Source organism: Bifidobacterium pseudolongum subsp. globosum (genome assembly GCF_004155535.1).
Classification (GTDB): domain Bacteria; phylum Actinomycetota; class Actinomycetes; order Actinomycetales; family Bifidobacteriaceae; genus Bifidobacterium; species Bifidobacterium pseudolongum_C.
The window spans coordinates 57,672-99,232 of sequence record NZ_RYUH01000006.1 but is presented as its reverse complement, the minus strand read 5'-3'; the positions used below and the strand labels follow the sequence as shown (position 1 = coordinate 99,232).

37 protein-coding genes and 4 tRNA genes (1 of these 41 only partly in view) are annotated in these 41,561 nt (G+C 64.7%); 6 read left to right on the top strand and 35 right to left on the bottom strand.

Going from position 1 to position 41,561, the window contains the following annotated elements:
* Positions 1-334: 334 nt before the first annotated feature.
* Positions 335-421, bottom strand: a tRNA-Ser gene (locus tag PG2093B_RS02025).
* A 248-nt stretch (positions 422-669) separates the two neighbouring features.
* Here PG2093B_RS02025 and dinB point away from each other — a divergent pair.
* On the top strand, positions 670-1,941 hold the full coding sequence (gene dinB / locus PG2093B_RS02020) for a DNA polymerase IV (protein WP_129896918.1): 1,272 nt from the start codon (positions 670-672) through the stop codon (positions 1,939-1,941).
* Here the strand turns inward: dinB and dapC are convergent.
* The 11 genes from dapC to PG2093B_RS01965 form a co-directional block, all read right to left on the bottom strand.
* Complete coding sequence (dapC, locus tag PG2093B_RS02015; protein WP_129896917.1) at positions 1,936-3,096, bottom strand: succinyldiaminopimelate transaminase; 1,161 nt, start codon at positions 3,094-3,096, stop codon at positions 1,936-1,938. The two genes, dinB and dapC, sit on opposite strands and share 6 nt — an antisense overlap.
* A gap of 22 nt (positions 3,097-3,118) precedes the next feature.
* A complete protein-coding gene (gene fdxA, locus PG2093B_RS02010; RefSeq protein ID WP_129896916.1) occupies positions 3,119-3,442 on the bottom strand; it encodes a ferredoxin in 324 nt (107 codons plus the stop codon).
* A gap of 68 nt (positions 3,443-3,510) precedes the next feature.
* Complete coding sequence (locus tag PG2093B_RS02005) at positions 3,511-5,064, bottom strand: amino acid permease (RefSeq protein WP_129896915.1); 1,554 nt, start codon at positions 5,062-5,064, stop codon at positions 3,511-3,513.
* A gap of 182 nt (positions 5,065-5,246) precedes the next feature.
* Positions 5,247-6,497 carry an FAD-binding protein gene (locus PG2093B_RS02000; protein WP_129896914.1) on the bottom strand — a complete coding sequence of 417 codons (1,251 nt, stop codon included), beginning with the start codon at positions 6,495-6,497 and terminating at the stop codon, positions 5,247-5,249.
* A 61-nt stretch (positions 6,498-6,558) separates the two neighbouring features.
* On the bottom strand, positions 6,559-6,729 hold the full coding sequence (gene rpmG / locus PG2093B_RS01995; RefSeq protein WP_022858912.1) for a 50S ribosomal protein L33: 171 nt from the start codon (positions 6,727-6,729) through the stop codon (positions 6,559-6,561).
* 47 nt (positions 6,730-6,776) lie between these two features.
* A tRNA-Met gene (locus PG2093B_RS01990) sits at positions 6,777-6,850 on the bottom strand.
* Positions 6,851-6,854: 4 nt separating this feature from the next.
* Positions 6,855-6,926, bottom strand: a tRNA-Thr gene (locus PG2093B_RS01985).
* A 1-nt stretch (position 6,927) separates the two neighbouring features.
* Positions 6,928-7,009, bottom strand: a tRNA-Tyr gene (locus PG2093B_RS01980).
* Between the two features lie 187 nt (positions 7,010-7,196).
* The gene (gene groES, locus PG2093B_RS01975) at positions 7,197-7,490 is read right to left on the bottom strand and encodes a co-chaperone GroES (protein ID WP_022858911.1); all 294 of its coding nucleotides are present in this window, start codon (positions 7,488-7,490) and stop codon (positions 7,197-7,199) included.
* Positions 7,491-7,711: 221 nt separating this feature from the next.
* Positions 7,712-8,716 carry a hypothetical protein gene (locus tag PG2093B_RS01970; RefSeq protein ID WP_431520206.1) on the bottom strand — a complete coding sequence of 335 codons (1,005 nt, stop codon included), beginning with the start codon at positions 8,714-8,716 and terminating at the stop codon, positions 7,712-7,714.
* 228 nt (positions 8,717-8,944) lie between these two features.
* Complete coding sequence (locus tag PG2093B_RS01965) at positions 8,945-9,628, bottom strand: GNAT family N-acetyltransferase (RefSeq protein ID WP_165369678.1); 684 nt, start codon at positions 9,626-9,628, stop codon at positions 8,945-8,947.
* 82 nt (positions 9,629-9,710) lie between these two features.
* Here PG2093B_RS01965 and PG2093B_RS01960 point away from each other — a divergent pair, with 82 nt between their 5' ends.
* The 3 genes from PG2093B_RS01960 (at position 9,711) to PG2093B_RS01950 (ending at position 11,529) form a co-directional block, all read left to right on the top strand.
* Positions 9,711-10,358, top strand: coding sequence for a 5-formyltetrahydrofolate cyclo-ligase (locus tag PG2093B_RS01960; protein WP_129896911.1), 648 nt, complete (start codon positions 9,711-9,713; stop codon positions 10,356-10,358).
* A 135-nt stretch (positions 10,359-10,493) separates the two neighbouring features.
* On the top strand, positions 10,494-10,682 hold the full coding sequence (locus tag PG2093B_RS01955) for an FmdB family zinc ribbon protein (RefSeq protein WP_026643522.1): 189 nt from the start codon (positions 10,494-10,496) through the stop codon (positions 10,680-10,682).
* A gap of 178 nt (positions 10,683-10,860) precedes the next feature.
* Entirely contained in the window at positions 10,861-11,529 is a 669-nt protein-coding gene (locus PG2093B_RS01950) for an SAF domain-containing protein (protein ID WP_165369677.1), read from the top strand.
* A gap of 57 nt (positions 11,530-11,586) precedes the next feature.
* Here the strand turns inward: PG2093B_RS01950 and PG2093B_RS01945 are convergent, their stop codons facing one another.
* From PG2093B_RS01945 to rplJ, 5 genes are all read right to left on the bottom strand, one after another.
* On the bottom strand, positions 11,587-11,817 hold the full coding sequence (locus PG2093B_RS01945; RefSeq protein ID WP_129896909.1) for a hypothetical protein: 231 nt from the start codon (positions 11,815-11,817) through the stop codon (positions 11,587-11,589).
* A complete protein-coding gene (locus PG2093B_RS01940) occupies positions 11,814-15,437 on the bottom strand; it encodes a helicase (protein WP_129896908.1) in 3,624 nt (1,207 codons plus the stop codon). The genes PG2093B_RS01945 and PG2093B_RS01940 overlap by 4 nt, the downstream gene beginning before the upstream one ends.
* A 9-nt stretch (positions 15,438-15,446) precedes the next feature.
* Positions 15,447-17,153 carry an FHA domain-containing protein gene (locus PG2093B_RS01935; protein WP_431520205.1) on the bottom strand — a complete coding sequence of 569 codons (1,707 nt, stop codon included), beginning with the start codon at positions 17,151-17,153 and terminating at the stop codon, positions 15,447-15,449.
* 240 nt (positions 17,154-17,393) lie between these two features.
* Positions 17,394-17,774: a 50S ribosomal protein L7/L12 gene (gene rplL / locus PG2093B_RS01930; protein ID WP_022858902.1), complete on the bottom strand. Its 381-nt coding sequence runs from the start codon at positions 17,772-17,774 to the stop codon at positions 17,394-17,396.
* A gap of 116 nt (positions 17,775-17,890) precedes the next feature.
* Positions 17,891-18,412, bottom strand: a complete 522-nt coding sequence (gene rplJ / locus PG2093B_RS01925; protein WP_022858901.1) for a 50S ribosomal protein L10 — start codon at positions 18,410-18,412, stop codon at positions 17,891-17,893.
* A gap of 489 nt (positions 18,413-18,901) precedes the next feature.
* On the opposite strand from rplJ, the gene PG2093B_RS01915 reads away from it, so the two are divergent.
* Entirely contained in the window at positions 18,902-19,819 is a 918-nt protein-coding gene (locus PG2093B_RS01915; protein ID WP_129896907.1) for a metal ABC transporter solute-binding protein, Zn/Mn family, read from the top strand.
* A gap of 443 nt (positions 19,820-20,262) precedes the next feature.
* Here the strand turns inward: PG2093B_RS01915 and PG2093B_RS01910 are convergent, their stop codons facing one another.
* The 18 genes from PG2093B_RS01910 to PG2093B_RS01825 all read right to left on the bottom strand — a co-directional run bounded on the left by PG2093B_RS01910 (position 20,263) and on the right by PG2093B_RS01825 (position 41,421).
* The gene (locus tag PG2093B_RS01910) at positions 20,263-21,660 is read right to left on the bottom strand and encodes an NCS2 family permease (protein WP_129896906.1); all 1,398 of its coding nucleotides are present in this window, start codon (positions 21,658-21,660) and stop codon (positions 20,263-20,265) included.
* 191 nt (positions 21,661-21,851) lie between these two features.
* Complete coding sequence (gene pstB, locus PG2093B_RS01905; RefSeq protein ID WP_129896905.1) at positions 21,852-22,631, bottom strand: phosphate ABC transporter ATP-binding protein PstB; 780 nt, start codon at positions 22,629-22,631, stop codon at positions 21,852-21,854.
* Positions 22,632-22,646: 15 nt separating this feature from the next.
* Positions 22,647-23,642: a phosphate ABC transporter permease PstA gene (gene pstA / locus PG2093B_RS01900; RefSeq protein ID WP_165369676.1), complete on the bottom strand. Its 996-nt coding sequence runs from the start codon at positions 23,640-23,642 to the stop codon at positions 22,647-22,649.
* Positions 23,639-24,610, bottom strand: a complete 972-nt coding sequence (pstC, locus tag PG2093B_RS01895) for a phosphate ABC transporter permease subunit PstC (protein WP_129896904.1) — start codon at positions 24,608-24,610, stop codon at positions 23,639-23,641. The genes pstA (PG2093B_RS01900) and pstC (PG2093B_RS01895) overlap by 4 nt, the downstream gene beginning before the upstream one ends.
* A gap of 6 nt (positions 24,611-24,616) precedes the next feature.
* Positions 24,617-25,741, bottom strand: a complete 1,125-nt coding sequence (gene pstS, locus PG2093B_RS01890) for a phosphate ABC transporter substrate-binding protein PstS (RefSeq protein ID WP_129896903.1) — start codon at positions 25,739-25,741, stop codon at positions 24,617-24,619.
* Positions 25,742-25,967: 226 nt separating this feature from the next.
* Entirely contained in the window at positions 25,968-26,747 is a 780-nt protein-coding gene (gene pstB / locus PG2093B_RS01885) for a phosphate ABC transporter ATP-binding protein PstB (protein WP_129896902.1), read from the bottom strand.
* Positions 26,748-26,791: 44 nt separating this feature from the next.
* Positions 26,792-27,796, bottom strand: coding sequence for a phosphate ABC transporter permease PstA (pstA, locus tag PG2093B_RS01880; RefSeq protein ID WP_129896901.1), 1,005 nt, complete (start codon positions 27,794-27,796; stop codon positions 26,792-26,794).
* Positions 27,796-28,773: a phosphate ABC transporter permease subunit PstC gene (pstC, locus tag PG2093B_RS01875; protein ID WP_129896900.1), complete on the bottom strand. Its 978-nt coding sequence runs from the start codon at positions 28,771-28,773 to the stop codon at positions 27,796-27,798. The genes pstA (PG2093B_RS01880) and pstC (PG2093B_RS01875) overlap by 1 nt, the downstream gene beginning before the upstream one ends.
* Before the next feature lie 5 nt (positions 28,774-28,778).
* Entirely contained in the window at positions 28,779-29,894 is a 1,116-nt protein-coding gene (locus PG2093B_RS01870) for a phosphate ABC transporter substrate-binding protein PstS (protein ID WP_129896899.1), read from the bottom strand.
* Positions 29,895-29,980: 86 nt separating this feature from the next.
* A complete protein-coding gene (locus PG2093B_RS01865; protein ID WP_129896898.1) occupies positions 29,981-30,685 on the bottom strand; it encodes a response regulator transcription factor in 705 nt (234 codons plus the stop codon).
* Entirely contained in the window at positions 30,682-31,857 is a 1,176-nt protein-coding gene (locus PG2093B_RS01860; RefSeq protein ID WP_129896897.1) for a sensor histidine kinase, read from the bottom strand. Before PG2093B_RS01860 ends, PG2093B_RS01865 begins: the two co-directional genes overlap by 4 nt.
* 42 nt (positions 31,858-31,899) lie before the next feature.
* Positions 31,900-32,595 carry a 5'-methylthioadenosine/S-adenosylhomocysteine nucleosidase gene (mtnN, locus tag PG2093B_RS01855; protein WP_129896896.1) on the bottom strand — a complete coding sequence of 232 codons (696 nt, stop codon included), beginning with the start codon at positions 32,593-32,595 and terminating at the stop codon, positions 31,900-31,902.
* A 26-nt stretch (positions 32,596-32,621) separates the two neighbouring features.
* A complete protein-coding gene (locus PG2093B_RS01850) occupies positions 32,622-33,866 on the bottom strand; it encodes a 3-deoxy-7-phosphoheptulonate synthase (RefSeq protein ID WP_129896895.1) in 1,245 nt (414 codons plus the stop codon).
* A 57-nt stretch (positions 33,867-33,923) separates the two neighbouring features.
* Positions 33,924-35,990 carry an acyltransferase family protein gene (locus PG2093B_RS01845; protein ID WP_129896894.1) on the bottom strand — a complete coding sequence of 689 codons (2,067 nt, stop codon included), beginning with the start codon at positions 35,988-35,990 and terminating at the stop codon, positions 33,924-33,926.
* 39 nt (positions 35,991-36,029) lie between these two features.
* Positions 36,030-37,163, bottom strand: a complete 1,134-nt coding sequence (locus PG2093B_RS01840) for a 3-deoxy-7-phosphoheptulonate synthase (RefSeq protein ID WP_129896893.1) — start codon at positions 37,161-37,163, stop codon at positions 36,030-36,032.
* Positions 37,164-37,330: 167 nt separating this feature from the next.
* Positions 37,331-38,668, bottom strand: a complete 1,338-nt coding sequence (locus tag PG2093B_RS01835) for a C1 family peptidase (protein ID WP_431520204.1) — start codon at positions 38,666-38,668, stop codon at positions 37,331-37,333.
* Between the two features lie 338 nt (positions 38,669-39,006).
* The gene (locus tag PG2093B_RS01830; RefSeq protein WP_242502778.1) at positions 39,007-40,602 is read right to left on the bottom strand and encodes a cell division protein; all 1,596 of its coding nucleotides are present in this window, start codon (positions 40,600-40,602) and stop codon (positions 39,007-39,009) included.
* Between the two features lie 135 nt (positions 40,603-40,737).
* Positions 40,738-41,421: a pyroglutamyl-peptidase I gene (locus tag PG2093B_RS01825; protein ID WP_129896891.1), complete on the bottom strand. Its 684-nt coding sequence runs from the start codon at positions 41,419-41,421 to the stop codon at positions 40,738-40,740.
* Between the two features lie 79 nt (positions 41,422-41,500).
* Between PG2093B_RS01825 and PG2093B_RS01820 the strand changes: the two genes are divergently transcribed.
* Positions 41,501-41,561: the 5' portion of a restriction endonuclease gene (locus tag PG2093B_RS01820; protein WP_165369675.1), read on the top strand. It continues 821 nt past the right edge of the window; only the first 61 of its 882 coding nucleotides appear in the window; it begins with the start codon at positions 41,501-41,503; its stop codon lies beyond the right edge, outside the window.

The following is a 41,561-nucleotide window of genomic DNA, read 5'->3' as shown; positions in this document are numbered from 1 at the left end:
CCATGCACGACCAGACCGGCATGCCGCAGCGATACGGCACCGGCATCGAATGGAACGACTTCCACAGGAGCACGCCATGGCAAGACAGCAACTAGTCAAAAGGACACACATTTTGGCGTATAACCCCGAAATCACGGCGCGGCAACAATTTTTCGGACAAATAGGACCGGTAGACCCTGCTGAAAGGCGCGCACTCATCTCACCTCTATGAAGGGTGCATATGGGCAGCGGGCACTTATTTGTGGAAATCAGCCACACTGCTCGATTGGCCTTGCGGCAGTAAGCGTCTCGGCATGAAAAAAGGGTTTTGCGAACACGCGCAAAACCCTAGTCGCGGAGTCAGAGGGATTCGAACCCTCGAGCCGCTAACGCGACTAACACCTTAGCAGGGTGCCCCTTTCGGCCGCTCAGGCATGACTCCACGCTGCTCAAAGAGCAACAGCAATTGAGTATAGCAGCCTTCACCGACCAATACAACACGCGTGTCACACATCCATATAGCAGTACGCACCACGTGCCACATACCACTCCACCTATCACGCCTCGCACTACCCACCACACCACCACGTCACTACCTCACCGCCCCGCTACCACCTGCCTTGCCGCCACCTCCACACACCGCCACACCCCAACTTCCATTCGAACAAATGTTCAGGTACCATGGCACCTATGAGCAACGCACCACGGAACGCTGCCGCGAATCGTGACTGGGGGCACGATGAGCGCGGCTGCACGATGCTGCACATCGACATGGACGCGTTCTTCGCCTCGCTCGAAATCGCCCGTCACCCCGAGATCGCCGGCAAACCGGTCATCATCGGCACCGGCCCGCGCGCGGTCGTCTCCGCCGCGAACTACGAGGCACGTAAATACGGGATCAATTCGGCCATGGCAGCCGCCCGCGCGCATCAGCTGTGCCCAGACGGCGTGTTCCTGCCAGTGGACGGCCACTACTACCGTCAGGTCTCACGCCAGATCTTCACCGACATTTTCAGCCAGGTCACCGACGCGATCGAACAGGTCTCGGTGGACGAATGCTACATGGACGTCTCGGGCGCACTGCTGCGCTGGGACTCCCCCACGCGCATCGGCGCATGGCTGCGGGAACAAGTGTCCGCGCGATTCCACATCACCTGCTCAGTGGGCGTGGCATGCAACAAACTCGTGGCGAAAATGGCCTCCACGAACGCCAAACCGAACGGCATGCTGCTCATCCCCGCAAGCCAACACGCAGCCTTTGTGCAGATGATGCCACTGCGCGCCATCCCGGGCATCGGGCCCGCGCTCGAACGCCGCCTGCACACGTGGGGCGTCGAATCCGTGCGGCAGCTCGCCGCGCTCACGCCCGCCGACCTCGAGCGCATCACCGGCTCGCGCGCCCAGGCCGTGCATCTGTACAACACGGCGCGCGGCGTGGACGAGCGACCGGTCGTGCCGGTCACACCGGAAAAATCCATCGGGTCGGAACACACCTTTGTGCACGACGTGACGAGCGCGCGCGAAACACTCAGCCTGCTGCACCACTGCTGCGACACCGTGGCGAGCAGTCTGCGCAAACGCGGACTGATGGCGCGCACCGTGACGGTGAAACTGCGCTTCCCCGACCTGCGGTACATGACGCGCTCGCTGACGGTCGAACAGCCCACCGACGCGGCGAGCGCCCTCTACCCCGTGTGTGAGCAGCTGTTGCGCGGCATGATGGGCGTGGCTCCCGGCGCCGCGTTCACGCGCCTGACGACGCCGATCCGCTTGGCGGGCATGTCAGCGAGCCGGCTGAGCGAGCGCGAGCGCACGGTGATCCAGCCGACGCTTGACGATCTGCTCGAAGAGGAGGCATCGCCCGAGCGCACCACCGCCGCGCAGCGCATGCGTGGCGCCGAGCAGGCGCTCGACGCCGTGCGCGGCAAGTTCGGCAAGAACAGCGCGCGGCTGGGTCTATAGCGCCGCGCGCAGGCGTTCGGCCGCTTCGGTGATCTGCGCGTCGCTCGCGGTGGCGGAGAAGCGCAGGTATTGGGGCGCGCCGTAGAATTCGCCCGGACTGGGCACAATGCCCAGATCGGCGAGGCGGCCCATGTCTTGCCAGCAGTCGTCGCCGAGCGCGCGCACCCAGATATAGAGTGCGCCTTGGGGCATGCGCGCGCCGTATCCGTAGGCGCGCAATGCCTCGACGAGCGTGCTGAGGCGGCTGTAGTAGCGGTTGTGCTGTTCGCGTGCGGCTGCCATGTCGCGCAGGCCGGCCGCCATCGCCGCCTGCACGGGGCCGGGCACGATCAGGCCGATCTGTTTGCGCAGTTCGGTCATGGCGCGCACCAGGGTGTGGTCGCCGGCGATGCACGCGGTGCGGTAGCCGGCCATGTTCGACTGTTTGCTCAGCGAATACAACACGAGCACGCCGTAGGCGTCGCCGCCGCAGACATCCGCGCGCAGGGCGCACGGTGACGATTCGATTGAGGCTTCGCGGTTTTCGGGCGCGTCGTTGGTGTCGTTCCACGCCATGAGCGCGTAGCATTCGTCGGAGAGCACGACAGCGCCGATCTTGCGCGCGGCGTCGACGATGCGGTGCATGCCGGCGGCGTCGATGACCTGTCCGGTGGGGTTGCATGGGGAATTGACCCAGACTGCCTTCACGCCGTCGAGGTGCGCCCACGAATCGACGTCGGCCACGTCGTCCACTTTCTGTATGCGGGCGCCGGCGATCTGCGTGCCGATCTCGTAGGTGGGGTACGACGCCGCGGGCTGCACCACCACGTCGCCTTCGCCCACATGCAGCAACGACGCCATGAGGGCCACAGCTTCCTTGGAGCCGACGGTCGGCACCACGTCGGCGCCGATGGCCTCGAGCTCCACATCGCGGCACGTACGGAACCACTCGTGCAGGGCGGCGCGCAGGTCGGGGGTGCCGGCGGTGGCCGGATACCCGTAGGCGTTGGCGCTGTTGGCTGCATCGGTGAGCGCACTGCGCACGGATTGCGGCACGGGGTCGGCCGGAGACCCGATCGACAGGTCGACCATGCCGCCTGCGTGGGCCCGCGCCGTGTTCTTGTATTGCGCCACGCGCGACCAGTCATACGGCGAGGAGTAGCTGTGGAATCCCATTCACGCTCCTTTGTTCAAAGGCTCACGCGACGTTCTGCGGGGGCAGTTCGGCCACGCGTTCGGGGTCCTTGCCGATTGGGCCGGCCGCTTGGGCGCCGCCCAGATCACCGACTTCGGCGAAGAAGCTCACGGCGGCGTCTTTGTACCATTCCCACTCCGGGGGCAGATCGTCCTCGTAGAAGATCGCCTCGGTGGGGCAGACCGGCTCGCATGCGCCGCAGTCCACGCACTCGTTGGGGTTGATGTAGAGCGAACGGAGCCCTTCGTAGATGCAGTCGACGGGGCATTCGTCTACGCACGCCTTGTCTTTGACGTCCACGCAGGGTTGCGCAATCACATAGGCCATGGTGTCCTCCTTGCAAAATCGTCTACCAGACTACCGCCGATTGGCGTTCGGCGCCAGTGCGCCGCGGCTCAGTCGTGGCGCGTCTTCGTTTCACCCAGCTGCCTGAGGCGCTCCTCTTTGTCGAACCGTTCGAGTTCGGCGTCGAGTTCGCCGGTGCCGAGGCGTGCATGGTTGTAGCTGTATGCGAAGTACACGATGAATCCCAGCACGAGCCACACGAGGAACCGAATCCACGTGAGCACGGTCAGGTTGAGCATGAGCCACAGGTTCGCCGCGGCCACGATGAGCGGCACCCACGGGTTGCCGGGGATCTTGAACGTGCGCGGCAGATCGGGGCGCTTCTTGCGCATGATCGGGATCGCGAGCGCCACAAGCGTGAACGCCGAAAGCGTGCCGATGTTGACCATGTCGGAGAGCACGCTGATGTCGAAGCATGCGGCCACAAGCGCAACGATCACACCCACCACGATCTGCAGTTTGGCAGGCGTGCCGTGTGCGCCGGTCTTCGACATGGCGCGCGGCAGCAGGCCGTCACGGCTCATGGCGAACACGACGCGCGTGAGGCCGAGCAGCAGCACCATGACCACGGTGGCCAGGCCGAGCACGATCGCGAAGCTGATGATCTTGGCGGCCCAGTCGGCGCCCACGAGTTCGAACGCGGTGGCGAGCGAGGGGCTATCCACACTCGCGAGCTGCTTGTAGGAGACCATGCCGGTGGTCACGACGGCCACGAGCACGTACATGACGATCACGAGGAGCATGCCCACGCCAATGCCGAGCGGCACGTTGCGCTTGGGGTTCTTGGTCTCTTCCGAAGCGGTGGCCACCACGTCGAATCCGATGAACGCGAAGAAGACGAGCGCCGCGCCAGAGATGACGCCGCTCCACCCGTAGATGGTGGGCTTCATGTGCGTCATCCACTGCCACAACGGCTGCGCCATGCTGCCGCCGAGCTCACCGTGCTGCACGTGGTTCGCCGGCTCGCTCGGCGGCACGAACGGCGTGTAGTTCGCAGACTTGACGTAGAAGAACCCGACGACCACGACAAAGAGCACGATGCCGATCTTGAGGATTGTCATGGCGCCGTCCACGCGCGCGCCGACCTTGGTGCCGAACACGAGCAGCGCGGTGAAGAAACCGACGATGATGATCGGCGCGATGTCGATGTGGAAGGCACCGAAACTGAGGTTCGTGTTCCAGTTGAGGCCCATGAGCCGCATGAAGTCGTTGAGGTACACGCCCCAGTATTTCGAGATGACCGAACCGGCCATGAGCATTTCGAGGATGAGGTCCCATCCGATGATCCACGCCATGATCTCGCCGATGGCGGCATAGGTGAAGGTGTAAGCGGATCCGGCGACCGGCATGATCGACGCGAATTCCGCGTAGCACATGACGGCCGCGCCGCACACCACGCCGGCGATGATGAAGCTGACGATGACGGCCGGTCCCGCGTGGAAGGCGGCCGCTTCGGCGCCAACCGAGAAGATGCCGGCGCCCACCGCCACGGCCACGCCCATGACGGCCAGATCCCACCAGCCTAGATTGCGTTTGAGTGCATGACCCGTCTCATTGGTTTCCGCGATGGTCTGTTCGACGGACTTTGTTCTGAATATCTGCACGTTCGTGCCTTTTCCCTGCTTGACAATGCATGTTCGCTATCTTCTCCCGGCGTTGTTCAAGCTTTTGGCATACCTAGAAAAAGGCGGCGCCGGATATGTTGCATATCATACGGCGCCGCCGGATTCCTGTTCACTTTCAGCTGGAAACCACCCAGCTGCATGTGTGTGCTAGTAGAGGCAGGTCAGTCAATCACCGCGCCCACCAGCACGGGTTCGGGGATGAGCGTCACATCGTACTGTTTCTGCACACCTTCGCGAATGGCGTCGGCGAGCTTGACGATGTCGGCGCACGTGGCTCCCCCACGGTTCGTAATGCTGAGCGTGTGCAGGTCGGACAGCGCGGCCGGGGCGCCGTCGCTGACACGGTAGCCCTTGTGGAAGCCGGCGTGGTCGATGAGCCATGCGGCGGAGAGCTTGACGCCGGTGGAGCCGTCGGGCAGTGTGGCCGGGTATTTCGGCGCGTCGTCCGGCAGACGGTCGGCGATCGACTGGCTGACGATCGGGTTCATGAAGAAGCTGCCGCAGCTGTGGCGGTTCACGTCTTCGTTCTGGCCGGTCACCGCCATCATCTGCTCGTCCACCACATCCGCCGGCGCGTCATGCGTGTTGACGAACCGCTGTTGCGCCTCGATCGCCCGCTCGATCTGGTCTTCGCGCTTGCACGCCTGCATGACGGGCAGTCGGTAGCGCGTGGCGTCCTCGAGCATGCCCTTGCCGGCGCGCACGCCGAGCACGGCGCTGCGAATCTTGCCGATCGGCATGCGGTCGCCGAGATTCACCTGAAGCGCGGACGCGAGCTGCGCGTAGTTGACGGTGCCTTCCTCGGTGTGGGTGAGCGCGAACGTGACCGAGAGCACGATATAGCGCGGCGACGGGTAGAATTCGTCGTTCGGCACGCCGGGCGCCTTGTACATGCTGGTCTTGAGCAGGCTCGAGCGGTAGCCGAACTGCATCTCCACGTTGGTCAGCGTCTTCGTCTTCTTGTCTTCGCGGTCCCACACCTCCACGGATTCCACCGAAGAGGCGACCTCCTGGCCGTACGCGCCGATGTTCTGCACAACGCTCGCACCCACGGTGCCCGGAATGCCGGAAAGCCCTTCGATGCCTTCGAGCCCGCGGTCGACGCAGAAGTCCACCAGATCGTCCCAGTTGCAGCCCGCTTCGGCGGTCACGTGCACGGTGCGGTCATCGCTTTCCACCGGCGCCGCCTCATCGGGCACGGTGATCAGGCGGCGCGCGTCACGCAGCACGAGGCCGTGGAAATCGGCGTCGGAGGCGAGCAGATTGGACCCGCCGCCGATCACGCACACGGGAATGCCGTGGGAGTCGGCGTGTTCCACCTCTTCGATGATGCTGACGCGGGTTGTGGGTTCTACGAAATGATCAATATTGCCACCAACTGCAATAGTGGTGAGTTCAGCGAATGTTGTCATACTGCCCACAGTAACAAAAAACCCGACCGTGTGGTCGGGTTTTGAAATAAGCTTAGTGAGCTCAGCGGGTCTCGCGATGGAGGGTCTGCTTGCCGCAGCGCGGGCAGAACTTCTTCAGCTCAAGACGGTCCGGAGTGTTACGACGGTTCTTGGTCGTAATGTAATTACGCTCTTTGCACTCGGTGCATGCCAGCGTGATGCCCGGACGAATGTCGGCGCTCTTGCTTGCCATTGGATTCACCTCTTGTGTTAGTTCGTTGGCCGGTCCCCCGACCTTAGTAGCGAGAAAGAGACTCGAACTCTTGACCTTACGATTATGAGTCGTACGCTCTAGCCAGCTGAGCTATCCCGCCAGAGAGCCTCGAGTGAGAATCGGACTCACGACCTCTTCCTTACCAAGGAAGTGCTCTACCACTGAGCTATCGAGGCGTGGCGGATAGTGGATTCGAACCACTGAAGCACGAAGCGACTGATTTACAGTCAGTTCCCTTTGACCGCTTGGGAAATCCGCCATCGTTTTCGGTTGAGGCCTCAACCGGCAACTTGGCTAGTATGCCACGAACCGCTAACTTTTGGCAAGTGTCGGCGTGTCGCACCATGACAAGCACCTTGAAACCCAGTCATTGCAACGAAAAAGCGGGGCACACCGGGTCTCCCCGGCGCACCCCGCCTGACACACCATGTCGGTATGCGGCCCGATCAGGCAAGCACCGCCAGCACGTCGCGCGCAGCGACGATTAGGTAGTCCTCACCCTGGTAGTGCACCTCGGTGCCGCCGTACTTGGAGTACAGGATCTTGTCGCCGACCTGCACGTCCATCGGGATGCGCTCACCCTTCTCGTCGCGGCGACCCGGGCCGACAGCCAGGACTTCGCCCTGCTGCGGCTTCTCCTTGGCGTTGTCCGGGATATACAGACCGGATGCGGTCTGGGTCTCGGCCTCCGCCTGCTTGACGATGATCTTGTCTTCCAGTGGCTTCAGTGGGAACGACACAGCGAACCTCTTTCCATTCGGTAATCGAATCATGCCCGCTCGGGAACGGTGCTGCAGGCGGCTGACGAAACACTTGCCTCGCTGTTCCTTTGCGCTAGTTGCCTATCCTAGCGCGGTTTTTAGCACTCTGCCAACTTGAGTGCTAACGCTTTGAGAGAAAACCCAGCAACGGCAACAAAAAAACCAGCCGTTTCCAGCTGGTTTCGACGTGTTGCGGCAGGTCACCCGTTGCGGCGCGCCAAGATCGTCTCCAAACTCGACCCGAGCGAGTCGGACGTCTCGTCCGGCGCCTCCACCGTGGCCGAGGCCTCGGTCTCGTGGAACGCGACCGAATCGTTCACGGCGGCGCGGTTCGGCTGAACGGCCTTGGCGTCCGTCTGCCCGCTCTCCTCGGCCGGCTCCGCCGCATCACCCGCAGCGGGCGCGGGCTCGGCATTGGGTTCAACGGTGCGCGGCGTGGCCTTCGCCACCTGCCGTGTGGACTTGATCTCGAGGCTCAGTGCCTCGTCCTGCTCGATTTCCACACCGTTGCGCGGCGAACCGAGCGAGAACGAGATGAGGTCCTGGTTGACGGCCATGTCGAACGCGTCGACGGCGGAGGCCGGCGAGACGCGCGACAGTTCGTTCGTTTCGTCAAGCGGATACGCCGTGTCATGGTCGCGCACCACGAGCTGCGCGTGCATCCGGTGATCCTCAGACACCACCGCGGGCTGTTCAGCGGACTTCGCGGCAGCCGGCTGCGCGGACTGCGCCGCCGCCTGCTCGGCCTGCCGGCGGGCAAGCGCCTCCTGCTGCTCGATGCGGCCCTGATGCAGCGCGCGGCGAATCTCGCGCTGTTCCAGCACGTCGGTGCGCGCGTCTTCCTCGCGCGGCGCGGCGGCGGCCTGAGCCGCGGCCTGCTGCGCGCGCTGCTTGGCGGCGCGCTTGGCCGCGGCTGCGGTCTTGCGTTTGCGTTCGCGCTCCTTGGCCGCCATCTTGGCTTCCCACGCGCGCGCCTGCTTCGACGCGCGCACGCCGAGCGCGCACACCACGGCGCACAATGCGGCCGGAATCAGCGCATAGAACGGACTGAAGTGCAGTGCAATCGCCAGCACGAGCACCACGACCGCAGCGGCGAGCAGTCCCCCGGCGAGCCAGCGGCGGCGGCGCGCGGCGGCACGACGAAGCCCGCGCACCTGCGCAATATAGGCACGGTTCTTCTCGTGATCCGTTTGTGTCGCTGGCATTATCGCCCCTTTCGCCTGCGGTGTACGCACATCGGAGAATCGGGTGCCGCTCTCCTCACTCACCAAGTGCAGCGAAGAAGAATACCGGTCCGACCGATGTTTGACCACCTGTTTCATGCCGTTGACAGTCCGTTTGGGCAACCACACCGCCATGATGATGCCGATAATCACCAAAACAACTATTGTGCTCAGTGATTCGTACTCCATAATCTTCAAGAATAAATGAATTTAGGACAACTCGTGCGGCTTTTCGCTGGGCGTGTCGAACAGCAGACGGCGCACGAACCCTTGCGGTGCGTCTTCTGCGAGCAGACTGTATGATTCATGGTCGCGCCAGATGCCATTGATATACATGTACCGTTTCTTCACACCTTCGTACCGCGCGCCCACTTTGCGCACCACTGCGCGCGAGCGTTCGTTCTCGGGGACCAGGTCGATTTCCATGCGGTGCAGGCGCGGGCCGGTGGGCATCTGCAGCGCCCAATCGCACACCATGGCCACGGCGAGCGGCGTCAGGCCGCGCCCGGCATAGCGTTCGTCGATCCAGTAGCCGATGATGCCGGTGCGCATCGCGCCACGGAATATGGCGCCGAGCGAAATCTGCCCGATGATCGCACCGTCGAGCACCATGACGAACACGATCGCGTCGCCGTTGTGTTCGTCGCGCCGCTGCATGGCGATCCACTGCGGGAAGGTGACGAGCCGGTGGCGCATCGGATCATTCGACTCCCACGGTTCGAGCCAGTCGGTGTTGCGCATGCGCACGTCGTCCCACTCCTGCTCGTCGCGCACGGTCATCGTGCGCAACACGAGCGGGGTCGCCCCGGCCGGCGCATGCAGTTCGAGCGGGGTCCTCAGGCTGTTTTCGGTGGGGCGGCGCAGTGCCGCACGCAGTGATTCCAATACAGACACGGTTCCCATTCTCGCACGGAGCACCCGTACGCGCGCAGCGGCGCCCCGGATTTGCGCGCAAGGCATGTGGTAGAACGGCAGCATGGCACAGGACGGGCAGACGCGCGGCGAACCGGACGACGAAGTGGCGCGCGCGATCATGGAACACAAGCAGGCGGAACGTAAACGGGCCTATGCGCGGCGGCGCGCGCATGCGCGGTCCCGCACGCAGGCCGGCGAGCGATGCGCGGCGCTGCTCGACGGGTCGGCGCTGCTGGGCGGCGTGCGCACCGCCGCCTGCTATGTTTCGATGGGCACCGAGATCAGCACGATGCCGCTGCTCGCGCTGTTCGCGCAGCGCGGCGTGCGCACGCTCGTGCCACGGCTCGGCAGTGGCGCGCAAATCGGATGGACCGCAGTTGACGCGAGCGATCTGCGCACACTGCGGCATGCGGAGAAGCCAGCGCACGGCACGCTGCGGCCCGACGAGCCGAGCGGGCCGGCGCTCGAGGCCAGCGCGCTCGGCGCATGCGATTTGATTGTGCTGCCCGCGCTGCGCGTCGACCGGCACGGCGCACGGCTCGGCCGCGGCGGCGGGTGGTACGACCGCGCGCTCGCATGGCGGCGGCTTGGCGCGCCGCTCGTGGCCGTGTGCTGGCCATGGGAATTCGTGGATGAGCCGGTGCCAGCGCTCGCGCACGATGTGCCGGTGAACGCGGTGCTGACGCCGGAGCGGCTCGAGGTGCTGTAGTGGGCGGTGCGGTTGGTCAAGGTGTGCGGCTGCGCGCGGGGCGGAATACTGGCTAGGGCAGGCCGGTATTAGGATATGACCAGTTGCATTGCTCAACGCGAACAGCGAAACGCATAGGAAAGCAGAGGAAGCAGCATGCCTGTCTACCATTACCGTTGCAAAGAGTGCGGATATGACTTCACCGAGCACCAGTCGTTTGACGATGCCCCGATCACCACATGCCCCAAGTGCGGGCATGAGACGGTGCACAAGGTGTATTCGGCCGTGCCGATCACGTTCAAGGGCAGCGGGTTCTACCGCACCGACAAGGGGTCGTCGAAGTAAGGCTGCGGCGGCCCGTTCGTGAGGCCCCGTCCACAGACGTGTGGATACCCGCGTCCGCATCCACAATCGCGGGTGTTACCGGTCTGGTTATCCACATGCGACACGCCAACCGGGCCGTCCGACCACACCACCCGCACGCGCATGGCGCCCATGCGCGCACAAGGTCATCATGGAGCACATGGTGACCTTGTTTCATATGCACGCGCGGACCCAGCGCGAACAGAACGGTGCACGGTCGTGGTTCGCGCGCACGCCGCACGGGCGGCTTATGCAGCGGCGCACTCGCCGGCTGCTTGCCGCGGTGTGCGCGGCGCTCGGCGTGATTTGCGCGCTCGAATGTGTGCTGTCCGCCGTCGCCACGCAGCCGGTCGTTGTGGCGGAGCGCGGCATCGCGCGCGGCACGATCATCACCGCGGCGGATGTGCGGTTGGAACAAGTGCCGGACCATGCGGCGTTGCGCGGCGCCTTGCACGCCACGAGCGACGCCGTGGATGCCCTCGCCCAAGTGGATGTGGGCGCGGGCGAGGTGCTGCTGCCGTCGATGGTGGGCACGCGCCCAACGGTGCCCGAAGGCCATACGGTGATCGACGTGCGCCTCGGCGACCAGCAGGAGCCCTTCCCCACCGGCACGAGCATCCAGCTGGCGTCCGTGGTGGGGTGCGACGAACCTGAGACCACATTGTGCACGCTGAGCGCACAGGCGGTGGTAATGGCGGCGGCTCATCTCGACGATGCGACCGGCATGCACGTCACGCCGGTCGCGATGCCGGCGGATGATGCGGTGCGCGTGCTCGCCGCCCAGAACGAGGGGCCGATCATCGCCGTGCAGGGAAGGCCGCAGCCATGACCGCGCTCACGTATGCCTGTGCAGTGGCGCGGGGGCTCAGGCGCGTGTTGGCACTGGCTACGCGCGCTCTTGGAACACACCCCAGTGCGGTGGCAGCTCACCGAGGATGCGGCGGTCGTCGTCGGCCGCCTGCTGTTCGCGTGTGCGCACATCGCTTGGCTCGAGCTTCACACCGTCTGCGTCAAAGCGTTCGGTGCCCCGCACCACCACGCGCTTGTGGCGGCGTGGCGTGCGGCGCTCGGCGCTGTAGGGGCGCGCGGCCCCTTCTTGCGGCTCTTCGCTTGTCATTTGCTCTCCTGGTAGAGTTCGCCCAAGCGTGCCACCACGCGGTCAACCTCTTTCTCCGGGTTGACGAACGCGGCCACGCTCCAGATGGTCATGACCGACCAGCCGAGGGCGCCCATCTCCTGCTGCAGGATGCGGTGGCGTTCGCGCGTGGACTGGATGCCCATGAACTGCGCGTCGTCGGTGAACACGGCCAGCGTGTACGGCTTGTCTTTCGCGCCCACGACCATCGGCAGGCGCATGCCGTGGTCAAGACCGTAGTCCACGGCCACGTTGAGCCCGCGTTCGCGGATGCGGTTGGCCAGATCGTCGATCAGCACGTTGGACGCATCCGGGTGGGACTGCGGCTCAATCGGCTGCTCGTTGCCCAGGCGCTGCGCCCACTGCAGCACGGTCTTGAGCATCTTGGAGCCCGCGTGGTGCAGTCGGTCGTCTTCCAGATCGTCGGCGCCGAACGCGCTCACAATGTCGATGTGGTGGTCGGCGAGCGCGAGTGCATCGAGCAGCATGCCGCGGCCGCCGTCGCTTTCCAAGGCGCCGAACTGCTGGAGCAGGCGCCCGTGCGACGTCTTCGCGTAGCTCATCGAAAGGATCACATCGGTGGCGTGGGCGCCGGTCACGTCGGTGATGTCCACAATGCGCACATGGCGCAGGAACCGGCCCATGAACTCGTTCTTGGTGGCGAGCGACTTGAGTTCGGCGCCAAGGCGCGTGCGGAACGTCTCGGTCATGCACACGACGGTCAGGATGTAGCTGCCGGGCACGATGGTGAAGGTCTGGGCGCGGCGGGTGATCATCGCCACGATCTCGTCGATCTCTTGCTGGCTGCTTTCCACGAGTCCGCTCGCCATGACCGGCACGCCGGTGGCTTCAATCTGGTGGTAGAGCACATGGCCCTGCACGTTTTCGCGCACGACGTCGTTCGTCACCTCGCCGTAGCCCTGTTCGACGAGGAACATGTTCACGCGCGGGTCGCGGCGGGTGGGGTGCGGTTGCACGGTGATGTCGGGCAGCAGTTGCACCAGGTCGCTGATGCTGCCGCTCGTGATCGTCTGGCGGTGTGCGAGCACGACCACTTGGCGCGCGCGGCACAGGATGCTCAACAGCAGCACGGGCGGCAGGTGCGCGGCGGCGTCGATGATCACCACGTCGGCGATCGGCGTGGGCTTCGTCACCGAGGCGAGCGTGGCCGGCGTGGCCATGAGCACGGGCTTCGCCGCGGCCAGGATCTCAGGGTGGTCGTGGTGGATGCGGCTGAGCGAGGCGGCGTTGGGGCCTGCGAGCACGGTGTGCAACATGTTCGCCTCTTGCGTGCGGGCGAACAGCAGGTCACACAGGCGGCGCATCGATTCCTGCATGATCATGGGGCCCACCGATCGCACATGCTCGGTGTCCACTTGGATGAAGCGGTCGGAGGCGCTTTGCAGCGCCGAACCGTCTTGGTTCGAGATGATCGCCGAGGAGTGCACGATGTCGTCGAACACGGTGGTCCACCATGTGAGCCGCAGTTCGTCGCGCACAGCATTCACCGGCACATGGCGGTCATGCAGGTCGGCGATGAGCTCGCCGAAGCCGGCGGCGTCAAGTTCGCGCTCCAGGCTGCAACGCTCGGGCAGTGTGTCGAGCGCCTTGCGATCGTCGAACAGCGCCTTGAGGCGCTCCTCGACCACGTTGAAGTCGGCGGTCTGCAGATCACCACCTTCGGGCGTGGTGGCGAGCACGGTGTCGAGCGCCGTCATGTTGCTCAGCAGCGCCTCTTGCGTGGCCACAATGTCGTCGAGCTTCGGCGGCAGCACGGGCCAGCCGCCATGCGGCACGAACAGGCGCCACTGCTGGGCCTGCTTCTCCACGACTACGAGCGCGTCGTGCAGGTCTTCGACATGCGCGCCGACGCGCAACATGCTCTTCGCCTCTTTGATCTGGCGGCGGCGGTCCCAGAAACCCATGGACTGGCCTTCGGATTTGCGCTCGGCCTTGGGCGTGGTGGCTTCGATCATCGCGTCGATGTCGCGTTCGAAGATCTCGGGCTGGAACACGTCGAGCACACGGCGCAGGTTCTTGAGCACCGTGACCTGCTTGGTCCACTCCTGCGCGGTTGTGGGAATCGAGAAGCCGCACGTCTTCACGGTCGACTCCACCTGCTCGCGCGTGGCCGGCAGCAGGTTGCGCAGTATGTCCACAACACGCTGGTAGGCGTCGATCGCCTCGTCTTCCGTATACAACGAGGCCTTGTACCATGCGGTGTCGTCGGGGCCGATCGTGTATTCACCCAGTTCGCCGGCGCGTTCGAGCTTGCTCGCCCAGTCGTCGAGCGACGAGCCGATGGAGCGCGCCACCTCTTTGCCCAGACGCACATGGGTGGCAGGGTGTGTGGGCAGTTCGGAGATGTTGGCCAGGTTCTGGATGGTCTGATAGGCAGACACGTTCCACGTCTTGTTCACCCCGTGCAGGTCGCCGAGATAGCGGGTGAGACGCGAGCGCACGCCCACGAGCTCATCGGCCAGCTGATCGAAGCGCGAGGTGGCCACGCCCTGCTGGTAGCCCACCGCGCTGATCAGCTGGTGGTCGATCGCTGCGTTGGCGTTCTGGTCGGCCACGTCGAGCAACTGGCCGCCCAGCTCGTTCGCGCGCATCACGTTGATGAACCGGCGCTTCTGGTCGGGCACGCAGGGCACATACAGCACCGAGCGGCCGGCCATGATGCACCGCGAGGCGATCGCCGCGGCCTGTTCCGCCGTGTCGGTGTCTTGCGTGCCGTCCACGAACACGCTGTGGCCCGCGGCGGCCATGTTGGCGGCATAGCGCACGGTGTTGTCCACATCGCCCACTTCGAATTCCGAATGCGGGTCGCCGTCGAATGGGCTGTATGGGGGCATCTGCTGGTTCGACAGGTGGTCGCGCGCCTCCGGGAATCCGGCGAGCGCGTCGAGCATCGCGTTGCCGCTGGGGCCCTTGGCCAAATGGTCGATGATCATCTGGCTTTCCACAAGGATCTGCGTGGAGGGATCCATGAAGCAGCCCAGGATGATCTGCCGTTCGATCGAGAAATCGGGGAACACATGCTGCGCCATCTGCGTGATCGCGGCGAACACCGCGGCCGTCTCCGGCGTGCCGCTCCTGTAGTTCGAGCCATCGAAGAGCTGGCGTTCGTCCAGATGCACGCCGTGTTCGCGCATCACGGCCAGGAACTGCGCGTTGAGGCGCACATGGCCGGTGAAGCTGATGGTGGTATGGTGCTCCACCGGCGTGCCGTCACGCACCACTTCCACCGGGTAGAGCAGCACGGGCATGCTGTTGCCCTTCCACGTGGCCACACCCACGACGAGCGAGAGTTCGGCCACGCCGCTGAAGCGTTTCTTGGCGCTCTGGTCGTCGAGCACACGTTCGGCACGGCGCGCGGCGGCACGCAGCATGCCGCTGTCACGGAACAGCGAATGCAGCGGTGCGCTGCCGTTGCCGAAGAGCTGCGCGATCCCGGAGGGGTGCGCGTGTGTCAGATCGAGTTTGGCGGAAAGCTGGCTCACATCCTCAAGCGGGGATGGCACCAGGTTCGCCTTGAATTCCTCGCGCCACGTGCGCAAGGTGTTAAGGGCCTGCGGCGTTTGCGCCGTGTTATCTGTCATCGGGTTGACTCACTTCCCCATCGCTTTGCGGTAGTCTTCGTAACCGGGATTGGTGCTGAGCGCCTTGTCCACGTCGGCGTTGCCCTGCGCGGCGAGCCATGCGTACAAGTCGTCGTACAGCGCCGGGTTCATGGCGAGGAACGGCAGCAGTTCGGCATGGCGCGCCATTTCGAATTGTTCGGCGAAGTCGTCGCTGCGGCGTGCCTGGTCGGAGTTGTAGCCGCCGGCTTCCACGAGCTCCTCGCGCTGGTTGAACTCGCCCTTGGCCACGCGCTCGAACACCGAACCGGGTTCGAAGGCCGGGGTGAAGGCCTGCGTCTGCTCAAGCTGGTCCACTTCGCTCACCTGTGCGGTGGGCTTGAAGCGCGCGACGTCGTCATCGGTCGTGACAGACGCGGTCTGGGCCTGCACCGGCTGCACGGCTTGGGCGGATTGTGTAGGCTGCTGGGTCTGCGCGGGCTGCTGCGCTGCTGTCTGCGCGGGCTGCGTCGTGGCAGCCGTGCTAGGCGCGTTGTCCCGTTGCTCGCTGGACGTCTGAGTGGCAGGTGCGGCCGACTGCACATCCACCGCGACCGGTTCCTCACGGTGCTCGGCGTGCAACGACGTGGTAAGCACTTCGAAGTCAAGGGCCGTGCTCTGCTCGGCGAAGCGGCGCTGCTCCTGCCCCTGCTGCTCTTGGGTGCGCTGCACCATCGGCTGCGTGTCATGTTCCACGACCGGCGTGGGCTGGGAGGCCGGCTGCGGTTCCTGCACGGGGGCGGCCTGAGTAGGTGTAGGCTGCGCGGAGGTCTGCTGGATGGCAGGCGTCTGCTGAACGGCAGGATGCTGGGTGGCGGCTTGCGGTGCGGCAGTCTGTTGGACTGCGGGCTGCTGCGGCGTCATCTGCAGCGGCATGATGTCGGGCAGGCGTGGCTTGCCCAATTCGTCGACGGAGATCAGACGGTCGGCCGGGCGCCCACCGGCGTGGCGCGGGCCATCATGCATGCGCGGCACGAACTCCTCTTTCTTCACCGCAGGCTCGTCAATCTTGCCTGCGGCCACATCGTGCGCATCCGCGAACAGGTCGCGGGGAGCCGCATCGGGCACGTCCTCTTCGACCGCATCGTTCGTGGTCACCGGGTTGATCGGCTGTGCGAACGGCACGAAGGTCTGCCGTTCCGCTTCGCGCAACTCGTGCGCGCGCGTGCGCACGCTGTTGGAATCAAAGATGTTGGTGGGCTCGCCGGCGCGCAGATTGAGGATATCGTCCACCGAAAGCTCCGATGCCTCCGGTTCGGACGCTACGTTGTCGAGCGCGTAGTCGAACAGGTTCGCCACAGCCGGGTCGTCGCGGTGCGTGGTGCTGTCGTCGATGAAGCGCACAAAATCCACCGGCACGTCGCCGAACTGCAGGCGCACGGTGTCGTCGGTCAGTGCGAAGTCGGAGCCGGAAGGCAGGCGTACCAAGTCGTTGCCCGGGCGCACCAGATACGTGCCGTTCGTGGAGTTCATGTCGCGCAGAATCGCGTTGCCGTCGCTTTTCACGGAGAATTCGGCGTGGCGCTTCGACATCGAGCGGGTGTCGTCGAGAATCTCGACGCGGGTGGTGCCGTCATCGCTCAAAGGGCGCAACGGTTTACGACCTATCTCCACGGTCTGCCCGGCCTCGACGCTGGTCAAATCCGACCCATCCACGCGGATCATCCATTTCGTCGTTGCTTGTTGATCACCGCTCACCGTGGGACCTTCCTTTCATCGAGTGGGCACGCGCTGCACCATTGTACGCAGCACGCCCAATCAAGCACTGCGGCAGCCAATCGCTCTTACTCCCGCCAGTCTATCGCAATACACGGTGTTTCACCGGGGTACGCGGCGGGTGTTCACGCCCGACTGACCGGAAAGAAAAACCCCGCAGGGCTTGTGCCCTACGGGGTCAGACGTCATGTCTTAAGCGATATGCGGCTTATGCCGCGCAAATCACTTGAGCTCGACGGTGGCGCCAGCTTCTTCGAGCTGAGCCTTGGCCTTCTCGGCGTCTTCCTTCTTGGCGTGCTCGAGGACCGGCTTCGGAGCGCCGTCCACGAGGGCCTTGGCCTCGGCGAGGCCGAGGTTGGTGATGCCACGCACAGCCTTGATGACCTGGATCTTCTTGTCGCCAACGGCGGAGAGGATGACGTCGAACTCATCCTTCTCTTCCTCAGCCGGAGCAGCGCCCGGAGCGGCGGCAGCGGCGACGGCGACCGGAGCGGAGGCCTCAACGTCGAACTTCTCTTCGAAGGCCTTGACGAACTCGGAGAGCTCGACGAGGGTCATTTCACCGAAAGCTTCGAGCAGCTCATCCTGGGTGAACTTAGCCATTATGGCTTCCTTTCAATCGTGGCGCGCGGCGGGTTGTTTCGGTTCCGCACACCTGAAATTTTTCTTTGTTTTCCGGTTTATTCCGACCGATTGCACTGCGGTGAACCGCAGGGCGATCAGGCAGCCTTCTCCTGCTTTTCGCGCAGGGCGTCGACCGTGCGAACGGCCTTCGTCGGCAGCGCGTTGAACAGGCGTGCGGCCTTGGCCATGGTGCCCTTGAGGGCGCCGGCCAGTTCGGCAAGCAGTTCCGGACGAGACTTGAGGTCTGCGAGCTGCTTGGCACCCTCGGCGTCGTACACGGTTCCGTCTGCGAAACCGCCCTTGACGATGAGGGCCTTGTTGGTCTTGGCGAAGTCACGCAGAATCTTCGCAGCGTCGATGAAGTCACCCTTCACGAAGACGACGGCGGAAGGACCGGTGAGCATCTCGTCGAGACCCTCAATGCCGGCTTCCTTAGCGGCGATGCGGAACAGCGTGTTCTTAGCCACAGTGTAGGAAGTATCGCGGCCTAGCTTTTCGCGCAGATCGGAGATCTGCGGAACGGTAAGCCCGCGGTACTCGGTCAGGTAGACCGCGTCAGCGTTACGGAATGCTTCCGTAAGCTCGGCGACCACCACTTCCTTTTCGGGCCTCTTCATGGCGTTCCTTCCTAAGTCGGCCGTTGACTGTGAGGCGGGGCGCCAAAACCGGGTAACAAAAAAGCCCTGCGCACAGGCAGAGCGGCAAACGTCCTTGAACCATCAAGGATCCTTGTTTCTCAACCTGCGCTGGCTTGGCGAACCAAACTTCGTAGGGTCACGGGTGACCCTCAACCAACGGTCTGTGGTTTACAAGAGTTTGAATCTACCGTGCCCCACCGACGTACGGCACTCCGGGCGTGTCGCGCATGTAAGCCCTGAAGTCAATCCGCCCATTTCCCCAGCTGGGGCAAACCCGTGCGCCCTACAATCGAAGGTATTGCGCGAGCTCCGTGCATATTGAGAATCATTCTCAGTAGTGTGCTATGCTCGAATATCAGAGCCCCGCTATGCGCTCATATATATGTATGTATATGTATGCGCGCGGGCGGGCCGTACAGACGTAGACACGCAACCGAACACCAGCACCGAACAGTGAAGGAAGCACTTATGAACACATGGATTCGCCGGGCGTTCGCCGCACTCACCGCCATCGTATTGGCGGCCAGCGTGGCGGCGTGCTCCGGCCAAAGCGAAGCTTCGCCATCCGCGTCGAGCACGGCAGACAAAGACGGCGTGATCACCGTGATCGCCGCCTCGAACCAGTGGGGTTCGCTCGCGAAGGAACTGGGCGGGTCGTACGTGGACGTCACGTCGATCCTCAACAACACGAGCACCGACGCGCATGATTACGAGCCGACGTCCAACGACATCTCGAAATTCCAGCACGCACAGGTCGCGATCGTCAACGGCGCCGGCTATGACGAATGGGCGGTCAAAGCGGCCGAGCAGTCCAAGGCGATCGTGATCGACGCCGCGGACGAAGGCGGCAAGAAGACCGGGGACAACCCGCACGTGTGGTTCTCATCCGACGTGCGCGTGAAGACGGCCGACGCGATCACCGCCGCGTACGAAAAGATCATGCCCGAGCACAAGGCGCAGTTCCAGGCGCTCAATGAGAAGTGGCAGGCCGCCGAAGACAAGCTCGAGGAACAGCTCGCCACCGTGGCGCAGGCCGACGACGCCATGCCGTACGCCGCCACGGAGTCGGTGGGCGAATACCTGGCCGACGACATGGGGCTCAAGGATGTGACGCCGAAGGGCTACAAGCAGGCCGCCGCGAACGAGAGCGAGCCAACGCCGTCCGACATCAAGCAGTTCACCGACCTGCTCAAGAAGGGCGACGCGAAGATGCTGATCATCAACTCGCAGGAGCCGAGCGACATGACCGACCAGCTCATCTCCGCCGCGGACTCCGGCAATGTGCCCGTGGTCGATATGACCGAGCAGATGCCTTCCAACTACAAGGGCCTGCACGAGTGGATCACCGAGATCATCGACCAGATGCAAGCCACGCAGAAGAAGTGAGCACTGCCGCTAGCTCACTCCCTCCAGACTGCCCGTAGCCAAATACGGGCAGTCTTTATATGTTGCAAGCCTCTCCTCCCCTCCCTGCTACGGGTAGTGCTTTCTTCGCTACGGGTAGTGTTTTTCCGGGTAAGCACTACTCAAAAAACCGCTATTTCTCAACGATTTTGGAGCGAAAGCACGGGTAGAAGCACTACCCGTAGCCACAGAAGCACTACCCGTAACAATAAGGAAGATGCATCACAAAGATGGTACACCAAAAGAGGTGTGGGGCGGTACACCAAAAAGGCGGCACACCACAAGGGGGCACAGCAGGGGGCACAGCAGGGGGCACAGCACAAGGGGGCACAGCACAAGGGGGCACAGCACAAGGGGGCACAGCACAAGGGTGGTGTACATGGACATTCCATGTACACCACCCTTGCGGTTGGGGGCAGACCTGGCTACTGCAGGATGGCCATGCACACGAAGTCGAGGATGAAGAGGGCGGAGACGATCCAGACGATCGGATGCACTTCGCTCGCCTTCTTGCGGCACACCTTGACGATGCAGTACGTAATGAAGCCAGCGGCGATGCCGTAGCTGATCGAGTACGCGAACGCCATGAACACCGAGGCGAAGAACGCCGGGATCGCCTCGCTGATGTCGTCCCAACGAACTTCCTTGAGCGAGGCCGCCATCATGCAGCCGACGATGACGAGCACGCCGGCCGTGGCCGCGCTCGGCACGGCGGAGACGACCGGGGCGAAGAAGATCGACAGCGCGAAGAACAGCGAGACGAAGACCGAGGTGAGGCCGGTGCGGCCGCCCGCGGCGATGCCGGCGGACGATTCGACGTACGTAGTGGTGTTCGACGTGCCGAAGATCGCGCCGATCGACGTGGCCACGGAGTCGGCGAAGAGCGCCTTGTCCATCTTGGTCTTGAAGCCGGAGCCGTTCTCAGCCGATTCCTCGTCGGCCTTCGAGAAGATGCCGGTGCGGCGGCCGGTGCCGATGAACGTGCCCAGCGTGTCGAACACGTCGGACATCGAGAACGCGAAGATCGTGACGAGCACGAGCGGCAGACGCCCTGGGTTCGAGAAGAGCGAACCGAAGCCCTCGCCGGTGAACAGCGCGCCGAATGTCTGCGGCAGCTGGCCGAACGCGTCGCCGATCGAGATCGAGTTGTTCATCGTGGTCAGGCCCATCGGGATGCCGATGACCGTGGTGATGACGATGGCGAGCAGCATGCCGCCCTTGATCTTGAGGATCGTGAAGACGATGACGAGCAGCAGACCGATGAGGAACAGCCACAGCGTGGGGCTGTTGAGCGTGGCGAGGCCCGGCGTGGCGCCGGTGGACAGGCCCTTGCCGGCCGACTCGGCGTCTTTCGTGGAGAACGTGATGAGGTCCACGTTGAGCAGGCCCACGTATGCCACGAACAGGCCGATGCCGCCGCCGATCGCGTGCTGCAGTGCATCGGGGATGGCGCGGATGATCATCTGGCGCACCTTGGTGACCGTGATGAGGATGTTGATCAGACCGCACAGGAATACCATGCACAGCGTCTCCTGCCACGTGAAGCCGAGGCCGAAGCAGACGGTGTAGGTGAAGAACGCGTTGAGGCCCATGCCCGGAGCGAGCGCATACGGCACGTTCGCGAACAGGCCCATGACGAGCGTGCCGACGATGGACGCGATGATGGTGGCGAGGAAGACGCCGCCCCACGGCATGCCGGTCTGCGAAAGGATCTGCGGGTTGACGATGATGATGTAGGACATCGCAAAGAACGTGGTGAGGCCGGCCATGAACTCGGTCGACACGGACGTGCCGTTCTCTTTCAAATGGAAAAACTTCTCCATGGAAACCTGTTTTTTCTTCTCGTGAAACCTTCGTTGTTGATGCCCGCCCGAGGGCGGAACAGCACGAAGCTACCACGCGAATGTGTTCGGGATGTTGCCGACCCGCGGCGACGCACATCGAACACTACGACCGAAGCGAACAAACAGGCACTCTGACGGGCTGACACACAGGCCCGGCGTATCAACCCCGATCAGCCGAAGTGGCCGGAGACGTAGCGTTCCGCCTCTTCGTTCTGCGGGTTGTTGAACATCGTGGCGGTGTCGGCGAAGTACTCGAGGTGACCGGGTTGCCCCACCGCCTTGAGGTTGAAGAACGCCGTGTAATCGGCGATGCGTGCCGCCTGCTGCATGTTGTGCGTCACAATCACAATCGTGTAGTCCTGCTTGAGTTCCTCGATCAGGTCTTCCACCGCGAGCGTCGAAATCGGGTCAAGCGCCGAACACGGCTCGTCCATGAGCAGCACGGTGGGGTGCACGGCCACGGCGCGCGCGATGCACAGGCGCTGCTGCTGGCCACCCGACAACCCCACGCCGGGATGGCCCAAACGGTCCTTGACCTCGTTCCACAGGTTCGCGCCGCGCAACGCCCACTCCACAAGGTCATCGGCGTCCGACTTCGTGATCTTCCGGTTGTTGAGGCGCACGCCCGCGAGCACATTCTCGCGGATTGACATGGTGGGGAACGGGTTGGGCCGCTGGAAGACCATGCCGATGTCACGGCGCACGGCCACCGGATCCACGTCTTTCGCATACAGGTCGCGCCCTTCGAGCAGCACCTCGCCCGTGCAGTGCGCGCCCGGCGTGATCTCATGCATGCGGTCGAGCGTGCACAACACGGTCGACTTGCCGCAACCGGACGGCCCGATGAACGCGGTGACCTTGTTGGCGGCGATGTTGATGTTGACGTCCTCTACCGCGAGGAAGTCACCGTAGTAGATGTTGAGATGGTTGACATCAATCTGTTGTCCCATGGCGGGGAGTTCCTTTCAGCGTTCGGTGCTGACCGAACAGATCTTCGCGACGAGTCTGCCGATGAGGTTGAGGACGAGCACGATGACGATGAGCACGAGCGCGGCGGACCACGCGCGCTCCATCGGGATCGTCGTCACACATGACGCGCCGGCGTTCGGCGGGCAGTTCGCGGTGAGTTTCGAATATTCCTGGTACACGTACACCGGCAAAGTCGTCATCTGCCCGCTGAATAGGTTCACGTTCGTCGAGACGATGTAGCCTGCCGTCATGAGCAGTGGCGCGGTCTCGCCGATCACGCGCGCGACGGCGAGGATCGAACCGGAGACGATGCCGGGCAGCGCGGTGCGCAACACGACCTTGGTGATGGTGCGCTGCTTGGTCACGCCCAATGCGAGGGACGCCTCGCGCAGCTCGTTCGGCACGATCCTGAGCATCTCCTCCGAGGATTTGCACACCGTGGGCAGCATGAGCAGCGCGAGCGCGACTGACCCTTCGACCCCGTTGAACGTGCCGGGACCGCACACGATCGCGAAGAGCGAGAGTGCGAAGAGGCCCGCGACGATCGACGGGATGCCGCTCATGACGTCCACGAGCAGGCGGATCGTCTTGGCGAGCCGGCCGTCTTTCGCGTATTCGATGAGGTACACGGCGCACATGACGCCGATGGGGATGGAGATGGCCATCGCGCCGAGCGTGATCTCCAACGTGCCGATGATCGCGTGCAGCACGCCGCCATAGCCGCCGACGACCGTGGGGTTGCCGCCGATGACGCCGGTCATGTTGTGGGTGAGGAACCCGACGTTGAGACGTTTCGCGCCATTGGCCACCGTGGTCCACAGCAGTGAGACGAGCGGGATCGTGGCGACCACGAACGTGGCCGTGAACAGGACCCGCATGATCTGGTCCTTGCGTGCGCGCGCCTTGGCCGTGGAGCGCGACGTCTTGAATGCGTCGATGTCGGGGATCATGTGCTGCGTGTCGAGCAGTGCGCCGTGATCGATTGTCGTCATAAGGTTGCCTTCCGTGTCAGTCTGCGCGCCGCGTAATTCACGCCGAACGTGATCGCGAAGAGCACCAGTCCAGTCGCGATGAGCACGCTGACGCCCAGATTGTTCGCCTCCGCGTATTGCGCGGCGATGTTCGCGGCGATGGTCTGGTCTTTGGACGCTTCGAGCAGGTTGAACGAATAGCCGAATCCCGGGGACAGGATCATGAGCACGGCCATCGTCTCGCCGAGCGCACGACCCAGGCCGAGCATCGAAGCGGATATGATGCCGGATCTGCCGAACGGCAGCACCGCGAGCTTGATCGTCTCCCACTTCGTCGCGCCGAGCGCGAGCGCCGCCTCCTGGTGCAGCCACGGCGCCTGCATGAACACGTCGCGCGTCATCGAAGTGATGATCGGCAGGATCATGACGGCCAGCACGAGCGCGACGGTGGCGACGGTGCGCGGCGGATTGGCGGCGGGGCCGGCGAACAATGGGATCCAGCCCAGATGCTGCGCCGTCCAATCCCAGAACGGGTAAGTGGCCGGCACAAGCACGAGCGCGCCCCACAGGCCGTAGACGACCGAGGGAATCGCGGCGAGCAGATCGACGACGGTGTTGAGGCCGGCGGCGAGGCGCCGTGGCGCGTACTGCGAGATGAAGATCGCGATGCCGATGGAGACGAAGAACGCGATGGCAAGCGCGAGCGCGGCGACGAGGACCGAACCGAAGAGGAGCGGCCCGACGTAGTGCACGAACGAGTCGAACCGGCCGCCAGTGAAACTCGCGATGACCTCCTGGGTCGCGCTGCGCGGACCGGCCACGGCGGGCCATGCGCGCATGAGCAGGAAGACGGCGACCGCGGCGAGCAGGCCGAGGATCAACAGCCCGCTGCCGTAGGCCGCCCCTTTGAACAGACGGTCGGCCATGGCCCCGTTGGCGCGCCGGAGCGCGTCATTGTGCCGTTCGCTGGTACGGGTCGTACTGGTCATGGTGCGTCAGCCGACCTTGATCTGATCGATCGACGCCGTGATCTTGCCCGCCAGGTTGCTTGGCAATGGTGCGGTGCCGGCGGCGTCCTGCGCGGCCTTCTGCCCTTCGGCGCTGGTGACGTAGGTGAGCCACGCCTTGGCGAATGTCGCGTCCTTGGACTCCTTGTACGCGGGGCACACGATGTCGTACGAGACGAGCACGATCGGGTACGCGCCGGTGGCCGCGGTCTTGTGGTTGATGTCGACGACGATACGGTTGTCACCGTCGACGCTGGTGTCGACCGGCGAATCCGCGATGACCTTCGACGCGGCACTGGCCGATATGGGCGTGTAGTCGCCGCCCACCTTGACGGCGACCGTCCCCAGGTCGCCCACCTGCGAGAAGTCGGCGTAGCCGATGGTGCCGTTGGCCTGCTTGATCGTGGAGACGACGCCGGATGTGCCCTTGGCGCCCTGCCCCACTTCGTTCGGCCAGTTCTCGGAAAGGTCGTGGGGCCACGCGCTTGGGGCCACGTCTTTGAGGTAGCTGACGAAGTTGAGCGTCGTGCCCGACTTGTCAGAACGATGGACCACGGTGATGGTGAGGTTGGGCAGGTCGAGCCCCGGGTTCTGTTCGGTTATCGCCGGGTCGTTCCATCGGGTGATTTCGCCGTTGAAGACCTTCGCGATGGTCGCGGCGTCCATGTTGACGTGCTTGCCCGCGGTGGAGATGCCGTCGAGGTTGAATGCCACGGCGATCGGGGAGACATAGACGGGCACATCGAACGCGGTGCCCGACGCGCATACGCTCTTCGACCGTTCGACCTCCTCGGCGCTCAATGCCTTGTCGGAGCCCGCCCAGACGGTCGAGCCGGTCAGGAATGTGCTCACGCCCGCACCCGAACCGGACGGGTTGTAGGCGACGGTGGCGTTGGGCGCCTGGGAACGGAACCCTTCGATCCATGCTTCGACGGCCGTCTGTTGGGATGACGCGCCGGCGCCGGCGTATTCACCGGTGAGCGATGCGACGCCATCCTTCGTGGCCGATGTGCTTTCCGAGGCGGCGGTGTTGTCTCCGCAGGCCGCGAGGGAAGCGAGCAGACCTACGCCGCATACCGCGGCGAGCGAACGGGTCACCATGTGGTTGTTCATGAGCTGTGTGTTCTCTTTTCAAGACGTCGACGAAACCACCTGATTTCGTCTGGTTGTGCATTACACTCCCAGCGTAAAACCGCGTGGTGGTGCCGAAAACCAGTTCAGGTGAACACACGGTGAACAGTCGGACAACGTTGTGGGGCACGCCCGCGTATGCGCCGTCCCGATACAAAAAATCGGGGCCCTCCCTTGGAAGACCCCGATGCATGGACTTGCGTGCGGATCAGCCGAAGCGGCCCGACACGTAGCGTTCCGCCTCTTCGTTCTGCGGGTTGTTGAACATCGTGGACGTGTCCGCGAAGTACTCCAGGTGCCCGGGCTGGCCCACCGCCTTGAGGTTGAAGAACGCGGTATAGTCGGCCACACGCGCCGCCTGCTGCATGTTGTGCGTCACAATCACAATCGTGTAGTCCTGCTTGAGTTCCTCGATCAGATCCTCCACCGCGAGCGTCGAAATCGGGTCAAGCGCCGAACACGGCTCGTCCATGAGCAGCACCTGCGGGTGCACGGCCACGGCGCGCGCGATGCACAGGCGCTGCTGCTGGCCACCCGACAGGCCGATGCCCGGATTGTCCAAACGATCCTTGACCTCGTTCCACAGGTTCGCGCCGCGCAACGCCCACTCCACAAGGTCATCGGCGTCCGACTTGGAGATCTTCCGGTTGTTGAGCGCGACGCCGGCGAGCACGTTCTGCCTGATCGACATGGTGGGGAACGGGTTGGGCCGCTGGAAGACCATGCCGATGTCACGGCGCACAGCCACCGGGTCGACATCCGGGGCGTACAGGTTCTGCCCTTCGAGCAGCACCTCGCCCGTGCAGTGCGCGCCCGGCGTGATCTCATGCATGCGGTCGAGCGTGCGCAACACGGTCGATTTGCCGCAACCGGACGGCCCGATGAACGCCGTCACCTTGTTCGCGGCGATGTGCAGATTGACATCCTCCACCGCGAGAAAACTACCGTAGTAGATGTTGAGATGATTGACATCAATTTGCTGTCCCATACATTCTTTCCTTGCTGTTCAGACGATTGTGAAGGGCTTGCCGTCTATTTCTTCTTCGGCGCGAACACTTTCGCGACGATCCTGCCGATGAGGTTGAGGACGAGCACGATGACGATGAGCACGAGCGCGGCGGACCACGCGCGCTCCATCGGGATCGTCGTCACACATCCGCTTGCGGCGTCCGCCGGGCAGTTCGCGCGGTACTTCGAATACTCCTGGTACACGTACACCGGCAGCGTCGTCATCTCGCCGCCGAACAGGTTCGCGTTCGTCGAGACGATGTACCCGGCCGTGATGAGCAGCGGCGCCGTTTCGCCGATGACGCGAGCGATCGCGAGGATCGACCCGGAGACGATGCCCGAAAGCGCGGTGCGCAACACGACCTTGGTGATGGTGCGCTGCTTGGTCACACCGAGAGCGAGCGACGCCTCACGCAGGTCGTTCGGCACGATCTTGAGCATCTCCTCGGTGGTCTTCACCACGGTCGGGATCATGAGCAGCGACAGCGCGACCGACCCCTCGAACCCGTTGAGCGTGCCCGGCCCCACGAGGATCGCGAACATCGAATAGGCGAAGAGGCCAGCCACGATCGACGGGATGCCGCTCATGACGTCCACGAGCAGGTGAATGGTGCGCGCGAGTTTCGACCCGCCGGCGTATTCGATGAGGTACACGGCGCACATGACGCCGATCGGGATCGAGATGAGCATCGCGCCGAGCGTGATCTCCAACGTGCCGATGATCGCATGCAGGATGCCGCCATAGCCGCCCGACGGCGTTGGGTTGCCACCGATGACGTTCGTCATGTTGTGGCCCAGGAAATCCCAGTTGAGACGGCGGAAGCCCCGCACAAGCGTCGTCCACAGCACCGAGATGAGCGGGATGAGCGCGACGATGAACGCGAGGATGATAAGCGCGCGCATCGCGATGTCTTTGCGTTTGCGCGCGGCCGTGTACGACCGCGTCGGCTTGAACTTGTCGAAATCGATGACGGGCGCCGCATCCGCCGTCGGCGTGTGTGCGGTGCCGGTGGGGTTCGTCTGGGTCATCACTTCCCCGCTTTCTCGGTGATGCGGCGCGCGAGCAGATTCACCAGGAACGTGATGACGAACAGCACAAGGCCCGTGCCGATGAGCACCGAGACGCCGATGCCGTCAGCTTCCGGGTATTGTGCGGCGATGTTCGCGGCGATGGTCTGGTTCTGCGACGCCTGCAGCAGCTTGAACGAGTATTTGAGGCCGGGAGACAGGATCATGAGCACGGCCATCGTCTCGCCGAGGGCACGTCCCAAGCCGAGCATCGACGCCGAGATGACGCCGGATTTGCCGAACGGCAGCACCGACAGTTTGATCATCTCCCATTTGGTGGCGCCCAGGCCAAGGGCCGCCTCTTCGAGGAGCTTCGGCGTCTGCAGGAAGATGTCGCGGGCGATCGACGTGATGATCGGCAGGATCATGATCGCGAGCACGAGCGCCACGGTCGCCACGGTGCGCGGCGGGTTCGCGGCCGGCCCGGCGAACAGCGGGATCCAGCCGAGGTATTCGGCGATCCAGTTCCAGAACGGGTAGATCGCCGGCACGAGCACGAGGCCTCCCCATAGGCCGTAGATGACCGAGGGGATCGCAGCGAGGATGTCGACGATGTAGCTGAGCACCGCTGCGAGGCGCTTGGGTGCGTAATGCGAGATGAACAGCGCGATGCCGATCGAGACGAAGAACGCGAGCACAAGCGCGAGCGCCGCCACGAGCACGGTGCCGAACAGCAGCGGGCCCACATACCCCCAGAAGCTCTTGGCTTTGCCGCCGGTGAAGTTCTCGATGACCGCGCTGTTCGCCTGCTGGTCGCCGCCGATGAGCGGCCATGCACGGAACAGCAGGAACAGGGCGACCGCCGCGAGGGTGACGAGGATGAGGATGCCGCATGCATAGGCGACGCCGCGGAACACGCGGTCCGCCTTCTGCCCGTTGACCGGTTGCGTCAGCGACGACGCAGCGGGCGATGCTGATGGTTTCGATGCCGTGGACATGGGCCTCACTTCACTTCAATGGCGTCTATCGATGCGCGCACGTATTGGGCGATGTTCTCGGGGAGCGGGGCGGAACCGGTCGCGTTCTTCGCCTGGTCCTGCCCTGCCTTGCCGGTGATGTACCCAAGCCATGACTTTGCGAAACGCGCCGTGTTCTCATCGCGGTAGATGGGGCATGCGATGTCGTACGAGACGAGCACGATCGGGTACGCGCCTGGCTCCGTCGTGGCATGGTTGATGTCCAGAACGACGCGGTTGGCGCCCGGAACGGATTCGTCGAGCTTGGAATCGGCCACGGCCTTCGACGCGGCGTCGGCCGAGATCTCGGTGTACTCGTCGCCGACTTTGACGGCGACGGTGCCCATGTCACCCACCTGCGAAAGGTCGGCGTAGCCGATGGTGCCGTTCGCCTGGTCGATCGTGCTGATGACACCGGAGGTGCCCTTGGCGCCCTGCCCCACATCGTTCGGCCAGTTTTCGGAAAGCTGGTATGGCCAGTCCTTGCCGGCCGTCGCCTTGAGGTATTCGAGCAGGTTGAGCGTCGTGCCGGATTTGTCGGAACGGTGCACCACGGTGATCGGCAGGTCCGGCAGGTCGAGGTCCGGGTTCTGCTTGGCCAGCGTCGGGTCGTTCCAACGCGTGATCTTGCCGTTGAACACCTTCGCGATCGTGGCGGCGTCCATGTTGATGTGCTTGCCCGCGTCGGACACGCCCCGCAGATTGAAGACGATCGCGATCGGCGAGATGTAGACGGGCACATCGAACGCGGTGCTGCCGCTGCACACCTGCTTGGATTCCTCGACCTGCGCGCTGTCGAGCGGTTTGTCGGACCCGGCCCAGACGGTCGCACCCGTCAGGAACGTGACGACGCCCGCCCCGGAACCGGACGGATTGTACGAGATCTTCGCGTCCGGGTTGGTCTTCTGGTAGCCCGCGATCCATGCTTCGACGGCCGTCTGCTGGGATGACGCGCCGGCGCCGGCGAAACTGCCCGAGATCGACGAGGCGTTGGAGACCGGCCGGTCCGACGGATCCGTGTTGTCTCCGCATGCCGCTGCGGCAACGGCGAGCGCCACGCCACACAATGCCGCGAACGCGCGCCGCGCAAGATTGGTATGCATGTGGTTTCCTTTGGTCACGATGCCATTCTATCCGACCACACCAGTGTACGGGAGGACGGCGATGCCGATGGCCGGTGAACATGAACTCAGTGTGAAGGTTCGCCGCTGATCCGGTAGCCGAGCCCGCGCACGGTCGTAAGCATCGACGGGTTCGAGGGATCGTGCTCGATCTTCGCGCGGATGCGTTTGATGTGCACGTCGAGGGTCTTCGTGTCGCCCACATAATTACTGCCCCACACCCGGCCGATGAGCTGCTGCCGGGTCAGCACACGCCCTTTGTTGCGCATCAGGTATTCGAGCACCTCGAATTCCTTGAGTGGGAACGCCGTGAGGACGCCGTTGATGCGCACTTCGTGCGAGGCCACGTCCATGGACACCGGCCCGCAGACGAGTGTCTCATCGGCCACCGGCGCGCTGTTGGACTGCGGCTCGAGGCTGCGGCGTAGCACCGCATGGATGCGCGCGAGCAGCTCACGGAACGAATATGGTTTGGTCACATAGTCGTCGGCCCCGATTTCAAGGCCCACGATCACGTCGTTCTCCGTCGATTTCGCGGTCACCATGATGATGGGCACCGGATGTGTCTCACGGATGCGCCGGCAGAGCGTCATGCCCGATATGCCGGGGAGCATGAGGTCGAGGATGACCAGGTCGAAGGGCATCTCCTCGTAGAGCGCCCACCCTTCCTCACCACTTGCGGCGCCATGCGCCTCGTAGCCTTCGCGCGCCAGTTGGAAGAGCAGCGGCTCAAGGTAGGACGGCTCGTCTTCGACGACGAGTATGCGTGTCATCGTTCATGCTCCTTGTCCATGTTGCCGGCGGTGCCGGCGAGCGGCAGCGCCACGGTGAAGGTCGAGCCTTCGCCGGGCTTCGACCACACGTCTATCGTGCCACCGTTGGCGCGGATATGGTGGTTCGCGATCGACAATCCGAGACCGGTGCCTCCCGTGAGGCGCGAGCGTGCCGGGTCGACGCGGTAGAACCGTTCGAAGATGCGCCCCTGCAGCGGCTGCGGGATGCCGACGCCATGGTCGATGACGCGGATGCGCACATGGCCATCCGCCTGTGTGATGTCGACGGTCACGTCGCTGCGCTCTGGCGAATAGTTGATCGCGTTCTCCACGAGGTTCTTGAGAGCGATGTGCACAGCGGTGGCATCCACGCACACGGCGAGCGGCCGGCCCCCGGCACCGTCGCGCATGCGCACATCCGTATGCCGTGCGGCGGCGGTCACCTCGGTGTCGGCGATGGCGCCGTGCACCAGGTCGCGCGCGTCGACCGCCTGTTTCGGCCGGTCGCCGGTGCCCTGCATGCGCCCCAGTTCGATGAGCCTGCGCACCAGCCCGTCGAGCCGTTGCGCCTCCATGCCGATGCGGCCTGCGAAATGCCGGATCATCTCCACGTCATCGCCCGCGTCGGCGATCGTCTCGCTGAGCAGCATGATCGCGCCGACCGGCGTCTTCAGTTCGTGGGACACGTTCGTCACGAAGTCGCGGCGCATGCGGTCCACGCTCCGCCGGTAGCCGGTGTCGGTGCACACCACGGCCACGCGGCATGCGGATATCGGCTGCGCGGTCACGGCGATATGCCGCGCCTGTGGTCCCCCGTCGAGTTCGATGTCCGCATGCACCGGCTCGCGGCCTTCCACGGCGCTGGCGATGAGCCCGCGGACGCCATCGTCGGTCAGACGGCCGTCGAACACGAGGCCATGCTCCGCGGCCGCGGTGTTCGACACGATGACGTTGCCATGCACGTCGGTGATGATGACGGACTCCCCGAGCATCGCGAGCATGCGGCGCTCGCCATCGACGGCGTCCGGGTCGGCGACGCCATCGAACAGGGCGGCCACGCTTGGTGACCGGTCTCGTTCACGCGCGCGCCCCGCCTGATAGGCGATGAGGGACGCGACGAGCACCACGAGCAGGGCCGCACCGAGCACGGCCACGATTCCTACCGCCGGCATATCGCGCTCCCCCTTCTCGTTCGCATTGCGCGCGACGCCTGGCTACATGCGCCGCAGCATCGTGACGGCGATGTGCGCGGCGGTGTCGGCGTATTCGGAGATGTCGAAGTCGCGGAACTCCTCGTAATCAGTGTCCGCGTTGTCGCTCATCGCGCGGATCACGAGCGCCGGCACGTCGTTGCGCGCGGCCACATGCACGACTGCCGCGCCTTCCATCTCCACCGCGTCGGCGTGCGTGAGGCTGATCACGCGTTCGATCTGCTCGGGCGAATCCACGAAGTAATTGCCCGAGGCGATGACGCCGGTGATGTGGTTGATGCCCATCTCGCTCAGTACATTCTCGGCGAGCGCGATCAGCTGCGGGTCGGAGTGGAACTCCGGGGTGCCGGGCTTCCACTGGCCCACGAGGCGCATGTCGGTGTCGAGGTAGCGCAGCGTGCCGCCGAGCACGATGTCGTTGACGTGCAGTTCGGGGTTGAGGTTGCCGGCGATGCCGGAGAAGATCACGGCGTCCGGTTCGGCGCAGTCGATGAGGTATTGCGTGGTGGCCGCGGCGTTCACCAGGCCCATGCCGCCCACCGCGATGACCACGCGCAGCGGCTCGCCGGCGTCCGTGGTGAGTTCGCCGTGCAGCACGGCGAGGCTCGCGCGGTGCTCCTCGCGCACGTTGGTGCACGCGTCGGCGATGTGCGCGGCCTCTTCTTCCAGGGCGCTGATGATGGCGACGGTACGGGTCATGGTTCCTCGATTCGTTGATGGTGCGGTCAGTTCCAGCGGCGGGTGCGCACGGCTTCGGCGAGCTCGTGCAGCAGTTGTTCGGTGACGGGCCAGCTGAGGCATTTGTCGGTGATCGACTTGCCGTAGACGAGCTGGTTGAGCGGCGCGGCCGGCTGGTTGCCTCCTTCGAGGAAGCTTTCCATCATGATGCCGGTGATACCGGGTTCTCCTTGGGCCACGCGCGCGGCGATCTCACGGACCACATGCGCCTGACGCACGTCGTCCTTGCCGGAGTTGCCGTGCGAGCAGTCGATGATCAGACCATGTGCGGCGGCCGAATCGGCGGGCATCTGCGCGCGCACCGCCTCCATGGCCTGCGCGACCGAATCGGCGTCGTAGTTCGGCCCCGAGCTCGACCCGCGCAGCACGACATGGCAGTCGGGGTTGCCGATCGTCTCGACGGCGCAGGCGCGGCCCATGTGGTCGATGCCGAAGAACGTGTGTTGTTGGGCGGCGGCGAAGCAGCCGTTGACCGCGGCCTTGACGGAGCCGTCGGTGGCGTTCTTGAAGCCGATCGGCATCGACAGCCCGCTCGCGAGCTGCCGGTGCACCTGGCTTTCGGTGTTGCGCGCGCCGATCGCACCCCAGCTCACCGCGTCGGAGATGTACTGCGGGCTTGTGGGCTCCAGGAACTCGGTGGCCGCCGCAAGACCGGCGCCGAGCACGTCGAGCAATGTCTTGCGCGCGAGCAGCAGGCCCTTTTGGATGTTGTGGCTGCCGTCGATGTCCGGGTCGTTGATCAGGCCCTTCCACCCCACCGTCGAGCGCGGTTTTTCGAAATAGACGCGCATCACGATGAGCAGTTCGTTCTCGAGTTCGCGGCGCACATGCTCGAGCCGGCGCGCGTAATCGAGCGCGGCGGCCGGGTCGTGCACGGAGCACGGTCCCACAAGCACGAGCAGACGGTCGTCCTGCCCATACAGGCATGCGCGGATCTCGTCACGCGAGGAGGCGACCAGATGGCGTGCACTGGCGTCCAACGGCAGTTCGGAGAGCACCTGCGCGGGCGTGGGCAGCGGATCCAGCTCCATCACACGGCGGTTGATGATGCGGTCGATGCCCACTTCGTCCTCCCACCGCGGCAGATCATGCATGTCGGTGAGGGGATTGCCGCCTTCGGCCACGATCTGGTGCACGGCGTGCAGCTGCTCGGGCGTATACGTGAGCGGCCTGCCTTGCGCGATGGCGCGCGTGTGGTCCTCGAACTGCGGCGTATGCGGGTCGTGTGCCATGCCGTGCTCCTCCTTCGCTGATTGCTGCCTCTACGATAACACCGTGCGCGCGCCGCATCAGTCGTGCGGGCACAGCGCGTTGTACAGCTGCTGCTCGTACGCCTGCGTGCCCAGCTCGTTGGGGTGCGTGCCGTCGTCGTACAGGTATTCGGGGTGGGCGGTGGCGAGCGCGGACCAGTCGATGATCCCCACGTTGGGGTGCGCGGCGGCCACTTGCTGGAACGTGGCGTTCGACGCGGCGGTCCAATCCACCGGCGCGAGCGCCGTGACGAAATACAGCGGCCGGCCCGCGGCGAGCTGCACCACATGCTCGGCCTGTTCGGGCGTGGCGGCGCCGTTCGTGCCGAGCGCGAAGACGATGACCTGCGGGTCCTCGCCACTGCCCAGGAACTGGGCGAGCAGGTCCTCGCCCGTGGCGAACTGCCGGCTCACCGCGCCGTCGATGTGCGCCTGCGGGAAGTGCTGTTGCAGCGTCTGCGCCACGCCCGCCGTGACCGAATCGCCGATCATGAGCATGCGCACGCTGCACTGCTGCGCGGCGGCGTCGCACTGCCAGCGCGAGGGGTCGAGGTTGTTGGGTACCTTGAGCGCGCTCACCTGCGGTTGCGCGGTTTGCGTGGGCGAGGCGGATGACGGCTGCTGCGGCTGCGGGGTCTGTGTGGCGAGTTGTTTGCGCGCCTGTTCGGCCGTGAGCGCGAGTTCGGGGCGCAGCTGCACGGCGCGCGCGTGGGCGATCGCCTGCCAGTTGAGCGGCAGCATGAGCACCAGCACGGCCAGCACGCCGGCGACGATGCCCACCACGGCGCCCGGGCGCAGGCGTGCGGTGAGCGTGGCGAAACGCCCGCCCGCTATGCCGATCGCACGCACGGCGGCATTGCCGGAGGCGGCGAAACGGCGGCCAAGGCGCTCGCCGGCCGTCCCCTGCACGGAGCCATCCGCCGATTGTGCGCGGGTGAGCCACGGCAGCCACGGCGTGCCGCGCATCGCCTCGATGAGCTGGAAGAAGACCTCGCCCACCGCCAGGATGAGCGCGAACTGACCGAGATAGCCCCACCATGGCAGCGGCGTGGTGCGCGTGGCCGGATTGAGCACCACGAGCAGCGGATAATGCACCAGATACAGCGAGAACGAACGCGAGCCGATGTAGCTGCACACCTTGGCGCCCATCGCGCGCATGAACACGCCCGAGTGCATGCCTGCCCAGATCATGGCGGCGGCGAGCAGCGCGAACAGCAGATAGCCGCCGCAGTAGAGCCACGCCGACTGCGGGTCGACGACGGCGAAGCAGACGCAGAACACCACGAGCAGCGCGAAACCGAGCGCGTTGACGAGCTGCTGGCCGGTGACGCGCAGTTCGCGCCCGCGCACATGCACCGTGCGGCTGAAGAACTGCCAGCGCGGCGGGTCGTGTGCGAACTCGTCGTCCTGGCGGCCCGCGCGCCGGTGCATCAGCACGGCGAGCGCGGCGCCGACGAGCAGTTCGGCGGCGCGCGTGTCGAGCCCGTAGTAGATGCGCGAGGTGTCTTGCCCGGGCGTGTACAGCAGCAGCATCTCGAGCGACGACGCCAATGCGAGCGCGCCGATGACGGCCGCACGCGCGACGCGCGAACGACAGAGTTGGAAGATCAGCACGAACAGCAACGGCCACAGCACATAGAACTGCATGATGAGGCTCGTGAACCACAGGTGCGTCAGTGGCGAAGGCAGGCCGGCCGCTTGGAAATACGAGAGTTTGCGGAAGATGAACGACCAGTTGCTGTAGAACAGCGCGCTTGGCAGCGCGTCGCCACGCACCTTGGGCAGCAGCGACGGCGCCATGCAGTACACGAGGATCGCCGTGCCCGCGATGGTGGCGAGCACGCTCGGCCAGAGGCGGCGCACACGGCCGCGCAGAAAGTGGGGGTACGAGAAGCGCAGGCGTTCGAACAGGTTGACCATGCTGCGCGTGAGCAGGAACCCGCTGACCACGAAGAACAGCGTGACGCCCAGGAATCCGCCCGGCAGCAGTGAGGGGCGCGTGTGGTAGCCGATCACCCCGATGATCGCGAGCGCGCGCATGCCGTCAAGGACGGCGATATGGCGGCTCGCGGTTGTCGGCACACCGCTCACGACGATTCGCGGCATGATGCCCCCTCAATAGTGGTGTGGATGGTGGTGGTGCGTTCACTCGGCGGTGGCGCGGCGGGTGGCCACGGCGTCGGCGAGCTCGCGCAGCACCTGTTCGGTGCGGTCCCACGGCACGCAGGCGTCGGTCACCGACTGCCCGTAGACGAGCTGGTCGAGCGGGGCCGGGTCCTGATGGCCGCCCACGAGGAAGCTTTCCATCATGATGCCCAGGATGCCGCGTTCGCCGGCGGCCACACGCGAGGCGATGTCTTCGATCACCTGCGCTTCGACCACTTCGTCCTTGCCGCAGTTGCCGTGCGCGGCGTCGATGATGAGGCCGTGGTCGCTCGGGCCGGCCGCCTTCGAGGCCTTGAGGTCGTCGAGGGCGCGGGCCACCGAAACGGGATCGTAGTTGGGGCCACAGCTCGAGCCGCGCAGCACGAGATGGCAGTCCGGGTTGCCCTTCGTTTCGGCCGAGATCACCTGGCCGTCCAAGTTGATGGAGAGGAAGTGGTGTTCGTTGGCGGCGGAGAAGCAGGAGTCGGCGGCCGGCTTGATCGAGCCGTCGGTGGCGTTCTTGAAGCCGATCGGCATGCTCATGCCGCTCGCGAGCTCGCGGTGCACCTGGCTTTCGGTGTTGCGCGCGCCGATCGCGCCCCAGCTGACCAGGTCGCACAGGTACTGCGGGGTGATCGGGTCGAGCCATTCGGTGGCGGCGGGCAGGCCGAGCGAAAGCACGTCGGTGAGCACCTTGCGCGCGAGCCACATGCCTTTGCGGATGTCGAAGCGGCCGTTGAGGTCGGGGTCGTTGATCAGGCCCTTCCACCCGATCGTGGTGCGCGGTTTTTCGAAATAGACGCGCATCACGATCAGCAGGCGGTCGCCCAGTTCGCGGTTGAGCGCGGCAAGGCGCGTCGCGTACTCGTGCGCGGCCTTCGGGTCGTGGATCGAGCAGGGGCCGACGATCGCGAGCAGGCGGTCGTCGCGGCCGTGCAGCACGTCGCGGATCTGGCTGCGCGAGTCGAGCACGAGGTCGCGCATCGCGTCGGTCAACGGCAGTTCCTTGATGAAATAGCGTGGCGCCGGAATCGGGTCGAGCTGGCGTATGTTGACGTCCACGGTCTCGGGGACCACCGCATGCTCGTCGAGCAGTGCGTCCTGCGAACTGTCAGGTCCGCGCAGTGCTGTCATCTGTCTGTCTCCTCTTGTCTGTGCGCCGCGGCGCGCCAGCCGCGCGCGGTCGAAACCGGATACCCAGTGTAAAACAACCCAGTTGACTTGACTACCGGCGTTCCAGAATCTCCACGCGCGCGGGGCGCGGCCGCGTGAAACACGGGGTGAAACCCCATGGGGTGGGCTCAGGCGAGAGCACCCATCGGGTCCCATGCCGGCAGCATCGTGGCCGGCTCGCCGAGCGCCTTGCGGTACTCCTCGGGCAGCATGGCCTTCGGCACCGCCACCTCGAACACGTACTGGTCGAACCAGTCGTCGGCCATCGTGAAGTAGCCCTTGTCGGCGATCTTCGTGCCCCACGAGTTCTCCACACGCCAACGTCGGGTCGTCGTGCCGTCGTCGTCCACGTCCACGCCCACGAACGCCATCGCGTGGTTCATCGCGGAGTCGGCGAAGCGCACGCGCTGCTCCTTGTCCATGTCGAAGTCCACGCCGTAGACCTCGCCGTATTCGAACAGGTCGGCGGCCCACGCGCCGTCCTGGCGGTCCATCATCGGGTGGCAGTCGGCGCCGAACCACACCGGGATGCCCTGTTCCACGAGGATCGTGCGCACGCAGTCCTTCATGAACTCGATCGGCACGTTGAGGTATTCGGTCGGGTCGCCGCCCGCCACGTTGCCCAAGTGCTCGATGCCGATCTTCGTGCCCTTCGCGTGCTCCTTGCGCGGGTCGTCGACGAGGCACACATAGCTGTCCAGGTCGGCGCTGCCCACGTACTTGTCCCAGAACTCGACCGGCGTGATCTCGCCGTCGCGGTGGAACACGCCGTCGGCGTCGGTCCACTCCCAGTGGAACGACTTCGGCGGCTCGCCCAAATGGATGGTGAGCATGCGGTGGCCGTCCTCCACCGTGCGTGCGATGATCTCGTCGATCTCGTTCGGGGTGTCCTGCATGTGCGCGACGGCGGTGTGCAGCAGGCGGCGCAGCTGCGTGTTCATCTCCGAGGTGTTCTTCGACGATTCGGTCTCCGGGAAGAGGCTCTTCGGCACGGCGCCGTACTTCTTGTAGATGTTCATGGCCATCGTCCACTGGCCGCCGTCGCCCATCACGTCGTGCAGCATGTGCTGGAACAGGCGCGAGTCGACCGGCTCGCCCGCGCGGATCAGGCCGGCCATGTCCTGCATGAAGTAGTTGATGCGCTCAAGCTTGTCGAAGTACATCGCATAGTTCTGCGAGAATTCGAATTCCTTGAGGTTCATGTTCTTCTTGGCCACGAAGCGCGCCACGTTGAGCGAGCTGAACAGCCAGCAGCGGCCCGAATGGTCCTGGTGCGTGGCCTCGCCGTTGTCCACCACGGTCGAGAACCGGCGCTGCAGCAGGCGTGCGCGGTCGTAGTTGCGCGCCACGTTGTTGATGCCTGCGGTCGTGACCGCGTTCATGGCCATGCGGTTGAACTTGTTGGCGTCGAAGTCGTGGCGCAGGGTGTCGAGTCGGTTGACGGACAGGGGTTCGAGCTGAGGCAAAACGGGTTCCTTTCCATGCATATGGGTGGTGGATCAATACCAATGCACAAGGGTACTCCCATATGTGCGGCTGCGCCCGTGGCTCAGCCGGTGCCCCATGCATGCGCATCACCCCCTTTTTTGCTACGGGTAGTCCCTTCCGCGCTACGGGTAGTGCTTTGCCGGCTCCCATCCCCTTCCAACCCGCCATTTTCCAACGATCATACAAGGAACTTGCCCAAGGAAGCACTACCCGTAGCACAGGAAGCACTACCCGTAGCGTGGAAGGACTACCCGTAGCAAAAAGGTCCGGCCCACGGCGGTGCGTGGGGCCGGACCTTTTGGTACGGGGAATGCGGTCACTGGTCGCTGGACAGCTGGGTGTCGTCGTTGATCGCGCCGTCCTCGTCGTCCACCACCTGGTTGTCGCGCTGGTCGAACACGGGGGCGCCTTCGGAGACCATCGAACGGTCGTTCTCCTGGGCCACGGCGATCACTTCGGTTTCGGCGGCCTGGTCATGGTCGGCGTCCTGCTCGGCGTCAGCGGCCGGCGCATCGAGCGGCGGCACGGTCGGCGCGGCCGCGGGCTGGGCCGGCTCCTCCGCGTTGTCGATCAGCACGTCGTCGTCCTGGTCGCCGTCTGCGGTGTTGTCGCTTTCCACAAACGCGTTGACGACCGACATCGAATCGGTGGAATGCTGGTTGTCCATGCCGAATCCGAAGCCGGCGAACGCGTTGGCGAACATCGAGCGCAGTTCGGAGACGCGCTGCGTGATGTCGGCCTCGCGGCTCTGCAGTTCGCCGATGCGCTTGTGCAGGCCGTCGAGCTCGGTCTGCGCGGCCTTGCGGCGCTCCTCGATCTGCGCGGCGGCCTCGCGGCTCGCCTTGTCGACGATTTCGGCGGCCGTCTTGTCGGCCTCTTTGCGCTTGTCCGCGGCGTACGTGTCGGCGTCTTCGCGGATCTGCTTGGCTTCGGCGATCTGCGCCTCGGCCTCTTCCTTGGCCTGTGCGCGGCGCTCCTCCAAGTGGCCGAGCAGTTCGGAGACCTTCTGCGTGGCCTCGTCCTGCTGGGCGGCGATGTCGGCGCGGATCTGCTCCACTTCCGCGTTCACCTGGCTCATCGTCTTCGTGCGGTTCACTTCGGCGGAATCGGTGATCTCCTGCGCCTGCGACTTCGCGGCGTCGGTGATCTCGCCGGCCTTGCGCTGCGCTTCGGTCATGAGCTTCGACACCTGCTCGCGCACGTCGGCGAGCTTCTTGTTGGCGTCCGCGAGCGCCGATTCGATCTGGTCGTTCGTCTCGCTCTTGAGGCGCGTGATCTCCTCGTTCGCGCTCTTGCGCTGCTGCGCGATCGCGGCCGCCGCCTCGGCCTGCTGTTCGGAGAGCTCACGCTCCTGCGTGGCGCGCTCCGAAGCGAGGCGCTTGTTGTGCTCCTCGCGCGAGTTGGTGAGCTCCAGATCGAGTGCCTGACGCTGCTCCTTGACGGTCTTCGCAGTGGACGCGCGCAACTGCGCGGCCTCCTGCTGGGCGCTTGTGATGATCGTCTGCGCCTCGTTCTGCGCGTTCTTGAGCAGCGTGTCCGCCTTGGCCTGCGCGTCGTCGACCAAGTGCTGGGCGTCGAGCTTGGCGTTGTTGATCAGGGTCTGCGACTGGGACTGCGCTTCGACGCGCGCGGATGCGGCGTCTTTCTTGGCGCGCTCGAGCAGCTCCGTGCTCGTCTGCTCGGCCGAGGCGAGCATCTGCTGCGCGTTGGCGCCGAGCGAGGCGAAGGTGTTGTCTGTGCTCGCCTTGCGGTTCTTCTCTTCCTGCAGTTGGGCCTGCAGCTGCAGCACGTTGTCGTCGCCGGCCTTGACCTGCTCACGCAGGCGGTCGATCGTGGTCTGCGCCGCAAGCATCGCTTCGTCCACGCGTTCTTTGTCGTACCCTCGCAGCACGACCGGGAACCGCTCCACCATAGTCGTTTCCTTTCGTTGGCAATTCCCCCACGCACGACTGGTGCATGAGTGCGTCTTCTCTGCACTTTAGCGTACGCCACGCCGCACCACGCGCGGAACTCACATTGAGCGCAACCGCGCGGGCGCCGGCGCGCGCTACGGAATCAGAATGTCGGGGCCCATGGGCCGCTTGTAGTAGCGCGCCGCCTCGCGCACCACGTCACGCCCGGCGGTGATCTGCTGGGCCAGCGGCAGGCCGTGCTGCGGGTGTGGTTGTTCGTTGACGAGCGGCAGGTTGACGAACCCGCACATCGTCGGCCTCGGCTGGCGCGCGGCCCACGCCTGCAGGTGGTAGAACAGCGCGTTGCACACGAACGTGCCGGCGTCCGAGCTGAGGGACGCGGGGATGTCGTCGGCGGCGAACGCGTTGAGGATCGCGCGCAGCGGCAGGCCGGTCCAGTAGGCCGCCGGGCCGTCTGCGTCGATCACGCGGTGCCCGGGGATCACGTTGTCGGCGTCGGGGCGCGTGGTGTCCTTGAGGTTGATCGCGCAGCGTTCGAGCAGGATGCCGCGCGCGGCCTGCTTGAGTCCGGTGGCGATCACGATGTGCGGGTGCACGCGGTCGAGCGTCTCCTTGAGCATGGGCCATGCCTTGCCGAAGCTGACCGGCATGTGCACGGCGTGGATCCGCACATCCACGCCGTGCAGCGGGTCCTCGAAATCGTTGGGATCGACGGCGATGCCCTCTTTGGCGAGCGTGTCGGGCACGATCAGCGCGGGATTGACCGCGATGCCCTCGTACGGGTCGAACCCCGAGATGACAACAGATAGTTTCTCCATGATTCCCCAGTGTAGACGTGCACCTGCCACCAATCATCGGCATGGGGCCACCGGCAGTGGACACATCGGGAGAAAGCGCATGGGCAACCCTTCACCATATGCTCTGTATTATTTTCTTTTCTTCATATTCATTATCATTT

What these genes read in the sequence shown, in the direction of transcription:
- dinB (WP_129896918.1), top strand. Translation starts at nt 670, where the DNA reads ATGAGCAACGCACCACGGAACGCTGCCGCGAATCGTGACTGGGGGCAC.
- dapC (WP_129896917.1), bottom strand. Translation starts at nt 3,096, where the DNA reads ATGGGATTCCACAGCTACTCCTCGCCGTATGACTGGTCGCGCGTGGCG.
- fdxA (WP_129896916.1), bottom strand. Translation starts at nt 3,442, where the DNA reads ATGGCCTATGTGATTGCGCAACCCTGCGTGGACGTCAAAGACAAGGCG.
- PG2093B_RS02000 (WP_129896914.1), bottom strand. Translation starts at nt 6,497, where the DNA reads ATGACAACATTCGCTGAACTCACCACTATTGCAGTTGGTGGCAATATT.
- rpmG (WP_022858912.1), bottom strand. Translation starts at nt 6,729, where the DNA reads ATGGCAAGCAAGAGCGCCGACATTCGTCCGGGCATCACGCTGGCATGC.
- PG2093B_RS01970 (WP_431520206.1), bottom strand. Translation starts at nt 8,716, where the DNA reads ATGCCAGCGACACAAACGGATCACGAGAAGAACCGTGCCTATATTGCG.
- PG2093B_RS01960 (WP_129896911.1), top strand. Translation starts at nt 9,711, where the DNA reads ATGGCACAGGACGGGCAGACGCGCGGCGAACCGGACGACGAAGTGGCG.
- PG2093B_RS01955 (WP_026643522.1), top strand. Translation starts at nt 10,494, where the DNA reads ATGCCTGTCTACCATTACCGTTGCAAAGAGTGCGGATATGACTTCACC.
- PG2093B_RS01950 (WP_165369677.1), top strand. Translation starts at nt 10,861, where the DNA reads ATGGTGACCTTGTTTCATATGCACGCGCGGACCCAGCGCGAACAGAAC.
- PG2093B_RS01945 (WP_129896909.1), bottom strand. Translation starts at nt 11,817, where the DNA reads ATGACAAGCGAAGAGCCGCAAGAAGGGGCCGCGCGCCCCTACAGCGCC.
- PG2093B_RS01940 (WP_129896908.1), bottom strand. Translation starts at nt 15,437, where the DNA reads ATGACAGATAACACGGCGCAAACGCCGCAGGCCCTTAACACCTTGCGC.
- rplL (WP_022858902.1), bottom strand. Translation starts at nt 17,774, where the DNA reads ATGGCTAAGTTCACCCAGGATGAGCTGCTCGAAGCTTTCGGTGAAATG.
- rplJ (WP_022858901.1), bottom strand. Translation starts at nt 18,412, where the DNA reads ATGAAGAGGCCCGAAAAGGAAGTGGTGGTCGCCGAGCTTACGGAAGCA.
- PG2093B_RS01915 (WP_129896907.1), top strand. Translation starts at nt 18,902, where the DNA reads ATGAACACATGGATTCGCCGGGCGTTCGCCGCACTCACCGCCATCGTA.
- PG2093B_RS01910 (WP_129896906.1), bottom strand. Translation starts at nt 21,660, where the DNA reads ATGGAGAAGTTTTTCCATTTGAAAGAGAACGGCACGTCCGTGTCGACC.
- pstB (WP_129896905.1), bottom strand. Translation starts at nt 22,631, where the DNA reads ATGGGACAACAGATTGATGTCAACCATCTCAACATCTACTACGGTGAC.
- pstA (WP_165369676.1), bottom strand. Translation starts at nt 23,642, where the DNA reads ATGACGACAATCGATCACGGCGCACTGCTCGACACGCAGCACATGATC.
- pstC (WP_129896904.1), bottom strand. Translation starts at nt 24,610, where the DNA reads ATGACCAGTACGACCCGTACCAGCGAACGGCACAATGACGCGCTCCGG.
- pstS (WP_129896903.1), bottom strand. Translation starts at nt 25,741, where the DNA reads ATGAACAACCACATGGTGACCCGTTCGCTCGCCGCGGTATGCGGCGTA.
- pstB (WP_129896902.1), bottom strand. Translation starts at nt 26,747, where the DNA reads ATGGGACAGCAAATTGATGTCAATCATCTCAACATCTACTACGGTAGT.
- pstA (WP_129896901.1), bottom strand. Translation starts at nt 27,796, where the DNA reads ATGACCCAGACGAACCCCACCGGCACCGCACACACGCCGACGGCGGAT.
- pstC (WP_129896900.1), bottom strand. Translation starts at nt 28,773, where the DNA reads ATGTCCACGGCATCGAAACCATCAGCATCGCCCGCTGCGTCGTCGCTG.
- PG2093B_RS01870 (WP_129896899.1), bottom strand. Translation starts at nt 29,894, where the DNA reads ATGCATACCAATCTTGCGCGGCGCGCGTTCGCGGCATTGTGTGGCGTG.
- PG2093B_RS01865 (WP_129896898.1), bottom strand. Translation starts at nt 30,685, where the DNA reads ATGACACGCATACTCGTCGTCGAAGACGAGCCGTCCTACCTTGAGCCG.
- PG2093B_RS01860 (WP_129896897.1), bottom strand. Translation starts at nt 31,857, where the DNA reads ATGCCGGCGGTAGGAATCGTGGCCGTGCTCGGTGCGGCCCTGCTCGTG.
- mtnN (WP_129896896.1), bottom strand. Translation starts at nt 32,595, where the DNA reads ATGACCCGTACCGTCGCCATCATCAGCGCCCTGGAAGAAGAGGCCGCG.
- PG2093B_RS01850 (WP_129896895.1), bottom strand. Translation starts at nt 33,866, where the DNA reads ATGGCACACGACCCGCATACGCCGCAGTTCGAGGACCACACGCGCGCC.
- PG2093B_RS01845 (WP_129896894.1), bottom strand. Translation starts at nt 35,990, where the DNA reads ATGCCGCGAATCGTCGTGAGCGGTGTGCCGACAACCGCGAGCCGCCAT.
- PG2093B_RS01840 (WP_129896893.1), bottom strand. Translation starts at nt 37,163, where the DNA reads ATGACAGCACTGCGCGGACCTGACAGTTCGCAGGACGCACTGCTCGAC.
- PG2093B_RS01830 (WP_242502778.1), bottom strand. Translation starts at nt 40,602, where the DNA reads ATGGTGGAGCGGTTCCCGGTCGTGCTGCGAGGGTACGACAAAGAACGC.
- PG2093B_RS01825 (WP_129896891.1), bottom strand. Translation starts at nt 41,421, where the DNA reads ATGGAGAAACTATCTGTTGTCATCTCGGGGTTCGACCCGTACGAGGGC.